The sequence below is a fragment of the Stenotrophomonas sp. NPDC077421 genome, from assembly GCF_049545505.1.
GTDB classification, from domain to species: Bacteria; Pseudomonadota; Gammaproteobacteria; order Xanthomonadales; family Xanthomonadaceae; genus Stenotrophomonas; species Stenotrophomonas nematodicola.
Genome location: NZ_JBMWDP010000003.1, coordinates 1 through 57341, shown reverse-complemented (window position 1 = coordinate 57341; position 57341 = coordinate 1). Strand labels below are relative to the sequence as shown.

The 57341-nt window shown below is 67.3% G+C and carries 47 protein-coding genes (1 of these 47 running past the window's edge); 25 read left to right on the top strand and 22 right to left on the bottom strand.

Annotated features, from left to right (window positions below; genetic code table 11):
* The 4 genes in view from ACPEH1_RS02490 to ACPEH1_RS02475 are tightly spaced (at most 45 nt apart) and all read right to left on the bottom strand, a layout consistent with a single transcriptional unit that may run on beyond the window.
* A protein-coding gene (locus tag ACPEH1_RS02490; protein WP_017357105.1) for an ABC transporter transmembrane domain-containing protein crosses the window boundary here: on the bottom strand, positions 1-679 show its start. 1088 nt of this gene lie to the left of the window's left edge; only the first 679 of its 1767 coding nucleotides appear in the window; it begins with the start codon at positions 677-679; its stop codon lies off the left edge, out of view.
* Positions 672-1280 carry an IMPACT family protein gene (locus ACPEH1_RS02485; RefSeq protein WP_136005940.1) on the bottom strand — a complete coding sequence of 203 codons (609 nt, stop codon included), beginning with the start codon at positions 1278-1280 and terminating at the stop codon, positions 672-674. Before ACPEH1_RS02485 ends, ACPEH1_RS02490 begins: the two co-directional genes overlap by 8 nt.
* Positions 1281-1325: 45 nt before the next feature.
* Positions 1326-2255: a hypothetical protein gene (locus ACPEH1_RS02480; RefSeq protein ID WP_136005942.1), complete on the bottom strand. Its 930-nt coding sequence runs from the start codon at positions 2253-2255 to the stop codon at positions 1326-1328.
* Positions 2252-2875, bottom strand: a complete 624-nt coding sequence (locus ACPEH1_RS02475; protein ID WP_423715179.1) for an RNA polymerase sigma factor — start codon at positions 2873-2875, stop codon at positions 2252-2254. Before ACPEH1_RS02475 ends, ACPEH1_RS02480 begins: the two co-directional genes overlap by 4 nt.
* Positions 2876-3016: 141 nt before the next feature.
* Between ACPEH1_RS02475 and ACPEH1_RS02470 the strand changes: the two genes are divergently transcribed.
* Positions 3017-5878, top strand: a complete 2862-nt coding sequence (locus ACPEH1_RS02470; RefSeq protein WP_051008627.1) for a bifunctional diguanylate cyclase/phosphodiesterase — start codon at positions 3017-3019, stop codon at positions 5876-5878.
* A gap of 71 nt (positions 5879-5949) precedes the next feature.
* On the opposite strand, the gene ACPEH1_RS02465 is transcribed toward ACPEH1_RS02470, so the two are convergent.
* On the bottom strand, positions 5950-6543 hold the full coding sequence (locus ACPEH1_RS02465) for a TIGR00730 family Rossman fold protein (RefSeq protein WP_017356416.1): 594 nt from the start codon (positions 6541-6543) through the stop codon (positions 5950-5952).
* Between the two features lie 171 nt (positions 6544-6714).
* Positions 6715-8211, bottom strand: a complete 1497-nt coding sequence (locus tag ACPEH1_RS02460) for an aminotransferase class III-fold pyridoxal phosphate-dependent enzyme (RefSeq protein WP_313242203.1) — start codon at positions 8209-8211, stop codon at positions 6715-6717.
* 212 nt (positions 8212-8423) lie between these two features.
* Here ACPEH1_RS02460 and queA point away from each other — a divergent pair, with 212 nt between their 5' ends.
* The 6 genes from queA to fabV all read left to right on the top strand — a co-directional run bounded on the left by queA (position 8424) and on the right by fabV (position 15738).
* Positions 8424-9491, top strand: a complete 1068-nt coding sequence (gene queA / locus ACPEH1_RS02455) for a tRNA preQ1(34) S-adenosylmethionine ribosyltransferase-isomerase QueA (RefSeq protein ID WP_313242206.1) — start codon at positions 8424-8426, stop codon at positions 9489-9491.
* 94 nt (positions 9492-9585) lie between these two features.
* A complete protein-coding gene (tgt, locus tag ACPEH1_RS02450) occupies positions 9586-10716 on the top strand; it encodes a tRNA guanosine(34) transglycosylase Tgt (RefSeq protein ID WP_423715178.1) in 1131 nt (376 codons plus the stop codon).
* A gap of 155 nt (positions 10717-10871) precedes the next feature.
* Positions 10872-11216 (top strand): preprotein translocase subunit YajC, encoded by a 345-nt coding sequence (gene yajC, locus ACPEH1_RS02445; protein WP_017356412.1) that lies wholly within the window; start codon positions 10872-10874, stop codon positions 11214-11216.
* 58 nt (positions 11217-11274) lie between these two features.
* On the top strand, positions 11275-13128 hold the full coding sequence (secD, locus tag ACPEH1_RS02440) for a protein translocase subunit SecD (RefSeq protein ID WP_017356411.1): 1854 nt from the start codon (positions 11275-11277) through the stop codon (positions 13126-13128).
* 19 nt (positions 13129-13147) lie between these two features.
* Positions 13148-14122 (top strand): protein translocase subunit SecF, encoded by a 975-nt coding sequence (gene secF, locus ACPEH1_RS02435; protein ID WP_017356410.1) that lies wholly within the window; start codon positions 13148-13150, stop codon positions 14120-14122.
* Between the two features lie 359 nt (positions 14123-14481).
* Entirely contained in the window at positions 14482-15738 is a 1257-nt protein-coding gene (gene fabV / locus ACPEH1_RS02430; RefSeq protein WP_026070825.1) for an enoyl-ACP reductase FabV, read from the top strand.
* A gap of 249 nt (positions 15739-15987) precedes the next feature.
* Here fabV and ACPEH1_RS02425 read toward each other — a convergent pair whose 3' ends face one another.
* From ACPEH1_RS02425 to ACPEH1_RS02415, 3 genes are all read right to left on the bottom strand, one after another.
* Positions 15988-18057 (bottom strand): GGDEF/EAL domain-containing response regulator, encoded by a 2070-nt coding sequence (locus ACPEH1_RS02425; RefSeq protein WP_017356408.1) that lies wholly within the window; start codon positions 18055-18057, stop codon positions 15988-15990.
* 96 nt (positions 18058-18153) lie between these two features.
* A complete protein-coding gene (locus tag ACPEH1_RS02420) occupies positions 18154-19338 on the bottom strand; it encodes an NAD(P)/FAD-dependent oxidoreductase (RefSeq protein WP_017356407.1) in 1185 nt (394 codons plus the stop codon).
* A complete protein-coding gene (locus ACPEH1_RS02415) occupies positions 19335-19886 on the bottom strand; it encodes a YaeQ family protein (protein ID WP_017356406.1) in 552 nt (183 codons plus the stop codon). Before ACPEH1_RS02415 ends, ACPEH1_RS02420 begins: the two co-directional genes overlap by 4 nt.
* A 42-nt stretch (positions 19887-19928) precedes the next feature.
* On the opposite strand from ACPEH1_RS02415, the gene ACPEH1_RS02410 reads away from it, so the two are divergent.
* Positions 19929-20819 carry a pseudouridine synthase gene (locus ACPEH1_RS02410; protein WP_136005955.1) on the top strand — a complete coding sequence of 297 codons (891 nt, stop codon included), beginning with the start codon at positions 19929-19931 and terminating at the stop codon, positions 20817-20819.
* Between the two features lie 1241 nt (positions 20820-22060).
* Here the strand turns inward: ACPEH1_RS02410 and ACPEH1_RS02405 are convergent.
* Positions 22061-22537 (bottom strand): YaiI/YqxD family protein, encoded by a 477-nt coding sequence (locus ACPEH1_RS02405; protein ID WP_423715177.1) that lies wholly within the window; start codon positions 22535-22537, stop codon positions 22061-22063.
* A gap of 300 nt (positions 22538-22837) precedes the next feature.
* On the opposite strand from ACPEH1_RS02405, the gene ACPEH1_RS02400 reads away from it, so the two are divergent.
* From ACPEH1_RS02400 to ACPEH1_RS02385, 4 genes are all read left to right on the top strand, one after another.
* Positions 22838-23047 (top strand): cold-shock protein, encoded by a 210-nt coding sequence (locus ACPEH1_RS02400; protein ID WP_017356920.1) that lies wholly within the window; start codon positions 22838-22840, stop codon positions 23045-23047.
* Positions 23048-23209: 162 nt separating this feature from the next.
* Positions 23210-23902: a glutathione S-transferase family protein gene (locus ACPEH1_RS02395; RefSeq protein ID WP_017356919.1), complete on the top strand. Its 693-nt coding sequence runs from the start codon at positions 23210-23212 to the stop codon at positions 23900-23902.
* Between the two features lie 37 nt (positions 23903-23939).
* Positions 23940-25505 carry a protein adenylyltransferase SelO gene (locus tag ACPEH1_RS02390; protein WP_423715176.1) on the top strand — a complete coding sequence of 522 codons (1566 nt, stop codon included), beginning with the start codon at positions 23940-23942 and terminating at the stop codon, positions 25503-25505.
* A 102-nt stretch (positions 25506-25607) separates the two neighbouring features.
* On the top strand, positions 25608-26144 hold the full coding sequence (locus tag ACPEH1_RS02385; protein WP_136003795.1) for an adenine phosphoribosyltransferase: 537 nt from the start codon (positions 25608-25610) through the stop codon (positions 26142-26144).
* A 24-nt stretch (positions 26145-26168) separates the two neighbouring features.
* On the opposite strand, the gene dbpA is transcribed toward ACPEH1_RS02385, so the two are convergent.
* Together dbpA and ACPEH1_RS02375 are read right to left on the bottom strand one after the other, a co-directional pair.
* Positions 26169-27545: an ATP-dependent RNA helicase DbpA gene (dbpA, locus tag ACPEH1_RS02380; RefSeq protein WP_423715175.1), complete on the bottom strand. Its 1377-nt coding sequence runs from the start codon at positions 27543-27545 to the stop codon at positions 26169-26171.
* Positions 27546-27744: 199 nt separating this feature from the next.
* Complete coding sequence (locus ACPEH1_RS02375; RefSeq protein ID WP_051008634.1) at positions 27745-28824, bottom strand: YeiH family protein; 1080 nt, start codon at positions 28822-28824, stop codon at positions 27745-27747.
* Positions 28825-28926: 102 nt separating this feature from the next.
* Here ACPEH1_RS02375 and ACPEH1_RS02370 point away from each other — a divergent pair, with 102 nt between their 5' ends.
* Both ACPEH1_RS02370 and ACPEH1_RS02365 read left to right on the top strand, forming a co-directional pair.
* Positions 28927-29841, top strand: a complete 915-nt coding sequence (locus tag ACPEH1_RS02370) for a LysR family transcriptional regulator (RefSeq protein ID WP_262071309.1) — start codon at positions 28927-28929, stop codon at positions 29839-29841.
* A 23-nt stretch (positions 29842-29864) separates the two neighbouring features.
* Positions 29865-31748: an ATP-binding cassette domain-containing protein gene (locus ACPEH1_RS02365; protein ID WP_312707382.1), complete on the top strand. Its 1884-nt coding sequence runs from the start codon at positions 29865-29867 to the stop codon at positions 31746-31748.
* Positions 31749-32125: 377 nt separating this feature from the next.
* On the opposite strand, the gene ACPEH1_RS02360 is transcribed toward ACPEH1_RS02365, so the two are convergent.
* Together ACPEH1_RS02360 and ACPEH1_RS02355 are read right to left on the bottom strand one after the other, a co-directional pair.
* Positions 32126-32587: a c-type cytochrome gene (locus tag ACPEH1_RS02360; protein WP_017355583.1), complete on the bottom strand. Its 462-nt coding sequence runs from the start codon at positions 32585-32587 to the stop codon at positions 32126-32128.
* 8 nt (positions 32588-32595) lie between these two features.
* Complete coding sequence (locus ACPEH1_RS02355; RefSeq protein WP_026070702.1) at positions 32596-32991, bottom strand: c-type cytochrome; 396 nt, start codon at positions 32989-32991, stop codon at positions 32596-32598.
* Between the two features lie 204 nt (positions 32992-33195).
* On the opposite strand from ACPEH1_RS02355, the gene ACPEH1_RS02350 reads away from it, so the two are divergent.
* Genes ACPEH1_RS02350 through ACPEH1_RS02340 form a run of 3 tightly spaced genes read left to right on the top strand, consistent with a single transcriptional unit; the run spans position 33196 to position 40936 of the window.
* Complete coding sequence (locus ACPEH1_RS02350) at positions 33196-34341, top strand: efflux RND transporter periplasmic adaptor subunit (protein ID WP_017355585.1); 1146 nt, start codon at positions 33196-33198, stop codon at positions 34339-34341.
* Entirely contained in the window at positions 34338-37847 is a 3510-nt protein-coding gene (locus tag ACPEH1_RS02345) for an efflux RND transporter permease subunit (RefSeq protein WP_423715173.1), read from the top strand. The genes ACPEH1_RS02350 and ACPEH1_RS02345 overlap by 4 nt, the downstream gene beginning before the upstream one ends.
* Positions 37844-40936: an efflux RND transporter permease subunit gene (locus ACPEH1_RS02340; protein WP_017355587.1), complete on the top strand. Its 3093-nt coding sequence runs from the start codon at positions 37844-37846 to the stop codon at positions 40934-40936. Before ACPEH1_RS02345 ends, ACPEH1_RS02340 begins: the two co-directional genes overlap by 4 nt.
* An 82-nt stretch (positions 40937-41018) precedes the next feature.
* Here ACPEH1_RS02340 and ACPEH1_RS02335 read toward each other — a convergent pair whose 3' ends face one another.
* The 6 genes from ACPEH1_RS02335 to ykgO form a co-directional block, all read right to left on the bottom strand.
* Positions 41019-42254 (bottom strand): TraB/GumN family protein, encoded by a 1236-nt coding sequence (locus ACPEH1_RS02335; RefSeq protein ID WP_423715171.1) that lies wholly within the window; start codon positions 42252-42254, stop codon positions 41019-41021.
* Positions 42247-42777: an N-acetyltransferase family protein gene (locus ACPEH1_RS02330; protein ID WP_312707401.1), complete on the bottom strand. Its 531-nt coding sequence runs from the start codon at positions 42775-42777 to the stop codon at positions 42247-42249. Before ACPEH1_RS02330 ends, ACPEH1_RS02335 begins: the two co-directional genes overlap by 8 nt.
* Positions 42778-42802: 25 nt before the next feature.
* A complete protein-coding gene (locus ACPEH1_RS02325; protein WP_017355590.1) occupies positions 42803-43690 on the bottom strand; it encodes a carbon-nitrogen hydrolase in 888 nt (295 codons plus the stop codon).
* 189 nt (positions 43691-43879) lie between these two features.
* Complete coding sequence (locus ACPEH1_RS02320) at positions 43880-44914, bottom strand: agmatine deiminase family protein (protein WP_153164238.1); 1035 nt, start codon at positions 44912-44914, stop codon at positions 43880-43882.
* 43 nt (positions 44915-44957) lie between these two features.
* Positions 44958-45284: a hypothetical protein gene (locus ACPEH1_RS02315; protein WP_017355592.1), complete on the bottom strand. Its 327-nt coding sequence runs from the start codon at positions 45282-45284 to the stop codon at positions 44958-44960.
* Positions 45285-45441: 157 nt separating this feature from the next.
* Positions 45442-45567 (bottom strand): type B 50S ribosomal protein L36, encoded by a 126-nt coding sequence (gene ykgO, locus ACPEH1_RS02310; RefSeq protein ID WP_017355593.1) that lies wholly within the window; start codon positions 45565-45567, stop codon positions 45442-45444.
* 194 nt (positions 45568-45761) lie between these two features.
* Between ykgO and cmk the strand changes: the two genes are divergently transcribed.
* The 8 genes from cmk (at position 45762) to galU (ending at position 54074) form a co-directional block, all read left to right on the top strand.
* Entirely contained in the window at positions 45762-46442 is a 681-nt protein-coding gene (cmk, locus tag ACPEH1_RS02305; protein WP_017355594.1) for a (d)CMP kinase, read from the top strand.
* Positions 46443-46637: 195 nt separating this feature from the next.
* Complete coding sequence (rpsA, locus tag ACPEH1_RS02300) at positions 46638-48317, top strand: 30S ribosomal protein S1 (RefSeq protein ID WP_017355595.1); 1680 nt, start codon at positions 46638-46640, stop codon at positions 48315-48317.
* Between the two features lie 89 nt (positions 48318-48406).
* Positions 48407-48712, top strand: coding sequence for an integration host factor subunit beta (locus ACPEH1_RS02295; RefSeq protein ID WP_017355596.1), 306 nt, complete (start codon positions 48407-48409; stop codon positions 48710-48712).
* Positions 48713-48815: 103 nt separating this feature from the next.
* Complete coding sequence (locus ACPEH1_RS02290) at positions 48816-49100, top strand: LapA family protein (protein WP_017355597.1); 285 nt, start codon at positions 48816-48818, stop codon at positions 49098-49100.
* A 6-nt stretch (positions 49101-49106) separates the two neighbouring features.
* On the top strand, positions 49107-50285 hold the full coding sequence (gene lapB / locus ACPEH1_RS02285; RefSeq protein WP_017355598.1) for a lipopolysaccharide assembly protein LapB: 1179 nt from the start codon (positions 49107-49109) through the stop codon (positions 50283-50285).
* 6 nt (positions 50286-50291) lie between these two features.
* Entirely contained in the window at positions 50292-51266 is a 975-nt protein-coding gene (locus tag ACPEH1_RS02280; RefSeq protein WP_312710538.1) for a glycosyltransferase family 4 protein, read from the top strand.
* A gap of 16 nt (positions 51267-51282) precedes the next feature.
* Positions 51283-53190 carry a polysaccharide biosynthesis protein gene (locus tag ACPEH1_RS02275; RefSeq protein WP_017355600.1) on the top strand — a complete coding sequence of 636 codons (1908 nt, stop codon included), beginning with the start codon at positions 51283-51285 and terminating at the stop codon, positions 53188-53190.
* On the top strand, positions 53190-54074 hold the full coding sequence (gene galU / locus ACPEH1_RS02270; RefSeq protein WP_017355601.1) for a UTP--glucose-1-phosphate uridylyltransferase GalU: 885 nt from the start codon (positions 53190-53192) through the stop codon (positions 54072-54074). The genes ACPEH1_RS02275 and galU overlap by 1 nt, the downstream gene beginning before the upstream one ends.
* Before the next feature lie 102 nt (positions 54075-54176).
* Here the strand turns inward: galU and ACPEH1_RS02265 are convergent, their stop codons facing one another.
* Both ACPEH1_RS02265 and ACPEH1_RS02260 read right to left on the bottom strand, forming a co-directional pair.
* A complete protein-coding gene (locus ACPEH1_RS02265) occupies positions 54177-55385 on the bottom strand; it encodes an acetyl-CoA C-acyltransferase (protein ID WP_136003813.1) in 1209 nt (402 codons plus the stop codon).
* Positions 55386-55458: 73 nt separating this feature from the next.
* Positions 55459-57341 (bottom strand): enoyl-CoA hydratase-related protein (locus ACPEH1_RS02260; RefSeq protein ID WP_423715170.1); only part of this gene is annotated, 1883 nt, incomplete at its 5' end.

The following is a 57341-nucleotide window of genomic DNA, read 5'->3' as shown; positions in this document are numbered from 1 at the left end:
GCTCGCGTGCATGCGCCTGCACCGTGCGGACCGCGCCCAGGGTCTCGGCGGCGAGGCTGTTGGCGTCGGCGATGCGGTCCTGGCTGGCGCGCGAAATGTGGCGCAGACGACGCGCGCCGATGATGATCGGCAGCACGGCCAGCGGAATGCCGACCAGCGTCCACGCCGCCAGTGCCGGGCTGGTGACGAACAGCATGACCAGGCTGCCCACTACAGTGACGCTGCTGCGCAATGCCACCGACATCGTCGAGCCGATGACGCTGCGCAGCAGTTCGCTGTCGGCCGTGAGGCGCGAGACCAGTTCGCCGCTGCGGCTGCGGTCGTGGAAACCGGCACCCAGCGCAATCAGGTGGGCATAGAGGCGGCTGCGCAGGTCGGCGACGACCTTTTCGCCGAGCAGGGAGACGAAGAAGAAGCGGGCAGCGGTGGCCAGGGCCAGTACCACCGCGACCAGGAACAGCAGCGCGAAGGCGCGGTTGATCTGGCCGTTGTCGCTGAAGCCATGATCGATCATCAGCTTGACTGCCGGCGGCAGGCTCAGCGTGGCCACCGAGGACACCGCGAGCGCCACCAGCCAGGCGCTGAACAGCCCCGCATGGCGGCGCACGAACGGCCACAGCGTGCGCAGGCTGCCAAGGCGGCGCAGCGCCGGGGCGGGCGCGGGAGGGGTGTCAGTCATTCGGTTGGCCTGGTTCGGTGCGTGTTTCCACGCGGATACGATCACGGGTGGCGTCGCGCAGCCGGTTTTTCAACGGGTCGACCTGATCGGCCGGTAGACGAAGGTGCAGCGATACGCCCGACGGGGTGAAGGTTTCGGCCTGCTTTTCGGCCAGGTGGGCGGCCAGTGCCGCATGCAGCGTGCCCAGATCGTCGAACGGGGCGTGCACGTCCAGCTCGGCCAGCGCGATCAGCGGTTGCCGTGGCGCCAGCCGCAGGCATTCGGCAGCGGTGCCGCCGTAGGCACGGACCAGGCCGCCCGCGCCGAGTTTGATGCCGCCGTACCAGCGGATGACCACCACCATGACGCGATCAAACCCCTGCCCATCGATCGCCGCCAGGATCGGTCTGCCGGCGGTCCCGGCCGGTTCGCCGTCATCGCTGGAGCGGTAATCGTTGCCATGCCGGTAGGCCCAGCAGTTGTGCGTCGCATCGGGCACGGCCACCTGCTGCAGGAACTGCAGCGCCGCGCCGGCGTCGGTGATGGGGGCGGCATGGGCGATGAAGCGGCTGTGCTTGATCTCCAGGCTGTGACTGACGGCGGTGGCAAGCGTATCGGGCATCCGCGCCATTCTAGAGCTTTGCCCGCGAGACGCGGCGTACGCGGCTCAGGTGTCGAGCAGTTGGCGCAGGTCGCGCGGGATGCGCACTTCCGGGTACTGCTGCAGGTAGCGCTCCAGGCTGGCGCGCGCGGTATCCAGATCACCGGCATCGCGCCGCTCGCGGATACGCTTGAGCCACTGCTTGCGCGGCAGGCTGGCATCGGCGGACACCGCGGCATCGACGGCGCTGGCCGAGAGGACGGCCTCGCTGGACGGTGCCATCGCCGAACGGCGCTGCATGACGCCTGCGGCGCTCGGGGCCGGGCGTGGCGCCGCGAGCGGCGCGGTGGCGCGCTCCGGGCTCACGGCCTTCTGCGCGGGGGCCGGCGCCGGTGGCGGTGGCGGTGCCATCGCCGGCGCGGTGTCGGCGGCGGCGCTGTCGGCCGGTTCGATCGAGAAGGCCTGCGGCGCTGCGGCCGGTGCCGGCGGAGCAGGCGGCGGCGCCATTCTGGGCGGGGTGACCGGTGCCGGTTCCGCCACCACCGGTGATGGCGGGGGGGCGACGCGCGCCTGGGGCACTGGGGCGGCCGGGGCCGTGATGGCGCCCGCCGGTTCGGCCGCCGCGGGCGCTGCCGCCGGGCTGGCCGCGACATCTGCCGCTTCGGCGGCCACGGGTGCCGCAGCCGGGGCATCTGCCGCCGGCACGTCGAGAGCGGGTATGGGCGGGTCCTGCAGCCGCAGTTGCCAGGCGATCCCGACGGCGAACACCACCGAGGCGGCGATCCCCATCACGGCCGGCAGGCGCGAGCGCCGACGCCGTGGCGGCGCGTGCGGGGCGGCCGCGGCTGCGGGGGCGACCGGGGGCGCCTGCACCGCCGCGCGCGCAGCGGCGAGCACGGCGTCGTCGAGCGCCGGCGGCGGCGGGGTCGGCGCAGACCGTCCCAGCAGGCGGGCCAGTTCGCGTTCTTCGGGTGTCAGTGGCGTGCGGTCGTTCATGCGTTCATCCCCGCGCGCAGCTTGTCCATCGCATAGCGCAGCCGCGACTTGACGGTCTCGCGGCCCACGCCGGTGATCTCGGCGATCTCCTCCAGGCTGAGCTCCTGTTCCAGCCGCAGCTGCAGCACGTTGCGCTGGTCGGCGGGAAGCTGCTCCATCGCCAGTTGCAGGCGACGGCGCTGCTCGAACTCGGACAGCTGGGTTTCCGGCGTGCGGCTGTCGCTCATGCGCGCCACGCGTTCGTCGGCATCGCCGGGCGGCGGCGGCCGGTGCCGCGCCGCACGCCAGTGATCGTTCAGCCGGTTGTGCGCGATCCGGAACAGCCACGTGGTGAAGGCGGCCTCGGGCTGCCAGCCGGTGCGGGCAGCGATCACCCGCTGCCAGACGTCCTGGAACAGTTCGTCGGCGAGCGCGGCGTCGCGCAGCTGTCGCAGCAGGAAGCTGTACAGCCGGGCACGATGGCGCCCGTAGAGAACCTCGAACGCAGGCAGGTCCCCGCCGGCCCAGGCCAGCATCAGCGCTTCATCGGTTGGCAGGGCCACGGCGTCCACGGCGCACAGAGTAAGCGGTGCGGGTGCGTCCGCAAAGCGTGGCGGTGGCAGGGAGGTGGCCGGCGGCATGGGGAGAGCGGTTCCAGGTGACGTTCCAATAACGTCCATCTGCAACAATCGGGGTTGCCACCCTTCCATTGCCCCCCGGTCCCCGCGTTATGCTCGGGGGACAGGGGAGGTGCCGGGCATCCGGTGCCAGTAGAGACGAACATGCTGTCCAGTCAGGTAGTGACGCCTTCAGTGGACCCGGACCGTGACGCGCAGGTGTCCGCCGATCTGGCGCGCACCCTCTGCGCGGTGCTGCCTGTCGGCAGCAGCCTGCATCTGGCCTGGCGCGACCCGGTGCTTGGCGACGGGCTGCAGTCCGAACCCTTCGATCGCTCGATGACCGCCGGTCACCTGCTCGACGCGGCGCTTCCCGCGCCGGGGCAGCTGCAGCGATGGCAGTTCGGGGACACCCGGCTGGCGATGCGGGTGCTGAGCCAAGGGGAGCCGGTGCCCCTGGACGCAGGGTGGTGGGGGCTGGCGCGGCGTGCCGTGCAGGACGCCATTGCGCTGACCCGACAGCGCCGCGAGATCCACTCGCTGGAAATCTCCAAACGCCTGCAGCAGGCGCTGTATGAAATCGCCGACCTTGCCGGCGCGGACCTGGAAATGTCCGAGATGCTGCGTCACGTGCACAGCGTGCTCAACTCCCTGATGTACGCGCAGAACTGCTTTATTGTCGAGTACGACGATGTGCGGCGCCGGGTCCGGTTCCTGTACTTCGCCGACCAGCAGGACAGCTTTGTCGCCGATCCTGACCGCAGCTACGAAGAGCACGAGATGCCGCGCAGCCTGACCTTCGCGCTGCTGCGTCACGGGCAGCCGTTGAGCGGTCCGTCGCGCGAGCTGCTCGCTGCCGACAACGACGAACCCGATCCGGATCGGGGGCCGGAAAGCCTGGACTGGCTGGGCGTACCGATGCTGCGCGAAGGCCGGGTGTGTGGCGCCATCGTGGTGCAGAGCTATGAACACCGCGCGCGTTACGGCGAAGCCGACCGCGCACTGCTGGGCTACGTCGCCCAGCACATCCAGACCGCGATGGACCGCCGCCAGGCACAGGTGCAGCTGGAGCGCCAGGTGGAGCGGCGCACGCTGGAACTGCAGCGCGCCAACCGCAGCCTGCAGGACGAAGTGGTGGAGCGGCGCCGCGCCGAGAAACTGCAGCTGGCGCTGTTCAACATCTCCGAGATGGCGATGAGCGCCTCCAGCCTGACCGAGTTCTATGTCCAGGTGCATGGGGTGGTGGGCACGCTGCTGGATGCGCGCAACTTCTACATTGCGCTGGTCAACGAAGGGGGCGACGGGTTGGAATTCGTCTACTCGGTGGACGAGTACAACGCCTCCCGCGCACCGCGCCCCTTCAGCGAGGGTCTCACCGAGTACATCGTGCGCAACCGCCAGCCGCTGCTGGCCACGCGCGACAACATCGATGCACTGCGCGCGGCCGGCGCGGTGCGCGAGTTCGGTGCGCGTTCGCATTGCTGGCTGGGCGTGCCGTTGCTGAGCGACGACGACGTGGTCGGCGTGATCGTGGTGCAGAGCTACTCGCCGGACGTCAGCTTCACCGCCCACGACCAGCGCCTGCTGACGTTCGTGGCGCAGAACATCGGCAACGGCCTGGCCCGCCAGCGCGACCAGGAGCGGCTGCGCAACGCGCACGCCGAGCTGGAACTGCGGGTGGAGGAGCGCACCCGTGAACTGGCCGATGTGAACGAAAAACTGCTGGGCCAGATCGGCGAGCGCCTGCGCGCGGAGCAGCGGCTCACCCACCAGGCCATGCACGACGCGTTGACCGGTCTGCCCAACCGGCTGCACCTGCTGGACCGGCTGGAGGATGCGATCGCCCAGGCGCGTCAGCCCGACGGATCGGCCTTCGCGGTGCTGTTCCTGGATCTGGACCGCTTCAAGCTGGTCAATGACAGCATTGGCCACGCCGCCGGCGACCAGATGCTGGTCGAGGTGGCCAAGCGGATCGTCTCGATGGTCTCCAGCGAGGACGTGGTGGCGCGGCTGGGCGGCGACGAGTTTGCGATCCTGCTGCAGTGCCGTCACGGGTTGTCCTCGGCGGTGGAGTTCGCGCAGCGGATGCTGATGGCGCTGGAAGAGTCGATGTGGGTCAAGGGGCGCGAGCTGTTTCCGTCCGGCAGCCTCGGCATTGCCATGTGGCATCCGCGCTACCGCAATGGCGAGGAACTGGTGCGCGACGCCGATGCGGCGATGTACCGTGCCAAGGCGCAGGGCAAGGACCGCTGCGCGGTGTTCGATGAAGCCATGCGCGAAGAGGCGCTGCGCAGCCTGGACCTGGAAGCGGACCTGCGCCGGGCCATCATCAACCGCGATTTTCTTCCCTATTACCAGCCGATCGTGCGCCTGTCCGACGGGGAGGTGGTGGGGCACGAAGCGCTGCTGCGCTGGCAGCACGAGCGGCGCGGTCTGCTGCTGCCGAGCGCGTTTCTCGACCTGGGCGAAGAGAGCGGCCTGATCGAACAGGCGGACTGGCTGCTCTACGAGCAGGTGATCGGGCAGCTGGCACGCGGCGGACGCGGCTATCTGTCGGTGAACGTGTCGCCGCGTCATTTCCGGTCGGCCGATTTCAGTTCGCGTCTGTTTGGCCTGATCGAGGCAGTCGGCGCCGACCCGCACCGGTTGCGGCTGGAGATCACCGAGGTGGCGCTGCTCGATGACGGCCCGCGCACGCTGCGCATCCTGCAGACGCTGCGCGAGCGGGGTGTGCTGGTGCAGCTGGACGATTTCGGGACCGGCTTTTCAGCGCTGTCCTATCTGCACCGGTTCCCGATCTCCACGCTCAAGATCGACCAGAGTTTCATCGCAGGTCTGCACGGCCAGGACATCCAGAGTACCTATGCGCTGGTCCAGGGCGTGCTGTCGCTGGCCCGCACGCTGGGCATCGAAACGGTGGGCGAGGGTATCGAGAACGCCGCCCAGCGCGACACGCTGCTGCAACTCGGCTGCGACTATGGCCAGGGTTACCTGCTGGGCCGCCCCGCACCGATGGAAACGGCGTAGCGCCGGGGTCTCCCCGGCACGTTCACCAGGCACGACGGAGATCCAGCGGGGCAGCGCCCCGCGCCACGGTATCACCGCAAGGCGTTGCGGCGCTTCTCGTCGATCCACTTGGAGGCCTGCGCCGGTTCGTACCCGCGCATCCACTCCAGCATCGCGTCGATGTCCGACCCGTACCAGAGGTCGGCGCGCTGCTCGGGATGCAGGAAGCGCTCTTCCACCATGCGGTCGATCATGCCGATCAGCGGGGCGTAGAAACCGTCCACGTCCAGGAAGGCGCACGGCTTGTTGCCGATGCCGAGCTGGCGCCAGGTGAGCATCTCGAAGATCTCTTCCATCGTGCCGAAGCCGCCGGGCAGGGCAACGAACGCGTCGGACAGGTCGAACATGCGCGACTTGCGCTCGTGCATCGAACCGACGATTTCCAGCTCGGTCAGGCCGCGGTGGGCCACTTCCCAGTCAGCCAACTGCTGCGGAATCACACCGGTGACCTCACCGCCGCCAGCCAGCACGGCGTTGGCCACCGTGCCCATCAGGCCGACGTTGCCGCCGCCGTACACCAGGCGCAGGCCGTCGCGGGCGATGCGGTCGCCCAGCGCGATGGCGCGCTCGGTGTAGATCGGCTTGCTGCCGGGGTTGGAGCCACAGTAAACGCAAATCGACTTCATTGGATCTTCCTGTGTTCGGAGGTGACGCGGCGGAAACGAAAAAGCCCCGCCGATGACCGATGTTCCGGTCTCGTGACGGGGTTCGTTCCGCAGATGCGATCGGCGATTTTAGCGCGTTCGCCGGGCCGGGGCCAAACCGGACCTGACCGGGTGGTCAGGTCCGCTGCCGGCTTACGCCGCCTGCGACTGCTCCCTGCGCGGGCCTTCCTTCAGCGCCCGTCCCACCAGCCCCACCAGCAGGTCCAGCTCGTCGCTGTCCATGCCGAAGTGCGGGGTGAAGCGCAGCGAGTTCTCGCCGCCGTGAATCACATTGATGCCGTGGTTGCGCAGCCACTCTTCGGTGGAGCCGGCGCCGTAACACTTGAACTGCGGGGCCAGCTCGCAGGAGAACAGCAGGCCGGTGCCCTGCACCTTGGTGATCAGCCCGCCCAGCTCGCTCCTGAGTTGTTCCAGCTTGCGCACGGCTTCCTCGCCGCGCAAGCGGATGTTCTCACGCACCTGCGGCGTCAGCAGCGACAGGGTGGCGCAGGCGACGTCCAGCGCACGCGGGTTGGAGGTCATGGTGTTGCCGTAGATGCCCTTGCGGTACAGCTGGGCGGCGTGGTCGGTCACGGCCAGCACCGACAGCGGGAACTGGGCGGCGTTGAGTGCCTTGGAGTAGGTCTCCATGTCCGGCGCGTCCAGCCCCTCGAAACCGGGGTAGTCCACGATCGACAGCACGCCATGCGCACGCAGGCCGGCCTGGATCGAATCGAGCAGCAGCAGGCTGCCGTGCTGGCGGGTCAGCTCGCGGGCCAGGGCGTAGAACGATGGCGGCACCGAACGGCCCGGATCGCCTTCGCCCATCACCGGCTCCAGGAACACCGCTTCGACGAACCAGTGGTTCTGTTCGGCCTCGGCGAACACCCGCTTGAGCGCGTCTTCGTCATAGGGCGCGATCGCGATCACCGAGTCCTCGCCACGATAGCTGGCCAGGTGCTGCATGTAGGTTTTGCGGCTGGAGTCCGAGTACAGGCCGGGGCGGTCGGTGCGGCCGTGGAAGCTGCCCTTGACCACGACACGCTTGATGGTGGCCCCGGCGTGGCGGGCGCCTGGATCGGTCTGCAGCTTGGCGTTGACGTCGGCGATGCGTGCGGCCAGGCCGACCGCTTCGGAACCCGAATTCAGGCACATGAAACGGCTGTACGGGCAGCCACCGCGACGGTGACCGATCTCCTGGCGCAGCGCGGCGATGAAGCGCTGCTGGGACAGGCTCGGGGTCATCACGTTGGCCATCACCTGCGGGGCCGACATGGCCTCCATCACGGCCGCAGGCGTATGTCCGAAGCCGAGCATGCCGTAGCCGCCAGCGTCATACAGCACCGCGCCCTTGAGCGTGACCACCCAGGCGCCGCGGGCGGCCAGGGCCACGTACGGCGTCACCGCGTCATCGGCATAGAAATTGACGAAGCCGTCCTGCATGGCGTCGATCTGGGCGCGCTCGTCCAGCGGCAGCAGGGCACCCAGGTCGGCGCGCACGCGCTCGAACTCGGCGGCGGCGGCGTCGATGGCGGCGACCAGGTCCGGGTGGCCGGCGGCCAGGCGTTCGAGGGTGGCGTCATCCAGGCCGGTGGTCAGGCGGGCGCCCGGCTGGGCGCGAAGGGGGGCGAGACGGTCGATGAAGCTCATTGCAGATCTCCTGAAACGATTGGCGGCACGGCGGAAAAGCAAAACGCGCGTCTATTCGCGCGCGCTTCGGGCATTCCTGCTCGTGCATCAGACTTCCAACTCGATGCTAGCACGCGGCTTTTCGCGCGATAACCCCGCAAAACGCTGCTGCATAGCAGCATTTTGCGCGACGTTTGGCCAATCCTGCGTTGCCATCGAGGGCCAGTCGTACAATGGACGACATTGCCTACACGTTGCCGTGCGCTGCCTTGAAGAAGTCCGATTTCAACTACGAACTGCCGCCTGAACTGATTGCCCAGGCTCCGCTTGCGGAGCGCTCGGCCAGCCGCCTGATGGTGGTGCCGCCGGCCCCGGCCGCGTTCGAGCATCGCCATGTGCGCGACCTGCCCGATCTGCTGCGCGCCGGCGACCTGCTGGTCTTCAACGATACCCGGGTGATTCCGGCGCGTCTGTTTGGCCAGAAGGCCAGCGGCGGGCGGGTCGAGATCCTGATCGAGCGCCTGCTCGGCGCCCAGCAGGCCCGCGCCCAGGTCGGCGCCAGCAAGTCGCCCAAGGCCGGCAGCCGGATTGCGCTGGACGCCGGGGGCGAGGCCGAGGTGCTCGGCCGCGACGGCGAGTTCTACGTCCTGCAGTTCCACATCCCCGAAGCACTGGAGCAATGGCTCCTTCACGCCGGGCGCCTGCCGTTGCCGCCCTACATCCAGCGCGAGCCCGGGCTGGACGACCGCGAGCGCTACCAGACCGTGTTCGCCCGCGAGGTCGGTGCGGTGGCCGCACCCACCGCCGGGCTGCATTTCGACGAGGCGCTGCTGGCCGCCCTGGCGGCGCAGGGAGTGGCCTTCGGCCATGTGACCCTGCATGTGGGCGCCGGCACGTTCCAGCCGGTGCGCGTGGATGACCTGAACGAACATGTCATGCACCGGGAATGGCTCAATGTCGGTGCCGAGCTGGTCCAGCAGGTGCGTCGCACGCGCGCGGCCGGGGGCCGGGTGATCGGCGTGGGTACCACCGTGGTGCGTGCCCTGGAAAGCGCGACGCGTGACGGCGAACTGCTGCCGTATGCCGGGGAGACCCAGATTTTCATCACGCCGGGCTACCGGATCCGCAGCGTCGACGCGATGGTGACCAACTTCCACCTGCCTGAAAGCACGCTGCTGATGATGATTTCGGCCTTCGCCGGGCAGGCGCGGGTGTTCGATGCATATCGGGCGGCCATCGAAGAGAAATACCGGTTCTTCAGCTACGGCGATGCCATGCTGCTGTTCCCGCAGGGGGAATGACCGGGCCGGGGCAGGGCAGGGCGGCCGTGCCCCCGCCGACGCGGCAGCACGTTTTCGGCGACAATGGGCAATTATTTGCCCGAACGCCTGCTCCATGTCCCGACTCCAGTTCCAGCTCCAGACCACCGACGGCCGCGCCCGCCGCGGCCGCCTGACCTTCCCGCGCGGAACCGTCGAAACCCCGGCCTTCATGCCGGTGGGCACCTATGGCACGGTCAAGGGCATCCTGCCGGAGCAGATCCGTGTGCTGGGCGCGGAGATCATCCTCGGCAACACCTTCCATCTGTACCTGCGCCCGGGCCTGGACGTGATCGCCGACCACGGCGGACTGCATGGCTTCGCGCGCTGGAACGGGCCGATCCTGACCGACTCCGGCGGCTTCCAGGTGTTTTCGCTGGCGCACCGCCGCAAGATCACCGAGCAGGGCGTGACCTTCGCTTCGCCCACCGACGGTGCACGCGTCTTCCTCGGGCCGGAGGAGAGCATGAAGATCCAGAAGGTGCTCGATTCGGACATCGTGATGATCTTCGACGAATGCACCCCGTACCCGGCGACCGAACCGGTGGCGCGCACTTCGATGGAACTGAGCCTGCGCTGGGCCCAGCGCAGCCGCAATGCGCACGATGCGCTCGGCAACGATGCGGCCCTGTTCGGCATCGTCCAGGGCGGCGTGCACCACGACCTGCGCACCCGCTCGGCCGAGGGCCTGCAGCAGATCGGCTTCGACGGTTACGCCATCGGTGGGCTGGCGGTGGGCGAGCCCGAGCACGAGCGCAACGCCATGCTGGACCACATGCACCCGATCCTGCCGGCCGACCGCCCGCGCTACCTGATGGGCGTGGGGCGCCCGGAAGACCTGGTGGAAGGCGTGGCGCGGGGCGTGGACATGTTTGATTGCGTCATGCCCACCCGCAACGCCCGCAACGGCCATTACTTCACATCGTTCGGCACCGTGCGCATCCGCAATGCCCGTTACGAGCGCGACATGGACACCATCGAGCCGGGCTGCGGCTGCCACGCCTGCAGCAGTGGCTACACCCGGTCCTACCTGCGCCACCTGGACCGCTGCAATGAAATGCTGGCGCCGATGCTGGGCACCCTGCACAACCTGTATTACTACGAAAAGCTGATGGCCGACATGCGCGCGGCCATCGCGGCGGGAACCTTTTCAGCCTTCCGCGAGTCCTTCTATGCGGCCCGGGGTGCCGCCACGCCGCCGCTGTAAGCGGCAGCGGCGTCCCCGAATCCGCGCGCATACCCTGCCAAACGGCCCAAGGACGAACTCCCGGGGCCGTGGCATACTTCGCGGCTGACCCCTGTTTCGCGGCGACACCCCGCTCCCCCTCGGAACGGGGCGCCTCCAACCCAAGGACACACTGTATGAACCTGATCGCCTTCCTGATCCCCGCCGCACACGCCCAGTCCGCTGCCGGCCAGCCGCCGGGTGCCTCCTGGACGACGTTCCTGGTCCCGATCGTCCTGATCGCGGTCATGTACTTCCTGATGATCCGCCCGCAGATGAAGCGCCAGAAGGAACACAAGGCGATGCTGGAGAAGATCAAGCGCGGCGATGAAGTGCTGACCAACGGCGGCATCGCCGGCGTGGTGACCGACATCGGCGACAACTTCATCACCATCGAAGTGGCCGACAACGTGCGCATCCGCGTGCAGAAGGGCGCCGTGGGCAACGTGCTGCCGACCGGCACGCTGAAGTCGGCCAACTGATCCACTCCCTTTCCGTTCAACCGCGGTGCCGGGACGGGCACCGCGCGGGACCCAAGCAATGCTCGAATTTCCACGCTGGAAGTACTTCCTCATCCTGATCGTACTGGCGGTCAGCGCGCTGTATGCGCTGCCGAACATCTACCAGAAGGACCCTGCCGTGCAGATCACCGCCAACCGTGGCGGGCAGATCGACGACGCCCTGCGCGACCGCGTGCTGGGCGACCTCAAGCAGGCCGGCGTGGAACCGCTGTCGGTGGCCAAGGAGGGCGACAGCCTGATCGTGCGCCTGCCCAGTCTGCAGGCGCAGACGGCCGCCAACGACGCGCTTCGGGATGAAATGGGCGAGGACTACGTGGTCGCCCTGAACCTGGCCTCCACCGTGCCCACCTGGCTGAGCGATCTCGGCGCCAAGCCGATGGTGTTGGGCCTGGATCTCCAGGGCGGCGTGCACTTCGTGCTGCAGGTCGACCAGAAGGCCGCGCTGGACAAGCGCCTGGATGCCTACGCCGAAGACGTGCGCACCAGCCTGCGCGACGCCCGTATCGCCTACCAGTCGGTGGAGCGTCGCCCGGACAACACCATCGTGGCCAGCATCAGCCCGTCCGCCGGTGCCGATGCTGCCGCCCGCGCCCGTGACGTGATGTACAAGGCGCAGCCGGCCCTGGGCTACGACGTGGCCGGCAACCGCGTCACCGTGAGCGTGCCGGAAACCGAGCTGACGTCGATCGCCAACGGGGCCATCGAGCAGAACGTCAACACCCTGCGCAACCGCGTCAACCAGCTGGGCGTGGCCGAGCCGATCATCCAGCGCCAGGGCGCCGACCGCGTGGTCGTGCAGCTGCCGGGCGTGCAGGACACCGCCGAAGCCAAGCGCATGATCGGTGCCACCGCGACGCTGGAATACCGCGCCGTGGTTGAAGGCAACGCACAGGACGCCATCACCAGCGGCCGCATTCCGCCGGAGGCCAAGGTTTACCAGCAGCGCGACAACCGCGGCCCGATCCTGCTGAACAAGCGCGTGATCGTCACCGGTGACCAGATGGTTGCCGCGCAGGCCACCACCGACCAGAACGGCCTGGCCGCGGTCAGCGTGACCCTGAACAACGTCGGCGGCCAGCGCATGTTCGACTTCACCGCGGCCAACGTGAAAAAGCCGATGGCGGTGGTGTACACCGAGCGCATCCCGACCGTCAACGTGGTCGACGGCAAGGAAGTGCGCAGCTTCCGCGTCAAGGAGGAGGTGATTTCGGTCGCCAACATCAACGGCGTGTTCGGCAAGAACTTCCAGACCACCGGCCTGGACAAGGCGGAAGCGGAAAACCTGGCCAAGCTCCTGAAGTCCGGCTCGCTGGCCGCACCGATGGACTTCGTCGAAGAGCGCATCGTCGGTCCCAGCCTGGGTGCGGAGAACGTCGAGCGCGGCGTGACCGCCGTGGGCTTCGCCTTCCTGTTCACGCTGGTCTTCTTCACCGTGTACTACCGCATGTTCGGCGTGATCACCTCGGTGGCCATGCTGTTCAACCTGCTGATCGTGGTGGCGGTGATGTCGCTGTTCGGCGCCACGATGACGCTTCCCGGCTTCGCCGGCCTGGCGCTGTCGATCGGCCTGTCGGTCGACGCCAACGTGCTGATCAACGAACGTATCCGCGAAGAACTGCGCGCCGGCGTCCCGCCGAAGGCGTCGATCGTCGCCGGTTACGAAAAGGCCTCGGGCACGATCCTGGACGCCAACCTCACCGGCATGCTGGCCGGCGTGGCGCTGTACGCCTTCGGTACCGGTCCGCTGAAGGGCTTCGCGGTCACGATGATCGTCGGCATCCTGGCCTCGATGTTCACCGCAATCACCGTCTCGCGTGCGCTGGCCGTTCTGGTCTACAGCCGCCGCAAGAAGCTCAAGTCCCTGGCCATCTGACGGGAAGAGAATCGAAACCATGAAACTGTTCCCGTTGCATCTGATTCCGAACGACACCAAGTTCGACTTCATGCGTACCCGCTGGGTGGCGATCACGCTGGCCGCGCTGGTGTTCATCGCCGCCGTGGGCTGCATTGCCTTCAAGGGCTTCAACTACGCGTTGGACTTCACGGGCGGCACGGTGGTCGAAGTGCGCTTCGACAAGCCGGCCGACGTCGATGCCGTGCGTGAGCACCTGGAGGGGGCCGGTTACGGTGGCGCCCAGGTGCAGAACTTCGGCAGCGGCAGCAACCTGCTGATCCGTCTGCAGCCGCAGGCGATGGGCGAGGGCGAGAACGCCGGCGAAGCCAACAACCGTACCGCCCAGGCCGTCCAGAAGGCGATCTCGGTGGAAGGCAACCGGGCCACCATCGTCGGCGCCGAGTTCGTCGGCCCGCAGGTCGGCAAGGAGCTGGCGCTGAACGGCCTGTACGCCGCGCTGTTCGTGCTCGTCGGCTTCCTGATCTACATCGGCTTCCGCTTCGAGTGGAAGTTCGCGATGGTCGCCATCATTACCACCCTGTTCGACGTGCTGGTGGTCGCCGGCTACTTCTCGCTCAGCGGTCGCGAGTTCGACCTGACCGTGCTGGCGGGCCTGCTGTCGGTGATGGGCTTCTCGATCAACGACACCATCGTGGTCTTCGACCGTGTCCGCGAGAACTTCCGCAGCCTGCGCGTGGAGCCGCTGGAAGTGATGAACCGCTCGATCAACCAGACCCTGTCGCGCACCATCATCACCTCGCTGGTGTTCTTCCTGTCGGTGCTGGCGCTGTACCTGTACGGTGGCGGTTCGCTGGAAGGGCTGGCGCTGAGCCAGATGATCGGCGCGGTGATCGGTACGCTGTCCTCGATCTTCATCGCCTGCCCGCTGCTGACGATGGGCGTGCTGGCCGTGACCAAGCAGGACCTCCTGCCCAAGGCCAAGGACGTCGAAGCCCTGGCACGCCGCCCGTAAGCGGCCTGCACCGCAACACCGGAAAAGCCGCGCCCTGCGCGGCTTTTTCGTTGGGGACTGGCTCTTCGGCTCTTCCCTTCCGGCCCGACCCACTTCGGGGCGGGTGAGGTCATGCCAGTGGCAGGACCGTAGGCGGCATGGATGCCGCCTACGAGCCCCCAAGGATGGGTTCACGGCGTGTCCTGACACTGGCATGGCCTTACCCGCGCTCCCTGACAGGGGGCGGCCATACACCCCCGTCGGTTGTGCAACGCGCCCCCGCGCACTACGATCCCATGCGTTCCGCGCAGCCGTTCCGATGGCGCGCCGCCCTTTTCATCGCGCAGGCCGTGCCTGCGCCTGTTCCCATCGAGGTCTTCATGGTCATCAAACCGCGTGTGCGCGGCTTCATCTGCGTCACCACCCATCCGGTCGGCTGCGACGCCGCTGTCAAGCAGCAGATCGACTACATCCAGTCCAAGCCGAAGATCGTCAACGGCCCGAAGAAGGTGCTGGTGCTCGGCGCGTCCACCGGCTACGGCCTGGCTGCACGCATCACCGCCGCCTTCGGCAGCGATGCCGCCACCCTGGGTGTGTTCTTCGAGCGACCCGGCACCGACACCAAGCCCGGCACCGCTGGCTGGTACAACTCGGCCGCGTTCCACAAGTATGCCGGGCAGGCCGGTCTGTACGCCAAGAGCATCAACGGCGATGCGTTCTCCGACGAGGTCAAGGCCAAGGTCATCGAGCTGATCCGGCAGGACCTGGGCCAGGTCGACCAGGTCGTCTACAGCCTGGCCGCGCCGCGCCGCAAACACCCCAGGACGGGTGAAGTGATCAGCTCCACGCTCAAGCCGATCGGTGCGCCGATCACCCTGCGTGGTCTGGATACCGACAAGGAAGTCATCACCGAAACCACGATCGAACCGGCCACGCCGGAAGAGATCGCCGGTACCGTGGCCGTGATGGGTGGCGAAGACTGGCAGATGTGGATCGATGCGCTGCTGGAAGCCGGCGTGCTGGCCGAGGGTGCCACCACCACCGCGTTCACCTATGTGGGTGAGGAGATCACCCAGGCGATCTACTGGAACGGTTCCATCGGCGCAGCCAAGAAGGATCTGGACCAGAAGGTGCTGGGCCTGCGCGCGAAGCTGGAGACGATCGGCGGCGACGCGCGCGTGTCGGTGCTCAAGGCGGTGGTGACCCAGGCCAGCTCCGCGATCCCGACCATGCCGCTGTACCTGTCGCTGCTGTTCAAGGTGATGAAGGCCAAGGGCACCCACGAAGGCTGCATCGAGCAGCTCGATACGCTGTACGACATCCTCTACGGTGGCAAGGACACCGGCACCGCCACCGAGCGCCTGCGCCACCAGCTGCTTGCCGACGGACACCCGGTGGAGCTGGTCGATGAAGCCGGCCGCCTGCGCGCGGACTACAAGGAAATGGCGCCGGACGTGCAGGGTGAAGTGGTTGCGCTGTGGCCGCAGGTGACCAATGAAAACCTCTACGAGATCAGCGACCTGGCCGGCTACAAGGCCGATTTCCTGCGTCTGTTCGGTTTCGGCGTGGAAGGCGTGGACTATGAGGCGGACGTCGCCACCGACGTGGCCATCCCCAACCTGGTCGACATGACCTGATAGCGCACGCCGACCCTTGGTCGGCTGTGATGCGATACGACATGCCGCCTTCGGGCGGCATTGTCGTTGTCGGCGTTGCGTTGACGCACGCGTCTGCTTCTTCCGTGCGAGGCGGGCGGATACTCCCACTCTCGATGCTCACGTCGTCACGGCAGCCAACGGCAGCCTGGCCGTTTCATCCGCGGCCACCGCGGCACTGTGGAAGGCCCCCGCGCGCGGCCGACCCGCACTCCGGCGACAGCGCCCGCCTCAGGCGAAGTCGAAGTTCATCAATGGACCGGCAGGCCCCACGAACTCGCCCTGCACGTAATCCACGCCGGCACTGAACAGCAGGCTCATCGAATTCGCATCGGCCACGAACTCGGCGATGGTTCGGATGTTGGCCGACTGCGCGCGGGCGGTGATTTCGCTGATCTTCTCGCTGTGCTCGCGCGTGCGTGCGAAATCGCTGGTGAAGTCGCGGTCCAGCTTCAGGAACTGCGGCTGGAAATGCGCCAGCAGCTGGAACGAATCCAAGCCCGAGCCAAACTGCTCCAGTCCGATCCGGCAGCCCAGCGGCGCCACCTCGGCCAGGAACTGCTGCGCATTGCGCAGGTGCGTGAACACCTTCGCTTCCGGCGCGTGCAGCCACAGCCGCTCGCCGGGTACCCCGTTGGCCAGCAGCTCGCGGCGCAGGGTGGCGATCATCTGCGGATCGTTGAACGATTCCGGTGTCACCTTCACCATCATGTGTGTTGGATGGCCGGCGCGTTCGCGCTCGCCCAGCACCCCGATCGCATGGGCCACCACCCAGCGGTTGATGTCGGCCAGCAGCCCGTGCTCCTCGGCGATGCCCAGGAAGGCCGTCGGGCTCAGCAGCTCACCGTTGTTCTCCAGGCGCAGGTAGGCCTCGTACAGCTCCAGCGCCTCGCCCTGCAGGTTCAGCACCGGCTGGTAGTGCAGCTGGAACCCGTCGCCGGCCAGGGCTTCGCGGATACGCGCCACCCAGCGCTGGATGCGTTCTTCCTCGACCCGGTCGACTGCGGCGGGGTCGAAGATGCGCGTGGTGTTGCCCAGCTCCGACGCTGCGTGCGTGCACTCGGTTGCCCGCGCGAGCACCTGGCCGATGCTGGCAATCTTCTCGCCGACCTGTACCCCGCCGATGCTCACCGTCACCGTGGCCGAGCGGTCGCCGATGCTGAACACCTTGGCGGCGTAAGCCTCGCGGATCTGGTCGGCCAGCGCCACGGTGTGCGCGTAGGGGCCCTCGGTCAGCACGGCGAAGCTGTGCTCGCCGAAGCGCGCCAGGCGCGCGTCATCGCCTACGGTGTCGGCCAGCACCTGGCCCAGCGCGCCGATCAGCACATCGGCCGAATCCAGGCCGATGTCCGGCAGCAGGCGCGCGTAGTGGTCCGGCTCGATCAGCAGCAGGCCAAACTGGCCTTCGCTGCGACCGGCCTGGGCCACCGCATTCTCCACGTGCAGCATGAACGTCGGGCGGTTGAGCAGGCCCGTCACCTGGTCGCGCTGGCGCAGGTCCTCGACCTCGCGGGCCAGCTCCGGGTCGAACTCCATGCGGCGGCGGAACACCACCTGCAGGCACGACTCGCCCTCATAGCTGGCCTGGGTGAACTCCATCGTCGCCGGAAACACGGCGCCGTCCTGGTTGCGCGCGTCCACCTGGTATTGCGGCGGCGGCGCGTCGCCCCTGCTCAGCGACTTGAGCAGCTGTTTGAAGCCGTCCACGTGCTGCGGCGCCACCATGTCCAGCAGCGAGATGCCTTCCACGTCGTCGAACGCCTCGTAGCCGAACATCTCCAGATAGGCTTCGTTGGCGCGGATGTGCATGCCTTCGTGGATGTAGGCGATGGGATCGCGCGAGGACGAGATCAGCGCGTCGCAGCGTCGCTCGGTCTCACGCATCTGCGCCTCGATCCGGCGCAGCCCGCGGCGCGCCTGCAGGTCGGTCCACTCGTTGCGGACCACTGCCAGCAGGTGCTCGGGGCGGTGGCGCAACGCGATGGCCCGGATGCCGTTGGCACCGGCTTCCACCCATTCGTTCTCGTCCAGGCGTTCGGCCAGCAGGATCATCGGGATGTCCTTGCCGCTCGCCGCGATCTGCTGGGTTACCTGCAGGAGCGGAATGCTCTGTCCAGGGGCGGCCAGGATCAGGTCGATCGGCTGGCTGCCCAGCACCTGCGCCAGCTCCTCGCTGTTCTGCGGGCGCGCCGGGCGCACCGCGATGCCGCTGTTGCGCAACGTGCTGACGATGGTCTCAGCGTTCTCCCCGCTGTCGTCCACGATCAGCAGGCGGACGGTCATGTCATTCGCGTTCTGCATTCACTACTCCCCAGACTGCAAACTTGATACACGATGCGTGGGATTACGTCCATGCTGACGGCGGTACTCGCGGTACCCGATCACGGAATCGTCGGCCTAGACCACCTGGCCGGCGGCATGGCCGCAGGCCCACGCCCATTGGAAGTTGTATCCGCCCAGCCAGCCGGTCACGTCCAGCACTTCTCCAATGAAGTGCAGGCCCGGCACCAGCTGCGATTCGAATGTGCTGGAGGACACCTTGCGCGTGTCCACCCCGCCCAGGGTGACCTCGGCGGTCCGGTAGCCCTCCGTGCCGCTGGCCACCAGCGGGAAGTCCTGCAGCAGGGCGGCCGCCTCGCGCAGCTGGCGCTCGTCGATCTGGCGCACCGGACGGTCCGGCAGCCAGTGCTCGCACAGACGCAGTGCCAGCCGGCGTGGCACCACCTCCGACAGCACGGTGCGCAGCTCGGCGGCGCCGCGGTCGCGCTTCATGTCGCGCAGCCAGGTCTCGGCATCGCGGTCGGGCAGCAGGTCCAGGCGCAGGTCGTCGCCGGGCTGCCAGAACGAGGAGATCTGCAGGATCGCCGGGCCGCTGACGCCGCGGTGGGTGATCAGCATGGAATTGCGGAACGCGACGTCGCCGCAGCGCGCCGCGACCGGCAGGGCGACCCCGCTCAGGTCGTGGAAACGTTCCTGATGCGTGCCACTCAGGGTCAACGGCACCAGGCCGGCGCGCGTGGGCAGCACGGTGTGGCCGAACTGGCGGGCCAGCTCGTAACCGAAACCGGTGGCGCCCAGGCTGGGGATCGACAGGCCGCCGGTCGCCACCACCAGCGATGCGGCGTGGAAATGGCCCTGCGCGGTGTGGACGTGGAAGCCGTCGGCGCCGCGCTCCACCTTGTCCACGCCGCAGTCGGTGCGGATCTGCACGCCTGCCGCCTGGCACTCGTCCACCAGCATGCGCACGATCTGCTTGGACGAGACGTCGCAGAACAGCTGGCCCAGTTCCTTTTCGTGATAGGCGATGCCGTGGCGTTCGACCATCTCGATGAAGTCGCCGGGCGTATAGCGTGCCAGCGCGGACTTGCAGAAATGCGGGTTGGCCGACAGGAAGTTGGCCGGGGTGGTGCCGGTGTTGGTGAAGTTGCAGCGCCCGCCACCGGACATCAGGATCTTCTTGCCGACCTTGTTGGCATGGTCGATCACCTGCACGATGCGACCGCGCTGGCCCGCCGTGAGCGCGCACATCAGCCCGGCCGCACCGGCCCCGATGACCAGCACGTCGCAGCGGATCACGCTCATGCCTGCGGTTTGCGCTTGCGCCAGACCGGCGTCACGGCCAGTTGCGCCTTGTCCGAGAGCAGCTGCACCTCGCCGTCCTGGATCAGCACGTCCCAGCGCATGGTGCGCTCGACCTGTGCACCCCATTCGGCGACGAAGTCGGCCGGCAGATCCATCACCTCCAGCACTGACAGCTTGTTGGCCGCTGCGGCGTTGCGCTCCCACCAGATATCGGTGGCGCGCCCGCCGTAGGTGATCAGCTGCACCGCGCGAGAACGGCCGGCGGCCTTGCGCAGGCGCGATTCGTCCGGCTGGCCCAGTTCGATCCACAGCTCGATGTCGCCGGTGTAATCGCGGCGCCACAGATCCGGCTCGTCGTCCACGCTCAGCCCGCGGCCGAATTCCAGGCGGTCATCGGCATTCAGGGCGAAGGCCAGCAGCCGCACCATCAGGCGGTCGTCGGTCTCCGACGGGTGCTGGGCCAGGGTGAGCGTGTGGGTGGCGTAGTAGCCACGATCCATGTCGCTGATCTGGAGTTCGGCCTTGCGGATGGTGGCGGTGAGGGCCATGGGGGTACCGTAAACAAAGAGCGCCATGATAATGCGTGGGCCATGACCCCGTCCGATCCCGTTTCCGCCGATGTTGCCGCCAGCCGCCTGCAGTTGCCCCCGGGCGATTGGGGCTGCCTGCTCGACGGGCTGTGCGCGCGCTTCCCGCGCATCGACCGCGCCCAGTGGGTTGACCGTTTCGCGCGTGGACGGGTGCTCGATGTGCAGGGCAGGGCGCTGGCGGCGGAGCAGCCCTGGCAGGTCGGTCTGGAGATCCGTTACTTCCGTGAGGTGGAGGATGAACCGGCGATCCCGTTCGTCGAGTCGATCCTGCATCAGGACGACGACCTGCTGGTGGCCGACAAGCCGCATTTCCTGCCGGTCACGCCGGCCGGCGGGCACGTTCGCGAGACCCTGCTGGCGCGGCTGGTGGCGCGTACGGGCAATCCGCACCTGGTGCCATTGCACCGCCTGGACCGGCTGACGGCGGGGCTGGTGCTGTTCTCGACCCGCCCGGCCACGCGCGATGCCTATCAGCGGCTGTTCCGCGAGCGTCGCATCGACAAGACCTACCAGGCCCTGGCCCCGGCACTGCCGGCGTTGCAGTTCCCGCTGGAGCGGCACAGCCGGCTGGTGCCGGGCGAGCCATTCTTCCGCATGGCCGAAGCGGCTGGCGTGCCCAACGCACGCACCCGGATCGAGGTGATCGACGCCGGCGGCCCGGTGTGGCGCTATCGGCTGGACCCCGAATCCGGGCGCAAGCACCAATTGCGCGTGCACATGGCCGCACTGGGAGCCCCGATTCTCGGCGACGACCTGTACCCGGTGCTGCGCACAGAGGGGCAGCGGGATCCCGGTGAACCGCTGCAGCTCCTCGCCCAGGCGCTGGTGTTCGTCGACCCCCTCAGCGGTCAACGCCGCAGCTTCACCAGCGGCCGCCAGCTGATCGTGTAGCGCCCGGCTGGCGCGCGCAGCGCGGGCGTTGCGGCGACGGACCGGAGAGCAGCCGGGCAGAGCCCGGCGCAACGGTGAGGCATTGGGAACCGACGTAGAGCCGGGCTCTGCCCGGCTATCGCGCGCAGCGCGGGCGTTGCGGTGGCGGACCGGAGAGCAGCCGGGCAGAGCCCGGCTCTACGGTGAGGCATTGGGAGCAGACGTAGAGCCGGGCTCTGCCCGGCTGGCTGGCGCGCGCAGCGCGGGCGTTGCGGTGGCGGATCGGAGAGCAGCCGCGCAGAGCCCGGCGCAACGGTGAGGCATTGGGAGCGGACGTAGAGCCGGGCTCTGCCCGGCTATCGCGCGCAGCGCGGGCGTTGTGGCGAGGGACCGGAGAGCAGCCGCGCAGAGCCCGGCGCAACGGTGAGGCATTGGGAACAGACGTAGAGTCGGGCTCTGCCCGGCTATCGCGCGCAGCGCGGGCGTTGCGGTGGCGGACCGGAGAGCAGCCGGGCAGAGCCCGGCTCTACGGTGAGGCATTGGGAGCAGACGTAGAGCCGGGCTCTGCCCGGCTGGCGCGCGCAGCGCGGGCGTTGCGGTGGCGGATCGGAGAGCAGCCGCGCAGAGCCCGGCGCAACGGTGAGGCGTTGGGAGCAGACGTAGAGCCGGGCTCTGCCCGGCTGGCTGGCGCGCGCAGCGCGGGCGTTGCGGTGGCGGATCGGAGAGCAGCCGGGCAGAGCCCGGCTCTACGGCGAGGCATTGGGAACAGACGTAGAGTCGGGCTCTGCCCGGCTATCGCGCGCAGCGCGGGCGTTGTGGCGAGGGACCGGAGAGCAGCCGGGCAGAGCCCGGCTCTACGGTGAGGCATTGGGAGCAGACGTAGAGCCGGGCTCTGCCCGGCTGGCTGGCGCGCGCAGCGCGGGCGTTGCGGTGGCGGATCGGAGAGCAGCCGCGCGGAGCCCGGCTCTACGGTGAGGCATTGGGAGCAGACGTAGAGCCGGGCTCTGCCCGGCTGGCTGGCGCGCGCAGCGCGGGCGTTGCGGCGACGGACCGGAGAGCAGCCGGGCAGAGCCCGGCTCAACGGTGAGGCGTTGGGAGCAGACGTAGAGCCGGGCTCTGCCCGGCTATCGCGCGCAGCGCGGGCGTTGTGGCGAGGGATCGGAGAGCAGCCGGGCAGAGCCCGGCGCAACGGTGAGGCGTTGGGAGCAGACGTAGAGCCGGGCTCTGCCCGGCTATCGCGCGCAGCGCGGCCCGCAATAGAGTCAGCTTCCTGAACGGTGGGCGAGCCAGCGGTCCAGCGCTGCGGCGAAGCGCTGGCGATCGCGCGCGTCCAGCGGGGGTGGGCCGCCGGTCTGGATACCGGCGCCGCGCAGCTCCTCCATGAAATTGCGCATGGACAGCCGCTCGGCCATGTCGTCCGGGGTGTACAGCTGCCCCCGCGGATTCAGGGCCACGCCGCCCTTTTCCAGTACCAGCGCGGCGAGCGGGATGTCCTGGGTAACCACCAGGTCGCCGGCTGCCATGCGCTCTACGATTACGTTGTCGGCCACATCCAGCCCCGGCGGGACCTGGATGGCGGTGATGCAGCGCGAGGGCGGGGTGCGCAGCCACTGGTTGGCGACCAGTGTCAGCGGAATCCTGACGCGTTCAGCCGCGCGGAAAAGGATCTCCTTGATCACGCCAGGACAGGCATCGGCATCCACCCAGATGCGGGAAACGGCAGAACTTGAATCGGGCATTTGGCTGATCTTAAGGTAGGAAAAGTCTGAATGGGGACTCAGATTTCGTGTAGTATTGGTCAATCCCTTGTCCTGTCAGGCGGGACGGGGGGATGGCTGAATAAATCAGCTATCGCTTTTTCGGTAAAACACGAGTATCGTCCCCCACACTGTGTTTGCTAGGGTCACCGTGAATCGTGGCCTGGTGCAGTTGATCTCACGATCTGCTCATCGATCCGCTTTACCAACGCCTGCAACTCAGTCTCGGCTCCGATATCCGGCGGCCGCGATTATTTCAACTTTTGTTTCAGGAGTTAGTACATGTCTGATCGTCAGCAGGGCACCGTGAAGTGGTTCAACGACGCCAAGGGCTTCGGCTTCATCACCCCGGAAAGCGGCCCGGACCTCTTCGTCCACTTCCGCGCCATCCAGGGCACCGGCTTCAAGTCGCTGCAGGAAGGCCAGAAGGTCACCTTCGTCGCCGTCCAGGGCCAGAAGGGTATGCAGGCTGACCAGGTGCAGGCGGTCTAATCGACCCCTGCTACCGTAAGGTCGCCATGAACGCCGGAAGCGAAAGCTTCCGGCGTTTTTTATTGTCTTCTCCACGGCGCGGTGTACGCGACGGCGCACGCTTGTGACGTCACCGCGGCAGGCGCGCGGTTACGATGCGGGTTTGAACGCGCGGAACGATCGATGATCAAAGTGCACCATCTGGACCACTCGCGCTCGCAGCGCGTGCTGTGGATGCTTGAAGAGCTGGGCCTGCCATACCAGGTCGTGACCTATCAGCGCGATCGGAAGACCTGGCTGGCGCCGCAGGCGCTGCGCGATGTCCATCCGTTGGGTAAATCGCCGGTGCTGCAGGACGACGCGCTGGTCCTGGCCGAATCCGGTGCGATCCTGGAGTACCTGGCCGACCGCTACGACAGCGCCCGTCAGTTGTCCCCCGAACTGCTGCCTGCACAGGCCCCCGAGCGCATCCGCTATCGCTACTGGATGCACTACGCCGAGGGCTCGGCGATGCCGCCGCTGCTGCTCAGCCTGGTGTTCGCGCGGGTGCGCAAGGCGCCGATGCCGTTCTTCGCGCGACCGATCGCCCGCGGCATCGCCGACAAGGTGATGAAGGGATTCGTCGGTCCACAGCTGACCCTGCACCTGGACTGGATGGAGCGTGAGCTGGGCAGTGCGCCGTGGTTTGCCGGCGAGCGATTCACCGCCGCCGACATCCAGATGAGCTTCCCGATCCAGGCCGCCGCCTCGCGTGCGGGCAGCATGGCGGCCTACCCGAAACTGCGCAGCTTCCTGCAGCGCATCGAGCAGCGCCCGGCGTACCAGCGTGCGGTGGAGCGTGGGGGCGCGCTGGACCTCGGCGCCGGCGCCGGTTGAGCTTGCGGGGGGGCGCCTGTGCCCCCATCTGCTGGTCATGAGCACTGAGCCGCTGCGTTTCGACAACCGTTTCATCCGTGATCTGCCCGGCGACGAGGAGACTGGCCCGCGGGTGCGCGAGGTGCGCGGCGCGGCCTGGTCGTCGGTGCTGCCGACGCCGGTGACGGCCCCGCGCCTGTTGGCGTATGCGGAGGAGGTCGCCGCGCTGCTGGGCATCGGTCCCGAGCTGCTGGACAGCGCGGATTTCCCGCGCGTGTTTGGCGGCAATGCGCTGTATGCCGGGATGCAGCCGTGGGCAGCCAACTACGGTGGCCATCAGTTCGGACATTGGGCCGGCCAGCTCGGCGACGGCCGTGCGATCTCGCTGGGCGAACTGATCGCACCCGACGGCGCGCGCTGGGAGCTGCAGCTCAAGGGGGCCGGACGCACCCCGTATTCGCGCGGTGCCGATGGGCGCGCGGTGCTTCGCTCGTCCATCCGCGAATTCCTGTGCAGCGAGGCGATGCACCATCTCGGCGTGCCGACCACACGCGCTCTGAGCCTGGTGGGCAGTGGCGACGCCGTAGTGCGCGACATGTTCTATGACGGTCATCCGGCGCCCGAACCGGGTGCGATCGTCTGCCGGGTGGCCCCCTCGTTCATGCGATTCGGAACCTTCGAACTGCCGACCTCGCGCGGCGATACCGCGTTGCTGCGGCAGCTGGCCGATGTGTGCATCGCCCGCGATTTCCCGGCGCTCGCCGATGCCGGCGCCGCGCGTTACGCGGCATGGTTCACCCAGGTCTGCGAGCGCACGGCGAGGATGGTGGCGCACTGGATGCGGGTGGGCTTCGTGCACGGGGTAATGAACACCGACAACATGTCCATCCTGGGGCTGACCATCGACTATGGCCCGTACGGCTGGGTCGAGGATTACGATCCCGACTGGACCCCCAACACCACCGACGCACAGGGCCGGCGCTACCGCTTCGGCACCCAGCCGCAGGTGGCGTACTGGAACCTGACCCGACTGGCGCAGGCGCTGTCGCCGCTGTTTGACGACGTCGCACCATTGCATGCAGGGCTGGCCCGGTTCCATGACGTGCATGCGCAGTGCGAGCGCGACGACATTGCCGCCAAATTGGGTCTGGACCAGTGTCACGACGACGACGTGGCGATGATGGCCGCGTGGCTGCAGATCCTGCAGGACGGCGGGATGGACATGACGCTGGCGTTCCGCGGCCTGATCGGGCTGGACCCGCAGGCGCCGTCGGTGGACGTTCTGGAGGATGCGTTCTACAGCGCCGAACGCCGCACGGCGGTGCTTCCGGCGCTGCAGGCATGGCTGCAGCAGTACGCCGCGCGGCTGCGCGCCGACCCGCTGGACCGCGCGGCGCGCGAGCAGGCGATGGCGCGCGCCAATCCGCTCTATGTGCTGCGCAACTGGCTGGCGCAGGAGGCGATCGAGCAGGCGGAGCAGGGCGACCTCAGCGGCGTGCACACGCTGCTGGAGGTGCTGCGGCATCCGTACGACGTCCAGCCGGGGCGCGCGCACTATGCGGGCAAGCGCCCCGAGTGGGCGCGCGACAAGGCGGGCTGTTCGATGCTCTCCTGCAGTTCCTGACGCCCCCTGCAACGCTGGGTCCCACCGGCGGCGGAGGCAGGTGAGCGGCCCGGTGGGCGGGTCGGGTTACCCTATGCCGCCCACCTGCTTTACCCGATCCCCATGACCGATTCTCCCACCACGCCCGCCTGGGCCGGCCGCCTGCGCGATATCGCCGATTTCCCCAAGCCCGGCATCCTGTTCAAGGACATCATGCCGCTGCTGGCCAACGGCGAGGATTTCGCTGCGGCCGTCGATGCAATGGTCGCCCCCTGGCGCGACGCGCGCCTGGCGGCGGTGATGGGCATCGAATCACGTGGTTTCATCCTGGGCGCGGCGATGGCGCGGGTGCTGGGCGTGGGCTTCGTGCCGGTGCGCAAGCCGGGCAAGCTGCCCGGCCGGACGTTGAAACAGGACTACACGCTGGAATACCGCACCGACAGCATCGAGGTGCATGCCGACGCGCTGCCGGCCGGTGCGCGGGTGCTGGTGGTCGACGACGTGCTTGCCACGGGAGGCACGCTGCTGGCGGCGTTGTCGCTCGCGCAGCAGTTGCAGGTCGAGGTGGTCGGTGCAGCGGTGCTGGTCGAACTGGCCGGACTCGGCGGCCGCGAGCGTTGGACCAGCAACGTGCCGCTGCTGGCCAACCTGGTCTACTGACCCCGTCCCGCGGCGGCCGCTCCCTTACATCCTCCGCACGCGGAAGCGACGGCCCTTGATTTTGCCCGCTTCCAGCCGTGCGATCGCACGGCCGACGTGCTCGCGCGCGATGGCCACGTACGACCGCGTCGCGTAGATGTCGATCTTGCCGATCACCTTGGCGGACAGCCCGGCCTCGCCGGTCAGCGCGCCGAGGATGTCGCCGGGGCGCAGCTTGTCGGTCTTGCCGCCGTCGATCCGCAGCGTCTCCATCGCCGCCTGCGGCAGTACGGCCGGACGCGCGGTCGCCAGCGGGGTTTTCTGCCAGTCCAGCGGCGCGCCCTGTGCCGCTTCCAGCGCGTCGGCGCGGTTGCGCTCGCGGCCGGTGACCAGGCTGATCGCCAGGCCGGTGGCACCGGCACGACCGGTGCGGCCGACGCGGTGTTCGTAGGTCTCGATATCGGTCGGCAGCTCGTAGTTGATCACCGCCGCCAGGTCCTGCACGTCCAGTCCGCGCGCGGCCACGTCGCTGGCCACCAGTACGTTGCAGCTGCGGTTGGCGAAGCGCACCAGCACTTCATCGCGGTCGCGCTGTTCCATCTCGCCGTGCAGGGGCAGGGCGGAGAACCCGAACTGCTGCAGCGACAGCGCCACCTCGTCGACGTCGCGCCGGGTATTGCAGAACACCACCGTCGACTCGGGCGTGTACTTGAGCAGCAGGCCCGCCAGCGCCTTCTGCTTCATCGCCAGCTCGGTCTCGCAGAACAGGTGGCGGATCGCGGGCGCATGGTCGGCGCCTTCCACGGTCACTTCGATCGGGTCACGCAGCAGCACACGGGCGATCTCGCGGATCTCGTCGGGGAAGGTGGCCGAGAACAGCAGCGTCTGGCGATCCTTGCTGGTGCGCCCGGCGATCTCGCGGATGGGCTCCTCGAAGCCCATGTCGAGCATGCGGTCGGCTTCGTCCAGCACCAGCGTCTTGACTCCGCCCAGATGCAGGGCGCGCTTGCGCCCCAGTTCCTGGATGCGGCCCGGCGTGCCCACCACCACATGTGGATCGTGGGCCTCCAGCGAGGCCAGCTGCGGGCCCAGCGGCATGCCGCCGGTCAGCACCACCAGCTTGAGATTGGGAATGCCGGTGGCCAGCTTGCGGATCTGCTTGCCGACCTGGTCGGCGAGCTCGCGGGTCGGGCACAGCACCAGCGCCTGTGCGCGGATCACGGCCGGGTCCAGTGCCTGCAGCAGGCCAAGGCCGAAGGCGGCAGTCTTGCCGCTGCCGGTCGGCGCTTGGGCGATTACGTCACGACGGTCGAGGATGGCCGGCAGGCTCTGCGCCTGCACGGGGGTCAGGCGGGTATAACCCAGCGCGTCGATGCCCGCCGCCAGCGAGGCCGACAGGGGCAGTTCGGAGAATTCATTCATGGCACATTCTACCCGGTGCGCCAGCCACCGGGCGTGTGCCGGCAGGCTTGAGGCCGGATCGTGCGCCCGCAGTCCCTCCCCGGCTTCCTCCCGTGCACCGTAGCGGTCCGGCACCCGGCGGTACGGGACAGCAGGCGGCGGCGATCAACAACGGCAATGCGTTCACGGTCCATCTGCGCAGAGGGCATGGGGACGGTGCTCACCCCAGCAGTGCGTGCACGCCCAGGTTGATGCCCAGCCCGCCGGCCAGCAGCCAGGCAAACAGCAGCAGGGCGAGCAGCAGCGGTTTCATGCCGGCCTGACGCAGGGCCGACACATGGGTGGTCAGGCCCAGCGCCGCCATCGCCATCGCCAGCAGGACGGTGTCCACCTGGATGGCCAGCGCCACCAGCCCGGCCGGCAGCAGCTGCAGCGAGTTGAGCCCTGCCACCGCGACGAAGCCGAAGGCAAACCACGGCACCACGATCTTCGCCGGTGCCGCGCCCGGTCGGACGCCCTGCCGGCGGGCCAGCAGCAGCGACAGCGCGACAAGGAACGGGGCCAGCATCATCACCCGCACCATCTTGGCAATGACCGCCGTGTCCGCGGCTCCCTCGCTGACCGCGCGCCCGGCGGCGACCACCTGGGCCACCTCATGCACGGTCGAACCGGTGAACACGCCGTACAGCGTTTCGCTCATCGGCACCCAGGCATGGGCCAGGTTGAGCTGGTACAGCGCCGGGTACAGGAACATGGCCGCGGTGCCAAACACCACCACGGTCGATACCGCGACGGTGACCTGCTCCGCTCGCCCGCGCACCACCGGTTCGGCGGCCATCACTGCGGCTGCGCCGCAGATCGAGCTGCCCGCGCCGATCAGCAGTGCAGTACCCCGGTCAATGCCGAACCAGCGGGTACCGGCCAACCAGGCCAGCGCGAAGGTGCTGGTCAGCACCAGCGCATCGACCAGCACCCCGGCCACGCCGACCTGGCCGATATCCTGGAAGGTCAGGCGCAGCCCGTACAGCACGATCCCGGCGCGCAGCAGCCATTGCTTGGAAAAGCCCACCCCGGTCGCGGCCGGCGCTGACAGGGGGGGGTACACGGTGTTGCCCAGCGCGATGCCGAGCACGATTGCCAGGGTCAGCGCGCTGATGCCATGCGCCTGCAGCCACGGCAGGGTGGCCAGACCGATCGCCGCGGCGGCCACTGCGGCGGTCAGCAGCAGGCCGGGCACGCGGCTGCGCCAGCGCTGGGCGGCAGTGGTGGTGGCGGGCAAGGGAGCGGTGGACGCGTTCACGGCAGTCTCCAGGGGTGCTGGGTGATAGCCTGCGCCGGCCACATGAACCTGTAAAACGCATTGTTCATGTCATTTCAACCCGCTATATGGGTTAATTGGCCCATGCATCTGACACTGCGCCAATGGCAGGTTTTCGTCGGCGTGGCCGACGCCGGCACCACGGCGGCGGCCGGGCTGCAGTTGGCGTTGTCGCAGTCGGCCACCAGCGCGGCCCTCAATGAGCTGGAGGGGCAGTTGGCGGCGCCGCTGTTCGACCGGATCGGCCGGCGCCTGGTGCTCAACGCGCACGGCCGCGCGCTGCTGGACCCGGCCCGTGCGCTGCTGGTGGCCGCCGCCGACCTGGAGCAGCTGGCCGGCGTGGGCCGGGCGGGGGCGGCCGGGCCGTTGCCCCTGCAGCTGCGGATCGGCGCCAGCACCACCATCGGCAATTACCTGTTGCCACAGCGGGTGGCGGCGCTGCTGGCGGCCAATCCGCAGGCGGAGGTGGACCTGCGGATCGGCAACAGCGCCGAGGTGGTCGCTGCCGTGCAGCGGCTGGACGTGGACCTCGGCGTGATCGAAGGGCCCTGCCACGAAAGTGGCCTGCAGGTGCTGCCGTGGCAGCGCGACGCGCTGGTGATCGTGGCAGGTGGCAACGCCGAGCTGCCCTTGCACGTGGACCTGCCGACCCTGGCGGCAGCGCGCTGGCTGCTGCGCGAACCCGGCTCGGGCACGCGCGAGGCGGTCGAGCAGGCCCTGCTGCCGCACCTGCACCACTTCGGCCGGGCGATGCAGCTGGGCAGCACCGAGGCGATCAAGCAGGCCGCTGCCGCCGGGTTGGGACTGGCCTGCCTGTCGCGCCATGCCGTGGCCGATCTTGTGGCGTTGGGCACGCTGCGCATCCTGGACACGCCGCTGCCGCCGCTGTCGCGTCAGTTGTGGGTGGTGCGCCACCCGGGCAGGCGCGTACCGCCGCCGTTGGGAGACCTGTTGGCACTGCCCCCGGAGGCGTTCGCGCACGGGTCAGCGACGCGGTAGCCGCCAGCCCGTACAATGGTCGGATGCCTCTGATTACTCTGCAAAACGTCGACTTCAGCGTCGGCGGCCCGCTGTTGCTGGAAAAAGCCGAACTGTCGATCGAGCCGGGCGAGCGTATTGCCCTGATCGGCCGCAACGGCGCCGGCAAATCGACCCTGCTCAAGCTGCTGTCCGGCGACCACAAGCCCGATGACGGCGAAATCCGCGTGCAGCAGGGGGTGCGCATCACCCGCCTGGAGCAGGAAGTGCCGCACGGCGCGGCCGGCAGCGTGTTCGACGTGGTCGCCGATGGCCTGGGTGAGCTGGGCCAGTGGCTGGCCGAGTTCCACCACCTCAGCCACGCCGACGAATTCGACGGCGATGCGCTGTCGGATGTGCAGGCAAAGATCGACGCGGCCAACGGCTGGGGCCTGGACCAGCGCGTCAGCGAAACCCTGACCAAGCTGGATCTGGATGGCGAGGCCGAGTTCGCGCGCCTGTCCGGTGGCATGAAGCGCCGCGTGCTGCTCGGCCGTGCGCTGGTGTCTTCGCCGGATCTGCTGCTGCTCGACGAACCGACCAACCACCTGGACATCGAAGCCATCGACTGGCTGGAAATGTTCCTCAAGAACTGGAATGGCAGCGTGGTGTTCGTCACCCACGACCGTCGCTTCCTGCGTGCACTGGCCACCCGCATCGTCGAGATCGACCGCGGCCAGGTCACCAGCTGGCCGGGCGACTGGGCCAACTACGAGCGCCGTCGCGAAGAACGCCTCAACGCGCAGGCGCAGGAAAACGCGCGCTTCGACAAGCTGCTGGCCCAGGAAGAAGTCTGGATCCGCCAGGGCATCAAGGCGCGACGGACCCGTGACGAAGGGCGCGTGCGCCGGCTCAAGGCGATGCGCAACGAACGCTCGCAGCGGCGTGAACTCGGCGGCAACGTCCGCATGGAAGCAGCGCAGGCGGAGAATTCCGGCAAGAAGGTCATCGACGTCAAGGACATCTCGTTCGCCTTTGGCGAGCGCACGATGGTCAAGGATTTCAGCACCGTCATCCTGCGTGGCGACCGGATCGGCCTGATCGGCCCCAACGGCAGCGGCAAGACCACGCTGCTCAAGCTGCTGCTGGGCGACCTGCAGCCGCAGAGCGGCGAAGTGCGCGCCGGCACCAACCTGCAGATCGCCTACTTCGACCAGTACCGCTCGGTGCTGCGTGAGGACTGGACCGCGATCGAGAACGTGGCCGAAGGCCAGGACTTCATCGAGGTCAACGGCAAGCGCAAACATGTGCACGCCTACCTCCAGGATTTCCTGTTCACCCCCGAACGCGCGCGTGCGCCGATCACCCGTCTGTCCGGTGGCGAGCGCAACCGCCTGCTGCTGGCCAAGCTGTTCGCGCAGCCGTCCAACCTGCTGGTGATGGATGAGCCGACCAACGACCTGGACGTGGAAACCCTGGAGCTGCTCGAAGAGCTGCTCGGCGACTACGCCGGCACGCTGCTGCTGGTCAGCCATGACCGTGACTTCCTCGACAACGTGGTGACGTCCACGATGGTGATGGAAGGCGACGGCGTGGTGGGCGAGTACGTCGGCGGCTACAGCGACTGGCAGCGCCAGGCCGCACGCATGGCCGCCGCCGCAGCGGCGGTCCCGGTGGCGGCAGCCAAGCCGGCCGTGACGGCCGCGGCCCCCGCCGAAGCGGCGGCGCCCAAGCGCAAGCTCAGCTACAAGGACGCGCGCGAGCTGGAACAGTTGCCGTTGAAGATCGAGGCCCTGGAGAAGGACGTCGAAGGTCTTACCGCCGCGATGAACGACCCGGCCTTCTACCAGCGCAGCGCCGCCGACATGGCCGCGCACACCCAGAAACTCGGCAAGGTCCAGGCCGAGCTGGATGCGGCGTACGCGCGGTGGGAAGAACTGGACGCATGACCGGACGCGCGCATCAGGCGTCCACACACGGCCCCGTAGAGCCGGGTTCTACCCGGCTTGCCTCAGGCATGCACGACAACAGCAGCCCCGTAGAGCCGGGTTCTACCCGGCTTGCCTCAGGCGTGCACGACAACAGCAGCCGCGTAGAGCCGGGTTCTACCCGGCTTGCCTCAGGCGCTTTGCCCCCGAACGAAGAGCAGCCGGGTAGAACCCGGCTCTACGCTGTTGCTTCAGGCGCTTTGACCCCCGAACGAAGAGCAGCCGGGTAGAACCCGGCTCTACGCTGTTGCTTCAGGCGCTTTGCCCCCCGAACGAAGAGCAGCCGGGTGGAACCCGGCTCTACGCTGTTGCGTCAGGCGAACGGTCGCGCCGCGCGGTCACTTCAACCCGTGCAGGTCCCGCAGCTGGCTGGGTCGCGAGCCGAAGTATGCCGCCAGGTCGGCGATGTCCTGGTCGCTGAGGTCGGCTGCCTGCGGGGTCATCAACGCGTGCTGGCGGTCGCCGGCGCGGTAGGCCTGCAGGGCATGGGCAAGGTAATCCCCGTACTGCCCACCCAGTTTCGGGTAGGTCGGGTCGATCGGCTGGTTGCCGTCGGCACCGTGGCAGTCGATGCAGCTCTGCTGGGTGGCCTTGCCCTTGACCTGGGCCCGCGCTTCGCCGGCGGCGATGCGACCGGCCGGCAGGCCGGCGGAGGAGCCCGATCCGTGTTCACCACTGGCATGGCCGGGATCGGCGGCGGAATCTGCACTGTTTTCCACCTGCGACTGCGAACAGGCAGCCAGCAGCAGGGCAACGGACAGGGCGATGGCGTAACGCTTGAACGGCGCGGCTTTCGTCATGAGCGTGCTTATTTGGCGGTGGACAGGTAAACAGCGAGATCGGCGATCTCCTGTTCGCTGAAACTCATGGACTGCGCCTGCATCGTCGGATGCCTGCGCTTGCCCTGGCGGTATTCGCTCAGCGCCTGGCTGAGGTACTGCTGGGTCTGGCCGCCGATCTTGGGTACCCGGTAGCTGGGATAGGCGTTCTTGTAGCCGGTGATGCCGTGGCACCCCTGGCAGGTGTAGGCGAGCACGCGGCCATTGTCGTAGCGGCCGGTGAGGGCGGCAGGCGTGGCCGGCGCGGCGGTCGGTGCGGGTGCGGCAGGTACGGCGGGTACGGCGGGAGCAGTAGCGGCCTGTGCGGCGGCCCCGAGGGGCAGGAGGACGGCCAGAAGACAAGCGGCGAGCGGCTGCGGGCGCATGATGTCCTTTCCGTTGTACGGGTCTGGTCGTTCCGGCGTGGGGTACGGAACTGGCCCGAGTATAGCCTGCGTTTTCATCTAGCTGAAACCGGGGTGCCCGAGGGGCGGCCCAAGGTCACCATGACCTTTGGGATATGGTGTGATCGTGACGTGGTGCATTACTTTGCTACCACACCTGCCCACGCATCCCCCAGGGACACGACGATGTCGCGAATTACTCTTCTGCACGGCCGCACCGGAACCTGCGCCGCTGCACTGCTGATCACCACTTCCCTGTTGCTGAGCGCCTGTGGCGCCGGCGGTGGTTCGACCGAGGCCCAGGCTGCCGAGAAGGACCCCAAGGCCGCCAAGGCGGTCGAGGCGGTTCCGGTGGAAGCGGTCGCCGCAACCCGTCGAGCGGTCGCTGCCAGCTATACCGGTACCGCGGCGCTCGAGCCGCGCGCCGAATCGCAGGTGGTCGCCAAAACGTCCGGCGTGGCGCTGGCGGTGCTGGTGGAAGAAGGGCAGCCGGTGCGCGCTGGCCAGCCGCTGGTGCGCCTGGATCCTGACCGCGCCCGCCTGGCCGTGGCCCAGAGCGAAGCGCAGATGCACAAACTGGAGAACAGCTACCAGCGCGCCCAGAAGCTGGTTGGCCAGCAGATGGTCAGCGCCGCCGACGTCGACCAGTTGCGGTTCGATCTGGAAAACGCCCGTGCGCAATACCGCCTGGCGGCGCTCGAGCTGTCCTACACGACGGTGGTGGCGCCGATCTCCGGGGTGATCGCCTCGCGCTCGATCAAGACCGGCAATTTCGTCCAGATCAATACGCCGATCTTCCGCATCGTCGACAACTCGCGCCTGGAGGCCACGCTCAACGTGCCCGAGCGCGAGCTGGCAACCCTGCGCCCCGGCCAGCCGGTGACGCTGGTGGCCGACGCGCTGCCCGGCAAATCCTTCCCCGGCACCGTTGACCGCATTGCGCCGGTGGTGGATTCCGGCAGCGGCACCTTCCGCGTGGTCAGCGGCTTCGGCGAAGACGCGGCGGGATTGCAGCCGGGCATGTTCGGCCGCATCCGCATCGACTACGACCAGCGCACCGATGCACTGGTGATTCCGCGCCTGGCGCTGCTTGACGACGGCGAGCCGGCGGTGTTCCGCGTGCAGGCCGGCAAGGTCACGCGTGTACCGGTCACGCTGGGCTATGCCGAAGGCCCGTGGGTGGAAATCCGCGCGGGGCTGGAGGCGGGCGACCAGGTGGTCACTGCGGGCAAGGTGGCGCTGCGCGACGGCACTGCCGTGCAGGTGATCGGTACCAAGGCGGCAACGGTGGCCAAGGCGGCACCTGCCGCCAAGGCGGAGAACCGTCAATGACGTCGGCCGGCAACGACCACGGCAACGACCCGCACGCGGGCGATCGCCCGGGTGCCCACGGCGGCGGCCTGGTGGAGTTCGCCACCCGCCGCCGCGTCACCATCGCGATGTTCACCGTCACGCTGCTGCTGTTCGGCTTCATCGCGCTGGGCAATCTCAAGGTCAACCTGCTGCCCGACCTGAGCTATCCCACACTGACCGTGCGCACCGAATACACCGGTGCGGCACCGGCGGAAATCGAAACGCTGATCACCGAGCCGGTGGAAGAAGCCGTCGGCGTGGTCAAGAGCCTGCGCAAGCTCAAGTCGGTCTCGCGTACCGGCCAGAGCGATGTGGTGCTGGAGTTCGCCTGGGGCACCAACATGGACCAGGCCAGCCTGGAGGTGCGCGACAAGATGGAGGCGCTGAACCTGCCACTGGAAGCGAAAGCACCGGTGCTGCTGCGCTTCAATCCCTCCACCGCACCGATCATGCGCCTGGTGATTGCGGCCAAGAGCGATCCGGCCACCGATGCCGACGCGATGCGCCAGCTCACCGAGCTGCGCCGCTACGCTGATGAAGACCTGAAGAAGAAGCTGGAACCGGTCACCGGCGTGGCGGCGGTGAAGGTAGGCGGTGGCCTGGAGGACGAGATCCAGGTCGACATCGACCAGCAGAAGCTGGCCCAGCTCAACCTGCCCATCGACAACGTCATCAAGCGTCTCAAAGAAGAGAACATCAACATCTCCGGCGGGCGCCTGGAAGAGGGCTCGCAGCGCTATCTGGTGCGCACCGTCAACCAGTTCGCCGACCTGGAGGACATCCGCAACCTGCTGGTGACCACCCAGAGCAGCAACGGCAACGCCGCCGACGCGGCCATGCAGCAGATGTTCGCCATCGCGGCGTCGACCGGCTCGGACGCGGCCATCGCCGCCGCCTCCGCCGCGCAGAGCGCATCCAGTTCCAGCTCCACCAACATCGCCAACGGCGTGCCGGTGCGCCTGAAGGACGTCGCGAGCGTTCGCCAGGGCTTCAAGGAACGCGAGGCGATCATCCGCCTGGGCGGTCGCGAGGCGGTGGAGCTGGCGATCTACAAGGAAGGTGACGCCAATACCGTGGCCACTGCCGAAGCGCTGCGCAAGCGCCTGGAGCAGATCAAGGACCAGATTCCCGGCGACGCACAGCTGACCGTCATCGAGGACCAGTCGCGCTTCATCGAGCATGCGATCAGCGACGTCAAGAAGGACGCGGTGATCGGCGGCATCCTGGCCATCCTGATCATCTTCATGTTCCTGCGCGATGGCTGGAGCACGTTCGTGATCAGCCTGTCGTTGCCGGTGTCGATCATCACGACGTTCTTCTTCATGGGCCAGTTGGGCCTGAGCCTGAACGTCATGTCACTCGGCGGCCTGGCGCTGGCAACGGGCCTGGTGGTGGACGATTCCATCGTGGTGCTGGAGAGCATCGCCAAGGCGCGCGAGCGTGGCCTGGGCATCCTCGAGGCGGCCATTGCCGGCACCCGCGAAGTGAGCATGGCGGTGGTGGCCTCGACCCTGACCACCATTGCGGTATTCCTGCCGCTGGTGTTCGTCGACGGGATCGCCGGCCAGCTGTTCCGCGATCAAGCGCTGACCGTGGCGATCGCCATCGCGATCTCGCTGCTGGTGTCGATGACCCTGATTCCGATGTTGAGCTCGCTCAAGGGGCGTCCGCCGCTGGCCTTCCCGGCTGAGCCGGCGCACGCCACGGGGCAGCCGGAGAGTCGCTGGCTGAAGCCGGTGGCAGGCGGCCGTCGCGGTATCGGCACGCTGGCGCGCTGGAGCTTCTTCGGCGTGGCGTGGGCCGTGGTCCGCGTCTGGCGCCTGCTGGTCGCCGTGATCGGCCCGGTGATGCGCAAGGCCAGCGATGTGGTGATGAAGCCCTACGCCGGCGCCGAGCGCGGCTATCTGCGGTTGCTGCCCAACGCCCTGCAGCATCCGGGCAAGGTGCTCGGCCTGGCCGCGATCGCCTTCCTGGCGACCCTCGCGCTGGTGCCGATGCTCGGTGCCGACCTGATCCCGCAACTGGCTCAGGACCGCTTCGAGATGACCGCCAAGCTGCCGGCCGGCACGCCGCTCAAACAGACCGATGCGCTGGTCCGCGAGGTACAGCTGGCACACGCCGGGGATGACAGCATCGCGTCGCTGTACGGCGTCAGCGGCAGCGGTACGCGTCTGGATGCCAGCCCGACCGAGAGCGGCGAAAACATCGGCAAGCTGACCGTGGTGATGGCGGGGGGAGGCGATGCGCGTACTGAAGCGGCGATCACCGAACGCCTGCGCGACACCATGAAGCAGCACCCCGGCGTGCAGGTCGATTTCGCGCGTCCCGCACTGTTCAGCTTCTCCACGCCGCTGGAAGTGGAGCTGCGCGGCCAGGACATGGCCACGCTGGAGCGTGCCGGCCAGGCACTGGCGGCAATGCTGCGCAACAACCCGCACTACGCCGACGTGAAGTCCACGGTCGAGGAAGGGTTCCCGGAAATCCAGATCCGCTTCGACCAGGAACGCGCCGGCGCACTGGGCCTGACCACGCGCCAGATCGCCGACGTGGTGGTCAAGAAAGTGCGTGGCGACGTTGCCACCCGCTACAGTTTCCGCGACCGCAAGATCGATGTACTGGTCCGCGCGCAGGAAGGCGACCGCGCCAGCGTGGACAGCATCCGTCGCCTGATCGTCAACCCGGGCAGCAGCCGCCCGGTCACGCTGGACGCGGTGGCCGAGGTGGTCGCCACCAACGGTCCCAGCGAGATCCATCGCGCCGATCAGACCCGCGTAGCGGTGGTGTCGGCCAATCTGCGCGACATCGACCTCGGCGGTGCGGTGCGCGAAGTACAGGCAATGGTCGCCGCGCAGCCGGTCGGTGCCGGTGTGGGCATGCACATCGGCGGGCAGGGCGAAGAGCTGGCCAATTCCGCGCGCTCGCTGATCTTCGCCTTCGGCCTGGCCATCTTCCTGGTCTATCTGGTGATGGCCTCGCAGTTCGAATCGCTGCTGCATCCGTTTGTCATCCTGTTCACCATCCCGCTGGCGCTGGTCGGTGCGATCCTGGCACTGATGCTCACCGGCAAGCCGATCTCGGTGGTGGTGTTCATTGGTCTCATCCTGCTGGTGGGTCTGGTGACCAAGAACGCGATCATCCTGATCGACAAGGTCAACCAGCTGCGCGAAGCCGGCGTGCCCAAGCAGGAGGCCCTGGTCGAGGGCGCCCGTTCGCGCCTGCGCCCGATCATCATGACCACCCTGTGCACGTTGTTCGGCTTCCTGCCGCTGGCCGTGGCGATGGGCGAGGGTGCCGAGGTGCGCGCACCGATGGCCATCACCGTGATCGGCGGCCTGCTGGTGTCCACCCTGCTGACTCTGGTGGTGATTCCGGTCGTATACGACCTGCTCGACCGTCGCGGCGATGCCTACTACCGCGAACGCGGCCGCCACCTCACGCGGGCACCGCGCGGCCATGCCGCCGGCAGCGCACAGGAGCCGGCATGAGCGTCGCCGAGTTCTCCATCCGTCGTCCCATCACCACCATCATGTGTTTCGTGTCGTTGGCGGTGGTGGGGCTGATCGCCTCGTTCCGGTTGCCGCTGGAGGCACTGCCGGACATCTCCGCCCCGTTCCTGTTCGTCCAGGTGCCTTACACCGGTTCCACCCCGGAAGAGGTGGAGCGCAACATCATCCGCCCGACCGAAGAAGCGCTGGCGACGATGACCGGAATCAAGCGCATGCGCTCCTCGGCCACCTCCGAGGGCGCGAGCATCTTCATCGAGTTCACCGACTGGGATCGCGACATCGCCATCGCGGCCTCCGATGCGCGCGAGCGGATCGACGCGATCCGCACCGACCTGCCGGACGACCTGCAACGCTACAACGTGTTCAAGTGGTCCAGCAGCGACGACCCGGTGTTGAAGGTGCGCCTGGCCAGTACCTCGGACCTGACCGGCGCGTACGACATGCTCGACCGCGAGTTCAAGCGGCGTCTGGAGCGCATTCCCGGCGTCGCCCGCGTCAATATTTCCGGCGCGCCCCCCAATGAAGTCGAGATCGCGATCAGTCCCGACCGTCTGACCGCGCACAACCTGAGCATCAACGACCTCAGCGACCGCCTGCGCACGCTGAACTTCTCGATCTCGGCCGGGCAGATCGACGACAACGGCCAGCGCGTGCGCATCCAACCGGTCGGCGAGATCACCGACCTGCAGGAACTGCGCGATCTGGTGATCGACACCAAGGGCCTGCGCCTGGGTGACATCGCCGAGGTACGCCTGAAGCCGACACGGATGAACTTTGGCCGACGACTGGATGGCAATCCCGCCATCGGCCTGGATATCTACAAGGAGCGCAGCGCCAACCTGGTGGAAGTGTCGCGCGCGGCGTTGGCCGAAGTGGAAGCGATCCGCAGCCAGTCATCGATGCGCGATGTGCAGGTCAAGGTGATCGACAACCAGGGCAAGATGGTCACCTCCTCGCTGCTGGAGCTGGCCGAGGCCGGTGCGGTGGGCCTGCTGCTGTCGGTGACGGTGCTGTTCTTCTTCCTGCGCCACTGGCCCTCCACGCTGATGGTCACCCTGGCCATTCCGATCTGTTTCGTGATCACCCTGGGCTTCATGTACTTCGCGGGGGTCACCCTCAACATCCTCACCATGATGGGCCTGCTGCTGGCAGTGGGCATGCTGGTGGACAATGCCGTGGTCGTGGTGGAGAGCATCTACCAGGAACGCGAGCGCATGCCCGACCAGCCGGTGCTTGCCTCGATCATCGGCACCCGCAACGTGGCCATCGCGCTGAGCGCCGGCACCCTGTGCCACTGCATCGTGTTCGTGCCGAACCTGTTCGGCGAAACCAACAACATCAGCATCTTCATGGCGCAGATCGCGATCACCATCTCGGTGTCGCTGCTGGCCTCGTGGCTGGTCGCGGTCAGCCTGATCCCGATGCTGTCGGCGCGCATGAAGACGCCCAAGCTGGTGCATTCGGAGACCGGCGTGATCGCACGCCTGCAGCGACGCTATGCGCGCATCCTGCAATGGACGCTGGAGCACCGCGGCTGGAGCGTGTTCGGCATCTTCCTGGTGGTGCTGATCAGCCTGGTGCCGATGAAGCTCACCAAGATCGACATGTTCGGCGGCGAAGGCGGCAAGGACATCTTCATCGGGTACAACTGGAAGGGCGCCTACACCTACGTCCAGATGTCCGAGGAAGTGGCGCGGGTGGAGCGCTACCTCGACGAGAACCGCGAGAAGCTCCACATCACTCAGGTGTACTCCTGGTACAGCGAGCAGGAAGGCAGCAGCACCACGGTGACCTTCGATACCGAACATGCCGACAACCTGCCTGCGGTGCAGGAACTGCTGCGCAAGGGCCTGCCGCGTTCAGCACGTGCGGATTACGTCGTCGGCAACCAGGGCGGCGATGGCGGCGGTGGCGGCAATCAGTCGGTGCAGGTGCAGCTGGTGGGTGATTCGACCAAGATGCTCCAGGAGATCGGCGAGGAAGTGCTGCCCCTGCTGGCCCAGCGCACAGAGCTGCGCGATGTGCGCATCGACAACGGCGAGAAGGGCAGCGAACTGGCCATCCATGTTGACCGCGAGCGTGCGGCCGCCTTCGGCTTCAATGCCGAGCAGGTGGCGAGCTTTGTCGGCCTGGCGCTGCGCGGCGCCCCCATGCGCGAGTTCCGTCGCGGCGATACCGAAGTGCCGGTGTGGGTGCGCTTTGCCGGTGCCGAGCAGAGCAGTCCCGAAGACCTGGCCAGCTTCACCGTTCGTACCGGTGACGGCCGCTCGGTGCCGCTGCTGAGCCTGGTCGATGTGACGGTCAAGCCGACCGCGACCCAGATCGGCCGCACCAACCGCCAGACCACGCTGACCATCAAGGCGAACCTTGCCGAGAAGGTCACGGTGCCCGAAGGGCGCAAGGCGATGGAGGAGGTGCTCAAGCCCATGAGCTTCCCGGCCGGCTACACCTTCACCTTCGATGGCGGCGACTACGGTGATGACAACGAGGCGATGCAGCAGATGATGTTCAACCTGCTGATCGCACTGGTCATGATCTACGTGGTGATGGCGGCGGTGTTCGAGTCGCTGCTGTTCCCGGCGGCGATCATGAGCGGCGTGCTGTTCTCGATCTTCGGTGTGTTCTGGCTGTTCTGGTTGACCGGCACCTCGTTCGGAATCATGTCCTTCATCGGCATCCTGGTTCTGATGGGCGTGGTGGTGAACAACGGCATTGTGATGATCGAACACATCAACAACCTGCGCCGGCGCGGGGCAGGGCGCACGCTGGCGCTGGTGGAGGGCTCGCGTGAGCGCCTGCGACCGATCATGATGACGATGGGTACGGCGATTCTGGCCATGATTCCGATCTCGCTGACCGACACGCAGCTGCTCGGCAACGGCCCGCCGTACTACCCGATGGCACGTGCCATTGCCGGTGGACTGGCGTTCTCCACGGTGGTCAGCCTGCTGTTCCTGCCGACCATCTACGCGATCCTGGACGACCTGAGCAGCGCGGTTGCAGGCCTCGTGCGGCGGGCGAGGGGATTGCCGCCGAAGGGCACCGACGCGGTGATCGAAGCGGCGTGATGCCACGGGGTGCCGGCCGTTGGCCGGCCCCCCGAAAAACAACGGCAGCCGACCAACGGTCGGCTCTACCTCGCGGTGGCGGTCAGCCGCCGACCTTGTGCCACACCTGGAACCCGGTCAGCCACAGGCCCAGCATGCTGCCGATGTTGGTCAGCATGAAGGTGAGCACCACCCGGGTGACGCGGTTGCGGTACCACCCCTTGAGGCTCTGGGCGTCATCGCGGAGCTTGAGGAAGTCCTCATACGCCGGCTTGCGCAGGCGCGCTTCGACCAGGGCCGAGAACGCGCCGGTGGGGATGCTCAGGCGGAACGGCTTGAACGGAGCGACCACGATCGCCGTCAGGATGCTCAACGGATGGCTCCCCGCCAACAGACAGCCCAGGCCGGCCAGGCCGCCGGTGTACATCGCCCACGTCGCGAGCAGCTCGGTACCCACGCCCAAGCCGCCCCGGTAGAAGCCAACGGCGATGCCGGTCAGCACGATCGCCAGGATGGTCAGGGTGATCCAGGGGATGTTGCGCTTCTTCGGCACCTCTTCCAGCGAGGCACGCAGCGGGCCCGGCGCATCGGTATCGTTTTCCAGGTACCGCGCCAGTCCGGCCAGGTGACCGGCACCGACAACGGCCAGCACGTTGCGCTGCTCTGGATCGTGGATCTCGCGCAGGCGGGTGGCCATGTAGCGGTCACGCTCGCCGATGATGGTTTCGTACAGCGCCGGGCTTTCGCTGGCGAACTCGCCGAAGCTGGCTTCGAGCATGTCGCCCTGCTTGAGCTTTTCGATCTCGTCCTCGCCCACGTCCTCGGAGGCGAACAGGCCGGCCCCCAGGCCCATAACGAGCTTGATCTTGCCGAAGAAACCCAGCCGCTGCGAGGCGCGCTTGAAGGTCAGGCCGACCTCGCGGTCGATCAGGTGCACCGGCAGGTGCCGCTCGTTCGCCAGGGCGACCGCCCGCTTGAGCTCCGCGCCCGGTTCGATGCCCAGCTGCTCCGCCAGGCGTCGCTGGTAGGCGGCCAGGGCCAGGTTGGCCGCGAACAGCGCCACACGCCCCTTGCGGATCACCTCGACCAGATCCAGCTTGGCCAGCGCATCGGGGTTGGTCAGCGCCTGCAGGCGCTGCGCGTCCAGCTCCACGGCCACCGCATCGAAGCGGCCGCTGCCGATCGCGCGCTCGACCGCGTCCACACTGGCCTGGGAGACGTGCGCGGTGCCGAGCAGGGTATAGCGCACGCCGTCGCGTTCGACCACGCGCACGGGTTGGCCGGCGAACAGTGTGTCGCCGGTGTCGTCGATCTGGGTATCAGTCATCGCATCATTCATTCGAAGGGGCGCTGTCGGCACCATCGCCGAGCGCGCGTTGCATCTGGACGGTGTCCAGCCAGCGGCCATGCTTGCGGCCGAGGCCGCGGAAAACGCCGACGGTGTGGAAGCCGAAGCGTTCGTGCAGTTTGATCGAGGCGGTGTTCGACGGCTCGCCGATCACCGCCACCATCTGGCGATAGCCGCGCGCCACGCACGCGTCGATCAGACCCTGCATGAGGGCCGTGCCGACCCCGTGTCCCTGGAACGCGGCATCCACGTAGACCGAATTCTCCACGGTCCACTGGTAGGCGATGCGGCCGCGGTAGGTGTTGGCATACGCGTAGCCGGCAATCCGGCCATCGACCTCTGCAACGAGGTACGGGAAGCCGCGCGACACGATGTCATGCATGCGTCGCTGCATCTCCGCCATGTCCGGTACGTCGTACTCGTAGGTATTGACGAAGTCGGTCACTTCCACCGCGTAGATGGCGGTGATGGCCGGGATATCGGCATCGTTGGCGTCGCGCAGCAGCACGGTCACGGTCACGGGTCAGAGGCCTGGGCGGTCAGTCGATGTAACGCTTGAGCAGGTCGCCGTAGGCGTCGATGCGGCGGTCACGCAGGAACGGCCAGATCCGACGGACATGCTCGCTGCGCTGCAGGTCCACGTCGCAGATCAGCACGGTCGGGTCGGTGCCGGCCTCGGCGATGAACTCGCCCTGCGGGCCGAGCACATGGCTGTTGCCCCAGAACCGGATGCCCGAGGCGCCCAGCGGCGAGGCCTCGTGGCCGACGCGGTTGCAGCTCAGCACCGGCACGCCGTTGGCGACGGCATGGCCGCGGTGGCTCAGCACCCACGCGTCACGCTGGCGGGTCTGTTCGTCCTGCTGGTCATCCGGGTCCCAGCCGATCGCGGTGGGGTAGAGCAGCAGCTCGGCGCCGGCCAGCGCCATCAGGCGCGCCGCTTCCGGATACCACTGGTCCCAGCACACGAGCACGCCCAGGCGGCCCACCGAGGTGTCGATCGGCTTGAAGCCGATGTCGCCGGGGGTGAAGTAGAACTTTTCGTAGAAACCCGGATCGTCCGGGATGTGCATCTTGCGGTACTTGCCCAGCAGCGTGCCGTCCTTTTCGAAGACGACGGCCGTGTTGTGATAGAGGCCGGCGGCGCGGCGCTCGAACAGCGAACCGACGATGACGACGCCATGCTTTTTCGCCAATGCGCCCAGACGTTCGGTGCTGGGGCCGGGGATGGGTTCGGCCAGGTCGAATTCATCGACCGACTCGTGCTGGCAGAAGTACGCGCCGTTGTGCAGTTCCTGCAGCAGGATCAGCTTGGCACCCTGGGCGGCCGCTTCAGCCACGCGCGTCTCGATCACGGCCAGATTGGCGGCCGCGTCACCGTGGTTGCGCTCCTGGATCAGGGCGACGGAAAGGGTGTGGCGTGAGCTCATCCGGGGCGGGTCCTGCAGGGGGAAAACCGCAGTTTATCGCGGATGGGTGCACGCGGCGTGCTGGGCGCTAAATGCGCGGCGATGGCATGGTGCCAGCCCGGCGAGCGCGCGGACCCCCGTGCGTTGCCGAAAACAAAAAGCGCCGGGCAAAAGCCCGGCGCCAGGTGGTGCGTCGACCAGGGGGTGGCGTTACGCCAGCAACCCTTCCGGCAACTGCATGGTGATGCAATGCAGGCTGCCGTTCTGCCAGATCAGCGAGCGGCAGGGGACCTGCACGATCTCGTGGTTCGGGTAGGCCTCGGCCAGGACGTCGCGTGCGGCGTTGTCGGCCACGTCGCCGTAGGCCGGCATCAGCACCGCCCCATTGAGGATCAGGTAGTTTGCGTAGGATGCCGCCAGCCGGCGGCCCTCGTCGATCACCGGGCGGGCCCACGGCAGCGGGAACAGGCGGTACGGCGCGCCGTCGGCGGTGCGCAGCGCGGCCAGTTCGTCGCCCATCGCCTGGAGTTCGGCGAAGTGCGAGTCGCTGCTGTCGTCGCAGGCCTGGTAGACGATGCTGTCCACCGAAGCGAAGCGGGCCAGGGTGTCGATATGGGCGTCGGTGTCGTCGCCCTCCAGATAGCCGTGGTCCAGCCACAGCACCCGGTCCTGCGCCAGCCAGGTTGCCAGATCGGCGCTGAGCGAGGCGCGGTCTCGGTCCGGATGGCGTTCGTGCAGGCACTGCCAGGTGGTCAGCAGCGTGCCGGCGCCATCGGTTTCGATGCCGCCGCCTTCCAGCGCGAACGGAATGCTCTGCAGTTCCGCATTGGCGAACAGCCCGGCGCCATGCAGCACGCCCACCAGCTGATCGTCCAGGCTGGCGTCGAACTTGCCGCCCCAGCCGGTGAAGCGGAAGTCGAGCAGGCGGAAACCGCCATCGGCACGCGTGAGCGTGATCGGGCCGGAATCGCGCAGCCAGGTGTCGTCGTACTGCGCGGTGACGAACCGGACGCGGTCCATGTCGATGCGGTTGGAGCGCAGGCGCGCGTCGGCGTAGGCCTCCAGGTCATCGTCGGCAACGATGATCACCACCGGCTGGAAACGGGTGATGGCTGCCACCAGGGCGATGTAGGTGTCCTCGACGTCGCCCAGGCGGTCGGCCCAGTCGGTTTCGGCGTGGGGCCAGGCAATCAGGATGGCGGACTGGGGTTCCCATTCGGCCGGAAAGCGGAGCGTGTCGTTCATGATCTCGGTGCGATGGCCCGCCGGGCGGCGGGCAGTGGGAGGGTCAGCGGATCGGCGGTTTGGGCCCGATCTCATTGGCGTCGGCCTGGTTGGCAACCACATCGATCACCTTCTGCTTCTCGAAGTAGACGGTGAACTGCGGGTACACCCAGCGGTGGATGGTCGGCCACTGGCGCTTCTGCCCGCCGCGCGGCTCCAGGCGTTCACCCGGATCGCCGAACTGCGACTGGACCTGCTGCATGCTCTGGCCGCGCACGGGCAGGGCCACGGCGGGCTTCTCGCGGCTGCGGTCGATCAGCAGGGTGTCGGCATGCACGCTGGAACAGGCCAGCAGGGCCAGCAGCGGCAGGGTGGTCAGGTAACGTTTCATCTCGATCTACTCCCCAGTGGTCAAGAAAAAAGAAGGTGTCGCGGCCAGCGGCCGCGCCCCACCCGCCGATTACAGCAAAAACGGCAACAAAAAACCGCCCGGAGGCGGCTTTTTGTTCAGGCAGGTCGCGACCCGTGCGGGTGCGACTTCCTTCGGCTCAGCGCTGGCGAGCCTTGAAACGCGGGTTCGACTTGCAGATCACGAAGATCTTGCCACGGCGGCGAACGACCTTGCAGTCACGGTGACGGGACTTGGCCGACTTCAGGGAAGACAGGACTTTCATTGCATACCTCGGCGTAAACGTTGGATTCGGTTGGAGCGCGGCCGCGATATGCAGATGACAATCGGCAGGTGACGCTCGTTCAAGCCCGCCATTCTACCGGTCTTTTTTCCATCCTTTCAAGTGGTTGCACGAAAAAGGTCTCGGGCGGGGCCGGGCAGGGGCTAGAATGGCCCGTCAAAATCACCGGGAAACCCATGAACCAGCTTCCTTCCGTGCTCACCATCGACGGCCCGTCCGGGGCCGGCAAGGGGACCGTCAGCCGCATTGTCGCACGCCGGCTGGGGTGGCATTACCTCGATTCGGGCGCCCTGTACCGCGCCGTGGGCGTGGCGGCCAGCTGGGCCGATATCGACACATCCGACGCCTCCGCGCTGGTCCGGTGCACGTTCGATACCCATGTCCGTTTCGTCGAATCGGCCGATGGCGGGCTGCGCGTGCTGGTCAACGATACCGATGCCACCGACGAGCTGCGCCTGGAGACCACCGGCGCCCTGGCGTCGGCCATTGCGGCCATTCCGGAGGTCCGGGCCGCCCTGAAAGAGCGCCAGCGCGCATTCAGGATCGAGCCGGGTCTGGTTGCCGACGGTCGCGACATGGGGACGGTCATCTTCCCGGATGCCCCATTCAAGGTCTTTTTGACCGCCAGCGCCGAGGAGCGGGCGGAGCGGCGGCATAAGCAGTTGAAAGACAAGGGGGTTTCTGTTAACTTTGAAGACCTCCTGCGCGAGATCATGGCCCGCGACGCCCGTGATGCACAGCGCACAGTGGCGCCCCTGAAGCCGGCAGACGATGCCGTCATCATCGACACCAGTGGTATCGGCATCGACGCCGTCGTTGCCAAGGTACTGGATCTGCTTCCGGTTTCGGGTGCCTGATCCGTTGTAAGGAGGGTCGTCAGTCCATCGACGGCAGTCGCACTACTGCAAGGCAACAACAGCTCCGTCCCGCAATGATGCGTGGCGGTTTTCCTACTTAACACACGACCTGCGTTTCCGGGGTCGACCAACAGGCGGGCAGTAAACGGAACCCTTGCGGGGACCAATGCCCATGTGTCCAACAGAGTAAATCTAATGACCGAATCATTTGCCGAACTGTTCGAAGCCAGTCAGGCCAATCTGGCCAAGCTGAAGCCGGGCGCCATCGTCAGCGGTGTTGTCGTTGAAGTCCGCGGCGACGTCGTGGTGATCAACGCCGGCCTGAAGTCCGAAGGCATCGTGCCGATCGAACAGTTCCGTAACGACGCTGGCGAGATCGATGTTGCCGAAGGCGACGTCGTCAAGGTCGCCCTCGACTCGATCGAGAACGGCTTCGGTGAAACCGTCCTGTCGCGCGAGAAGGCCAAGCGCGCGATGGTGTGGGACGAGCTGGAAGAAGCGTTGGAAAAGAACGAAACCATCACCGGCCGCATCAGCGGCAAGGTCAAGGGTGGTTTCACCGTGGACATCAAGGATGTCCGCGCGTTCCTGCCCGGTTCGCTGGTGGATGTGCGCCCGGTGCGCGACCCGGCCTACCTGGAAGGCAAGGAGCTGGAATTCAAGCTCATCAAGCTGGACCGCAAGCGTAACAACGTCGTGGTCTCGCGTCGTGCAGTCGTCGAAAGCGAGCACTCGGAAGAGCGCGAGCAGCTGATGGACAAGCTGCAGGAAGGCGCGATCCTGAAGGGTGTCGTCAAGAACCTGACCGATTACGGCGCGTTCGTGGACCTGGGCGGTATCGACGGCCTGCTGCACATCACCGACATGGCCTGGAAGCGCGTGCGCCACCCGTCCGAAGTCGTGAACGTCGGCGACGAGCTGGACGTGCGCGTGCTGAAGTTCGACCGCGAGCGCAACCGCGTTTCGCTGGGTCTGAAGCAGCTGGGCGAGGATCCGTGGGACAACATCGCCCGTCGTTACCCGGCCAACAGCCGCGTCTTCGGCAAGGTCTCCAACGTCACCGATTACGGCGCGTTCGTCGAGATCGAGCCGGGCGTCGAAGGCCTGGTGCACGTTTCGGAAATGGATTGGACCAACAAGAACGTCAACCCGTCCAAGGTTGTGCAGGTCGGTGACGAAGTCGAAGTCATGGTCCTGGATGTCGACGAGGAGCGTCGCCGCATCTCGCTGGGCATGAAGCAGGTTGCCGCCAATCCGTGGGAAACCTTCGCTGCCATCCACAAGAAGGGTGACAAGGTGTCGGGCCAGATCAAGTCGATCACCGACTTCGGCATCTTCATCGGCCTGGACGGCGGTATCGACGGCCTGGTGCACCTGTCGGACATCAGCTGGAACACCACCGGCGAAGACGTGGTCCGCAACTTCAAGAAGGGCGACACCCTGGACGCAGTGGTCCTGGCCGTCGATCCGGAACGCGAGCGCATCAGCCTGGGCGTCAAGCAGCTGGAGCAGGATCCGTTCGGCCAGTACATGGCGGCCAATCCGAAGGGTTCCAAGGTCGAAGGCGTGGTCAAGGAAGTGGACGCCAAGGGCGCTACCATCGAACTGGCTGACGGCATCGAAGGCTACGTGTCCGCTCGCGACGTTGCGAACGAGCGCGTTGACGACGCGACCCAGTTCCTGAAGGTCGGCGACAAGGTCGAAGCCAAGTTCGTGGGCATGGACCGCAAGGGCCGTACCCTGCAGCTGTCGATCAAGGCCAAGGACGACGCGGAAATGCGCGAAGTGCTGGAGGAATACCAGTCCGCTTCGGGTGGCACGACCCAGCTCGGCGCGCTGCTGCGCGCACAGCTGAACGGCAACAAGTCCGAGTAATCGGTCTTACCCGTTGCAGTAGTTTCCTGGACGGCCCGGACTTTTGTCCGGGCCGTTTCAGGGTCTGGTTTCCTCCCCAAGAGCCCGTAATGACCAAATCCGAGCTGATCGAAATCCTGGCGCGCCGACAGGCGCATTTGAAGTCGGACGATGTCGATCTGGCGGTGAAGTCGTTGCTGGAAATGATGGGCGGGGCGTTGGCCGGCGGTGATCGGATCGAGATCCGCGGGTTCGGCAGTTTTTCGTTGCACTACCGGCCGCCGCGCCTCGGGCGCAACCCCAAGACGGGGGAGTCGGTGGCATTGCCGGGCAAGCATGTCCCGCATTTCAAGCCGGGCAAGGAGTTGCGCGAGCGCGTCAGCGCCGTCGTACCGCTGGAAAGCGATCCTGCCTGAGCCGTCGCGTCCGTATCCCGGGGGCATGTTTTCCGCCGTGTCGGCTGGTAGAGCGGAGTGCTAGTCCGCTACTCTTGAGGCCTTCCGGAACTGGAGCTGGTACATGAATATCGTACGTCTACTGGTCCTGCTGGCGGTTCTGGTGGTCGGGCTCATTGTCGGCGCGCTCAATTCGCAGCCGATCGCCATCAGCTTGGGCTTCACCCAGATCGCCACGACCACCGGCCTGGCCATCATCATTTCGCTGCTGTCCGGTGCCCTGATCGGCGGTGCCCTGGTCCTGGCCAGCATGGTCATCCCGCTGTATTCCAAACTGCGCAAGGCGCAGAAGGCTGCCCCCGTGGTGGTCGCCACACCTCCTCCTTCTTCTACTTTCGACGGACGCTGAGCGCCGATGGAATTTGTCTCCGAGTGGTTCTGGTTCTTCCTGTGTCTGCCGTTGGCGGCGCTGTCGGGCTGGGTGATCGGCCGGCGCGGTGGCCAGCGTCATGGCGACAACCAGGTCAGCCGGCTCTCCAGCACCTACTTCCGTGGCCTGAACTACCTGCTCAATGAGCAGCCGGACAAGGCGATCGAGCTGTTCCTGCACATCGCCGAGCTGGACAAGGAAACCTTCGAGACCCAGGTCGCGTTGGGCCATCTGTTCCGCCGCCGTGGCGAGGTGGACCGTGCGATCCGCCTGCACCAGGGGCTGGTCAACCGCAGCGACCTCAGCGATGCACAGCGCGTCCAGGCGCTCCTCGCCCTGGGCGAGGACTACATGAAGTCCGGCCTGCTCGACCGTGCCGAAACCGTGTTCACCGAGTTGGCCCAGATCGACCAGCGCGCCCCGCAGGCACTCAAGCACCTGATCGGCATCTACCAGGCCGAACGCGACTGGGAAAAGGCGATCGACAACGCCAGCCGCTTCGAGGAAGTCACTGGCGAGCCGATGGGCAAGCTGATCGGCCAGTTCGAGTGCGAACTGGCCGAGCGCTATCGCGGCGCCGACCGCGTCGACGACGCGCGGGCGGCCATCGCACGTGCCTACCAGGCCGATGCCATGTCGGTGCGTGCCGGCATCATCGAAGGCCGCCTGGAGTCCGACGTCGGGCATCACGAAGCGGCGGTCAGGGCGTTCGAGCGTGCCGCGCGCAACGACCCGGACTACCTGCCCGAACTGTTGCCGGCCCTGATGCAGAACTACCGCAAGGTTGGCGACCTGGCCGGCGCGCGCGCGTTCCTGTCGGAGATGACCGAGCACTACCGCGGCATCGCGCCCGTGCTGGCCCTGACCCAGCTGATGGAAGAGCAGGAAGGCGTGGCACCCGCGCGCGCCTACCTGGGCCGCCAGCTCAAGGACCGCCCGTCGGTCCGCGGCGAATCGGCGCTGATCGATCTCACCCTGGCCGATGGCGCCGATGCGACGGCCACGCTGCACGACCTCAAACACATCACCGACCAGTTGCTGGTCCGCAATCCGGCCTATCGCTGCACGCGCTGCGGCTTCGGCGCGCGGACGCACCACTGGCAATGCCCCAGCTGCAAGGAGTGGGGTACGGTCAAGCCGCTGCTGAACTACGCGGTGCTGTAAGTGGTGATCCCCTGGATCTGGCTGGCCGGCCTGGTGGCGGTCATGGCCCTCTCTGCGGCCCTGACCGGGTGCGCGCGCCGGTACGCCCTGCGCCGCAACCTGATGGATCAGCCGGGCGAACGGCGCAGCCACGGCGTCGCCACGCCCCGCGGTGGCGGCATCGCGATCGTGGCCACGCTGCTGTTGACCTGCCTGGCGGCGGCGCTGATCTGGCCGTCCGCCGCCAAGGCGCTGCTGGTGTTCGCCATCGGGCTGGGGATGGTGGCGGGGATTGGCTGGTGGGACGACCACCACCCGCTGCCCGCCCTGCGTCGCCTGCTGGTGCATCTGGTCGCATCCGCGCTGCTGGCCGGTCTGGTCTGGCAGGTCACGGGCAATCTGGTGCAGTCGGTTCTGGCCCTGCTGTTCACGGTGTCGCTGGTCAACATCTGGAATTTCATGGATGGGATCAACGGCATTGCGACCACGCAGGCGATCCTGGCCGCGATGGCCTTTGCCCTCGTGCTGCCGTCGCCGTTCGGTCTGGCCGGCGTCGTGCTTGGCCTGGCCTGCCTGGGCTTCCTGCCGTTCAATTTCCCGCAGGCCCGCATCTTCATGGGCGATGTCGGCAGCGGCGCGCTTGGCTATGCCGTCGCGGCGCTGGTATGCCTGACGAGCGTGGTGACCGACATCCAGTGGGTGTTGCTGCTGGTGCCGCTGACCGGGTTCCTTGTGGACGCCGGCTTCACACTGTTGTCGCGCATGCTGTCGGGGCAGCGTTGGACGCAACCCCACACACAACACCTGTACCAGCGGATGGTGAAAAGTGGCGCAAGCCACAGTTTCACCACCGGTATGTACTTTGTTTTTGGTTTATTCAGTGTCGCGGTGTTTAATGCTTGCACACATTTGCAGCCGAGGTGGGAGGCTGCCGTGGCTGTCGCGTGGATGATCCTCGCGACCGGCCTTTGGCTACTCCTGCGCAAGGGAATGCGCCTTTAGAAGGACTGTGCTTTTTATGACGCCTTGGCAGGACCGTTTTACCGGCTTGATTCCGCGGGCCGCCATCGTCGCCCACGATCTGTTCATGGTCTGGGCGTGTTGGCAACTGCTGCATGCCGGCCGTTACTCCATGCTTCCCGATGCACCTGCCCTGCCGCTGTGGAACATCGACACCTCGCTGGTGTTGGTGATCCAGGCGGTGGTGTTCTGGCGCGTGGGCCTGTATCGCGGCCTCTGGCGCTTTGCCAGCGTGGCCGATCTGCTCAACATCTTCAAAGCCAGCTTCATCGGTCTGCTGGCCATCGTGGTGGCGCTGGCCTACAAGCGCTTCAATGGCGTGCCGATGTCGGTGCTGGTGATCTATCCGTTCGCCCTGTCGGCGCTGCTTGGCGCGCCGCGCCTGCTGTACCGTGCATGGAAGGACTACCAGGCGCTGCAGTCGGACGCCAGTGCGCGCCGGGTGCTGATCCTGGGCGCGGGGCAGGCGGCCGAAGCCCTGGTCCGTGACCTGCGCCGGTCCGGCGATTTCCATCCGGTCGGGCTGCTCGATGACGCGCCCCACCTGCAGGGCGCCAAGCTGCAGGGCCTGCCGATCCTCGGCACCTTGGACGATGCGCCGGCCGTGGTCCGTGAGACCGCCGCCAAGCTGCTGGTGATCGCCATTCCCTCGCTGGATGCGGTCGGCATGCAGCGCGTGGTGGCCCTGTGCGAAAGCACTGGCGTGCCGTTCCGGATGGTGCCCAAGCTCAACGACATCCTGCTGGGCCATTCATTGCCCGGGCAGCTCAAGGAAGTGGCGATCGAGGACCTGCTCGGCCGCAAGCCGATCCTGCCGGACTGGGCTCTGATCCGTGGCTGGCTGGGCGGTCGTACCGTGCTGGTCACCGGCGCGGGCGGCTCCATCGGCTCGGAATTGTGCCGCCAGTGCGCGCGCCACGGCGCTGGCCGCATCGTGCTGCTGGAAATGAGCGAACTGCTGCTGCTGACCATCGAGGCCGAGCTCAAGCGCAGCTTCCCCGATCTGGACGTGGAGGCCGTGCTGGGTGACTGCGGTGATCCGGCGGTGATCCGCCATGCCCTGTCGCTGTCGCACGTGGACGCGGTGTTCCATGCTGCCGCCTACAAGCAGGTGCCGGTGCTGGAGCGTCAGCTGCGCGAGGCAGTGCGCAATAACATCCTGTCCACCGAAACGGTCGCGCGCGCCTGCGTCGAGGCCCGGATCGAGCACTTCGTGTTCATCTCCACGGACAAGGCGGTCGATCCGGTCAATGCGCTGGGCGCCAGCAAGCGCTACGCGGAGATGATCTGCCAGAGCCTGGATCAGAAGACCAACCACACCCGTTTCGTGACCGTGCGCTTCGGCAACGTGCTGGCCTCGGCCGGCAGTGTGGTTCCGGTGTTCCGCGAGCAGATCCTCAAGGGTGGCCCGGTGACCGTGACCGACCCGGAAGTCACGCGCTATTTCATGACCATTCCCGAGGCCTGCCAGTTGATCCTGCAGGCGGCCGCCTCGGCGTCGCATGGCGCGATCTACACCTTGGACATGGGCGAGCCGGTGCCGATCCGCGTGCTCGCCGAGCAGATGATCCGTCTGGCCGGCAAGCAGCCGTACAAGGACATCGCCATCATCTATACCGGGCTGCGTCCGGGCGAGAAGCTGCACGAGACGCTGTTCTACTCGGACGAGGACTACCGTCCCACGGCGCACCCCAAGATCCTGGAAGCCGGTGTGCGCAGCTTCGCGCGCGAGCAGGTGCTGGGCAACGTGCCCAAGCTGCGCGAGGCCATCGCCACCTACGACACCGATGCGATCAACAGCATCCTGTTTGCGACCATGCCCGAGTTCGCGCCATTGCCACAGGACGATAACGTCACCTCCGCTACAGTGCTGCCGTTCCCCGCACGAGAGGCCAACAGGCACTGATGAGCAACAAGCGCATTCGCAAGGCGGTATTCCCGGTAGCGGGTCTGGGCACCCGGTTCCTGCCGGCGACCAAGACCGTGCCCAAGGAGATGCTGCCGATCATTGACCGGCCGCTGATCCAGTACGCGGTCGACGAAGCGATCGAAGCAGGGTGCGACACCCTGATCTTCATCACCAACCGCTACAAGCATGCGGTGGCCGACTACTTCGACAAGGCCTACGAACTGGAGCAGAAGCTCGAGCGCGCCGGCAAGAAGGAGCAGTTGGAGCTGGTCCGGCACGTATTGCCGAACGGGGTGCGGGCGATCTTTGTCACCCAGGCCGAAGCGCTGGGCCTGGGGCACGCGGTGCTCTGCGCCAAAGCCATCGTCGGCGACGAGCCGTTCGCTGTCTTGTTGCCCGACGACCTGATCTGGAACCGCGGCGACGGTGCGCTCAAGCAGATGGCCGATGCCAACCAGGCCAGCGGCGCCAGCATCATTGCCGTGGAAGACGTGCCGCACGACAAGACCGGCAGCTACGGCATCGTGGCGACCGACGCCTTCGACGGCCGCCAGGGCCGGATCAGCGCGATCGTGGAGAAGCCCAAGCCTGAGGATGCGCCGAGCGACCTCGCCGTGGTCGGCCGTTATGTGCTGAGCCCGGCGATCTTCGATCTGCTCGAATCCACCGGCACCGGTGCCGGCGGCGAGATCCAGCTGACCGATGCCATCGCCGAGCTGCTCAAGACCGAGCGCGTCGATGCCTATCGGTTCGAGGGCACCCGTTTCGACTGCGGCACCCACCTGGGACTGGTCGAGGCCACCATCCGCTTCGCGCTCAACAACGAGAAGCTGGCTGGCCCCGCCCGCGAAATGCTCAAGAAGGCACTCGCCGACAGCTGACCGGGACACTTGGGTGCCGACCGCGGGTCGGTACGCAGCAACTCCACGCAGAAGGGCAGCCTCGCGGCTGCCCTTCTGCGTTCTGCCTGGCAACGCCCGGCGTTACAGCGATTCGAAGATGCCTGCTGCACCCATGCCGGTGCCGATGCACATGGTGACCATGCCGTATTTCTGCTGACGACGGCGCAGACCGTGCAGCAGGGTGGCGGTGCGGATCGCACCGGTCGCCCCCAGCGGGTGACCGAGGGCGATGGCGCCGCCCAGCGGGTTGACCTTGGACGGGTCCAGGCCGCAGTCGCGGATGACGGCCAGCGACTGCGCGGCGAACGCTTCGTTGAGCTCGATCCAGTCCAGCTGGTCCTGGGTCAGGCCTGCCTGCCTGAGGGCTTTCGGGATCGCGGCGATCGGGCCGATGCCCATCACTTCCGGGCGCACGCCGGCAACCGAGAAGCTGACGAAGCGGGCCAGCGGCGTGAGGCCATAGTCCTTGACCGCCTGTTCGGAGGCCAGCAGCACCGCACCGGCGCCGTCGCTCATCTGCGACGAGTTGCCGGCGGTGACGGTGCCGCCGAACTGGCCGTTGCGGAACACCGGGCGCAGCTTGGCCAGCCCTTCGGCCGACGAATCCAGGCGCGGGCCTTCGTCGGTGTCGACGATGCGGTCACGGGTGATGATGCGGCGGCCATCGGCCAGGTCCGGCTGGCGGGTGCGTACGTCGTAGGGGCTGATCTCATCCTTGAACTCACCGTTCTGGATGGCGGCGATCGCCTTCTGGTGCGAGGCGAGGGCGAAGGCGTCCTGCTCCTCACGCGACACCTTCCACTCTTCGGCGACCTTCTCGGCAGTGATGCCCATGCCATAGGCGATGGCGACGTGATCGTTGTCGAAGACGCTCGGCGCCATCGCGATCTTGTTGCCCATCATCGGCACCATCGACATCGACTCGGTACCGCCGGCCAGCATCAGGTCGGCGTTGCCCAGCCGGATCTGGTCGGCGGCCATCGCCACCGCCTGCAGGCCGGAGGAGCAGAAGCGGTTGACCGTCTGTGCGGCGATGGTGTCCGGCAGGCCGGCCAGCAGCACGCCGATGCGCGCCACGTTCATGCCCTGCTCGGCTTCCGGCATCGCGCAGCCGATGATCGCGTCATCGATGCGGTTGACGTCGATGCCCGGCGCCTGTGCGACCACGGACTTGAGCACGTGGGCAAGCATGTCGTCCGGACGGGTATTGCGGAACACGCCCTTGGGCGCCTTGCCGACCGGGGTGCGGGTGGCGGCGACGATGTAGGCGTCCTGGATTTGCTTGGTCATTGCAGTGATCTCTCGAAATTTTTAGCCGGAGTGCCGACCCGGGGTCGGCACCCACCGTAGACAGGGGGCGCGGTCAATTGCGCAGCGGCTTGCCGGTCTTCAGCATGTGCGCGATGCGGGCCTGGGTCTTTTCCTGCTGGGCCAGTTCGACGAAGTGCTTGCGTTCCAGGGTCAGCAGCCACTCTTCGTCCACCAGCGTGCCGCGGTCGACTTCGCCACCGCACAGCACGGTGGCGATGCGCACGGCAATCTCGTAGTCGTAGGGGCTGATGAAACGGCCTTCGAGCATGTTGACCAGCATCATCTTGAACGTTGCGATGCCCACGTCGCCGGCGACCTGGATGCGGCGGGCCGGCATCGGCGGACGGTAGCCGCCTTCGGCCAGCGCCTGCACTTCGGCCTTGGCGATGTACAGCGCTTCGTAACTGTTGAAGACCACCTTGTCGGTGGCGCGCATCAGGCCCAGCTCCTTGGCGTTGACCGCAGAGTTGGACACCTTGGCCATCGCCACGGTTTCGAAGGTCTTCTTCAGCTCGGCAAAGACGTCCCCGCCCGGACCAGCCGCCTGCGACGCACGCACCGCCAGCTCCTTCAGGCCGCCGCCGGCCGGCAGCAGGCCGACGCCCGCTTCGACCAGGCCGATGTAGCTTTCCAGTGCCGCCACACTCTTGGCGCTGTGCATCTGGAACTCGCAGCCGCCGCCCAGGGCCAGGCCGCGCACGGCGGTCACCACCGGTACCAGCGAGTACTTGATCGCCTGGCTGGTGCGCTGGAAGTTGTGCACCATGTCCTCGAACTGCTCGACCTTGCCGGCCTGCAGCAGACCGAGCGCACCGGCCAGGTCCGCACCGGCGGAGAAGGGTTCCTTCTGCTGCCAGATCACCAGACCCTTGAAGTCCTTCTCGGCGCGCTTGATCGCTTCCTGCAGGCCATCGAGCACGTGGTCGGACACGGTGTTCATCTTGGTCTTGAAGCTGACCACGGCGATGCCGTCGCCGTCGTGCCACATGCGCACGCCGTCATTTTCGAACACGGTCTCGCCCGGGCTGAAGGTTTCGCCCAGCAGCGGGTCCGGGAAGCGCTGACGCTGGTACACCGGCAGCGACGAGCGCGGCAGCTTGGCGTTGCGCGACGGGCTGTAGCTGCCTTCGGCGGCGTGCACGCCATCGCGGCCATCGAACACCCAGTCCGGCAGCGGCGCATTGCTCATGCTCTTGCCGGCCACGATGTCATCGGCAATCCACTGCGCCACCTGCTTCCAGCCGGCAGCCTGCCAGGTTTCGAACGGGCCGAGCGACCAGCCATAGCCCCAGCGGATGGCCAGGTCGACGTCGCGCGCGGTCTCGGCGATGTCGGCCAGGTGGTAGGCGCTGTAGTGGAACAGGTCGCGGAAGGTCGCCCACAGGAACTGCGCCTGCGGGTGCTGGCTTTCGCGCAGCTTGGCGAACTTCTCGGCCGGGTTCCTGATCTTGAGGATGTCGACCACTTCCGGTGCGGCGGTACGGTCGGCCGGGCGGTAGTCCTGCTTCTCCAGGTCCAGCACGACGATGTCCTTGCCGACCTTGCGGAAGATGCCGGCGCCGGTCTTCTGGCCGAGCGCACCCTTGGAAATCAGCGCGTCCAGCCACTTCGGCGAGGCGAAATACTGATGCCACGGATCGTTGGGCAGGGTGTCGCCCATCGTCTTGATGACGTGCGCCATCGTGTCCAGGCCGACCACGTCGGAGGTGCGGTAGGTCGCCGACTTCGGGCGGCCGACCAGCGGGCCAGTCAGGCCATCGACTTCATCGAAACCCAGGCCGAACTGCTGGGTGTGGAAGATCGTGGACAGAATCGAGAAGACGCCGATGCGGTTGCCGATGAAGTTCGGGGTGTCCTTGGCGTACACCACGCCCTTGCCCAGGGTCGTGACCAGGAATGCTTCCAGGCCCTCCAGCACGGCGGCATCGGTGGTGG

What these genes read in the sequence shown, in the direction of transcription:
- ACPEH1_RS02390 (WP_423715176.1), top strand. Translation starts at nt 23,940, where the DNA reads ATGAGCACTGAGCCGCTGCGTTTCGACAACCGTTTCATCCGTGATCTG.
- ACPEH1_RS02470 (WP_051008627.1), top strand. Translation starts at nt 3,017, where the DNA reads ATGCTGTCCAGTCAGGTAGTGACGCCTTCAGTGGACCCGGACCGTGAC.
- ACPEH1_RS02360 (WP_017355583.1), bottom strand. Translation starts at nt 32,587, where the DNA reads ATGACGAAAGCCGCGCCGTTCAAGCGTTACGCCATCGCCCTGTCCGTT.
- ACPEH1_RS02275 (WP_017355600.1), top strand. Translation starts at nt 51,283, where the DNA reads ATGACGCCTTGGCAGGACCGTTTTACCGGCTTGATTCCGCGGGCCGCC.
- queA (WP_313242206.1), top strand. Translation starts at nt 8,424, where the DNA reads ATGGACGACATTGCCTACACGTTGCCGTGCGCTGCCTTGAAGAAGTCC.
- ACPEH1_RS02405 (WP_423715177.1), bottom strand. Translation starts at nt 22,537, where the DNA reads ATGCCCGATTCAAGTTCTGCCGTTTCCCGCATCTGGGTGGATGCCGAT.
- ACPEH1_RS02335 (WP_423715171.1), bottom strand. Translation starts at nt 42,254, where the DNA reads ATGAATGATGCGATGACTGATACCCAGATCGACGACACCGGCGACACA.
- ACPEH1_RS02290 (WP_017355597.1), top strand. Translation starts at nt 48,816, where the DNA reads ATGAATATCGTACGTCTACTGGTCCTGCTGGCGGTTCTGGTGGTCGGG.
- ACPEH1_RS02295 (WP_017355596.1), top strand. Translation starts at nt 48,407, where the DNA reads ATGACCAAATCCGAGCTGATCGAAATCCTGGCGCGCCGACAGGCGCAT.
- ACPEH1_RS02415 (WP_017356406.1), bottom strand. Translation starts at nt 19,886, where the DNA reads ATGGCCCTCACCGCCACCATCCGCAAGGCCGAACTCCAGATCAGCGAC.
- ACPEH1_RS02365 (WP_312707382.1), top strand. Translation starts at nt 29,865, where the DNA reads ATGCCTCTGATTACTCTGCAAAACGTCGACTTCAGCGTCGGCGGCCCG.
- ACPEH1_RS02350 (WP_017355585.1), top strand. Translation starts at nt 33,196, where the DNA reads ATGTCGCGAATTACTCTTCTGCACGGCCGCACCGGAACCTGCGCCGCT.
- cmk (WP_017355594.1), top strand. Translation starts at nt 45,762, where the DNA reads ATGAACCAGCTTCCTTCCGTGCTCACCATCGACGGCCCGTCCGGGGCC.
- ACPEH1_RS02395 (WP_017356919.1), top strand. Translation starts at nt 23,210, where the DNA reads ATGATCAAAGTGCACCATCTGGACCACTCGCGCTCGCAGCGCGTGCTG.
- dbpA (WP_423715175.1), bottom strand. Translation starts at nt 27,545, where the DNA reads ATGAATGAATTCTCCGAACTGCCCCTGTCGGCCTCGCTGGCGGCGGGC.
- ACPEH1_RS02345 (WP_423715173.1), top strand. Translation starts at nt 34,338, where the DNA reads ATGACGTCGGCCGGCAACGACCACGGCAACGACCCGCACGCGGGCGAT.
- ACPEH1_RS02320 (WP_153164238.1), bottom strand. Translation starts at nt 44,914, where the DNA reads ATGAACGACACGCTCCGCTTTCCGGCCGAATGGGAACCCCAGTCCGCC.
- ACPEH1_RS02325 (WP_017355590.1), bottom strand. Translation starts at nt 43,690, where the DNA reads ATGAGCTCACGCCACACCCTTTCCGTCGCCCTGATCCAGGAGCGCAAC.
- ykgO (WP_017355593.1), bottom strand. Translation starts at nt 45,567, where the DNA reads ATGAAAGTCCTGTCTTCCCTGAAGTCGGCCAAGTCCCGTCACCGTGAC.
- ACPEH1_RS02480 (WP_136005942.1), bottom strand. Translation starts at nt 2,255, where the DNA reads ATGAACGACCGCACGCCACTGACACCCGAAGAACGCGAACTGGCCCGC.
- ACPEH1_RS02485 (WP_136005940.1), bottom strand. Translation starts at nt 1,280, where the DNA reads ATGCCCGATACGCTTGCCACCGCCGTCAGTCACAGCCTGGAGATCAAG.
- secF (WP_017356410.1), top strand. Translation starts at nt 13,148, where the DNA reads ATGAAACTGTTCCCGTTGCATCTGATTCCGAACGACACCAAGTTCGAC.
- fabV (WP_026070825.1), top strand. Translation starts at nt 14,482, where the DNA reads ATGGTCATCAAACCGCGTGTGCGCGGCTTCATCTGCGTCACCACCCAT.
- lapB (WP_017355598.1), top strand. Translation starts at nt 49,107, where the DNA reads ATGGAATTTGTCTCCGAGTGGTTCTGGTTCTTCCTGTGTCTGCCGTTG.
- tgt (WP_423715178.1), top strand. Translation starts at nt 9,586, where the DNA reads ATGTCCCGACTCCAGTTCCAGCTCCAGACCACCGACGGCCGCGCCCGC.
- galU (WP_017355601.1), top strand. Translation starts at nt 53,190, where the DNA reads ATGAGCAACAAGCGCATTCGCAAGGCGGTATTCCCGGTAGCGGGTCTG.
- ACPEH1_RS02460 (WP_313242203.1), bottom strand. Translation starts at nt 8,211, where the DNA reads ATGAGCTTCATCGACCGTCTCGCCCCCCTTCGCGCCCAGCCGGGCGCC.
- ACPEH1_RS02385 (WP_136003795.1), top strand. Translation starts at nt 25,608, where the DNA reads ATGACCGATTCTCCCACCACGCCCGCCTGGGCCGGCCGCCTGCGCGAT.
- ACPEH1_RS02465 (WP_017356416.1), bottom strand. Translation starts at nt 6,543, where the DNA reads ATGAAGTCGATTTGCGTTTACTGTGGCTCCAACCCCGGCAGCAAGCCG.
- ACPEH1_RS02400 (WP_017356920.1), top strand. Translation starts at nt 22,838, where the DNA reads ATGTCTGATCGTCAGCAGGGCACCGTGAAGTGGTTCAACGACGCCAAG.
- ACPEH1_RS02370 (WP_262071309.1), top strand. Translation starts at nt 28,927, where the DNA reads ATGCATCTGACACTGCGCCAATGGCAGGTTTTCGTCGGCGTGGCCGAC.
- ACPEH1_RS02475 (WP_423715179.1), bottom strand. Translation starts at nt 2,875, where the DNA reads ATGCCGCCGGCCACCTCCCTGCCACCGCCACGCTTTGCGGACGCACCC.
- ACPEH1_RS02315 (WP_017355592.1), bottom strand. Translation starts at nt 45,284, where the DNA reads ATGAAACGTTACCTGACCACCCTGCCGCTGCTGGCCCTGCTGGCCTGT.
- secD (WP_017356411.1), top strand. Translation starts at nt 11,275, where the DNA reads ATGCTCGAATTTCCACGCTGGAAGTACTTCCTCATCCTGATCGTACTG.
- rpsA (WP_017355595.1), top strand. Translation starts at nt 46,638, where the DNA reads ATGACCGAATCATTTGCCGAACTGTTCGAAGCCAGTCAGGCCAATCTG.
- ACPEH1_RS02420 (WP_017356407.1), bottom strand. Translation starts at nt 19,338, where the DNA reads ATGAGCGTGATCCGCTGCGACGTGCTGGTCATCGGGGCCGGTGCGGCC.
- ACPEH1_RS02340 (WP_017355587.1), top strand. Translation starts at nt 37,844, where the DNA reads ATGAGCGTCGCCGAGTTCTCCATCCGTCGTCCCATCACCACCATCATG.
- ACPEH1_RS02410 (WP_136005955.1), top strand. Translation starts at nt 19,929, where the DNA reads ATGACCCCGTCCGATCCCGTTTCCGCCGATGTTGCCGCCAGCCGCCTG.
- ACPEH1_RS02265 (WP_136003813.1), bottom strand. Translation starts at nt 55,385, where the DNA reads ATGACCAAGCAAATCCAGGACGCCTACATCGTCGCCGCCACCCGCACC.
- yajC (WP_017356412.1), top strand. Translation starts at nt 10,872, where the DNA reads ATGAACCTGATCGCCTTCCTGATCCCCGCCGCACACGCCCAGTCCGCT.
- ACPEH1_RS02425 (WP_017356408.1), bottom strand. Translation starts at nt 18,057, where the DNA reads ATGCAGAACGCGAATGACATGACCGTCCGCCTGCTGATCGTGGACGAC.
- ACPEH1_RS02355 (WP_026070702.1), bottom strand. Translation starts at nt 32,991, where the DNA reads ATGCGCCCGCAGCCGCTCGCCGCTTGTCTTCTGGCCGTCCTCCTGCCC.